We start from the raw sequence: 57,671 nt of genomic DNA on the forward strand, positions 1-57,671 counted from the left end.
AGTCCGGCTGACGCGGTCTGCCTGACGTACCGCGATTACTGGTTTTACGACTGCTTCGCAGCCGAACGCCGCCTCGCGGGCTCGGCAGCTGCTACAAAGGGTGTCGCGGCTGAAATTGCTTAACTGACTGGCATTACCGCAAGCTCCCCCTTTTTTTTGCAGGAGCACAAAAAAAGGCCGCATGAAAACCCGAGGGTTCTCATGCGGCCTTTTCATTGCCGCGAAGCTTTACGCTTTCGCAGCTGGACGCTTGTCTTCGACTTTCCACTTGCCTCCGTCGTAGAACGCCTTCCAGCCAGTCGGCTTACCGTCGACTTCGGTCTGCACGTACTGCTCCTTGGTCTTGCGGCTGTAACGGATCACCGCTGGCAGACCATCCGGATCCTTCTTCGGCGCTTCGCAGAGGAAGTGATACTTCGGATCGATCTCATCTTTGTGCGGGATGATCTCCATCACCAGCGGAGCACGGGTCTCGCGGTTTTTCGGGAACTGGCTGGCCGCCAGGAACAGACCGGATGCACCGTCGCGCAGAATGTAGGTGTCGTTGACCTTTTCGCACTTCAGCTCAGGCATTTTCACCGGATCCATCTTCGGTGGCGCCGCATCACCGCTCTTCAACAGCTTGCGGGTGTTCTTGCACGTCGCGTTGGTGCACCCGAAGAACTTGCCGAATCGGCCGGTCTTGAGTTGCATCTCGCTGCCACACTTGTCGCACTCCAGGCTCGGACCTTCATAGCCTTTGATGCGATAAGTGCCCTCTTCGATTTCGTAGCCATCGCAATCCGGATTGTTACCGCAGATGTGCAGCTTGCGCTTTTCATCGAGCAGGTAGGCGTCCATCGCCGTGCTGCAGATCGGGCAGCGATGCTTGCCACGCAACACCAGCGACTCCGACTCACCCTCGTCGTCCGCAGCGATTTCGTCGCCCGGCACCAGGTTGACGGTAGCCTTGCAGCGCTCTTTCGGCGGCAGGCTGTAGCCCGAGCAACCGAGGAACACACCGGTCGACGCGGTACGGATCTGCATCGGCCGGCCGCAGGTGGTGCACGGAATGTCTGTCATGACCGGCTGGTTGGCACGCATGCCGTTTTCCGGGCTTTCGGCTACTTCGAGTTTCTTCTTGAAGTCGCCGTAGAACTCGTCGAGCACGTTTTTCCAGTCGCGCTCGCCCTGGGCCACGTCATCGAGATGCTCTTCCATGCCGGCGGTGAAGCCGTAGTCCATCAAATGGGAGAAGCTCTCGGACAGTCGCTCGGTGACGATGTCACCCATCTTTTCCGAGTAGAAACGACGGTTGTGCAGCGCCACGTAGCCACGGTCCTGGATGGTCGAAATGATCGCCGCATAGGTCGAAGGACGACCGATGCCGCGTTTTTCCATTTCTTTTACCAGACTGGCTTCCGAGTAACGCGCCGGTGGCTTGGTGAAGTGCTGGGTCGGATCAAGCTTGATCAGCTTCATCGCGTCGCCCTGGGCCATGTCCGGCAGTACGTCGTCATCGCCCGGCTTGGCGATTTGCGGCATGACGCGGGTATAACCGTCGAACTTCAGGATGCGGCCCTTGGCGCGCAGCTCAAAGTCGCCTGCACCCACAGTGACCGTGGTCGACAGGTATTGCGCCGGCAGCATCTGGCAAGCGAGGAACTGGCGCCAGATGAGCTCATAGAGGCGCTCAGCGTCACGCTCCATGCCCGACAGCTTGCTTGGCTCGGTATTGGCGTCGGACGGACGAATCGCTTCGTGAGCCTCTTGTGCGCCTTCCTTGCTGCTGTAGACGTTCGGGGTTTCCGGCAGGTACTTCTTGCCGAACTCGCCTTCAATATAGGTACGCGCCATCGCCACGGCATCAACCGAGAGGTTGGTGGAGTCGGTACGCATATAGGTGATGTAGCCGGCTTCGTACAAACGCTGGGCCATCATCATGGTTTTCTTCACACCGAAGCCCAGGCGGTTACTCGCGGCCTGCTGCAGGGTGGAGGTGATGAACGGCGCCGACGGCTTGCTGCTGGTCGGCTTGTCTTCGCGCTTGACGATGCTGTAGCTGGAAGCCTTGAGCTTCTCCAGCGCGGCCATGGCCTGGGTTTCGTTGAGCGGCTTGAAGGCTTCGCCTTTCTCGCGGGCCACGTCGAAACGCACGGTCGCGCCCTTGGCGGTGCCGAGGTCGGCGTGAACTTCCCAGTACTCTTCCGGGATGAACGCGCGGATTTCACGTTCGCGCTCGACCACCAGCTTCACGGCAACCGATTGCACACGACCGGCGGACAAGCCGCGAGCGATCTTGGCCCACAGTAGCGGCGAAACCATGTAGCCCACGACGCGATCGAGGAAACGACGCGCCTGCTGGGCATTGACGCGGTCGATATCCAGCTCGCCTGGTTTCGAGAAGGCTTCCTGAATCGCCTTCTTGGTAATTTCGTTGAACACCACGCGCTTGTAGCGGGTGTCGTCACCACCGATGGCTTCGCGCAGGTGCCAGGCAATGGCTTCCCCCTCGCGATCCAAGTCGGTTGCGAGATAGATGGTGTCAGCATCCTTGGCGAGCCGGCGCAGCTCTTCGATGACTTTTTCCTTGCCCGGGAGGATCTCGTACTTGGCTTTCCAGCCATGGTCCGGATCGACGCCCATGCGCGCGACCAGCTGCTTGCGCGCTTTTTCTTTCGGCGACAGTGCCGGCACTTCACCCGCGGCAGCCTTGCCGCGCTTGGCGGCTGGCTCTTTGCTGGCGCTAGCCGAACCGCTGGTGGGCAGGTCTCGGATATGGCCGATACTCGACTTCACCACGTATTCGTTGCCCAAATACTTGTTGATGGTCTTGGCCTTAGCCGGGGATTCCACAATGACCAGCGATTTGCCCATGGATCGGAAAATTCCTGAATTCGAGAAGTGAAAGGCGGTTGGCGCCTGACGCGGCACCGCTATATATAGTGGCAACAAGGTGAGGTCAAGCGCAGGGTTTTGCGCGCACTCAGCTTATGGCTTGTTAAAAAGGCTTTCTTCGGCCTGCACCAAAGCAAAGCGTGGCACCTGTTCACCGTCAACCTCGACGGACTCCAGGAACATGCTCAAGGGACGCACCCAAAAGCCGTAATCGCCATACAGGGCTTGATAGAAGACCACTTCTTCTTCGGTTTCCGAATGCCGCGCAACACTGAATACGCGGTACTGCGGACCTTTGTAATGTTGGTAGAGCCCAGGTTGTATCGGCATGCTTTGGCCCTCGTTCAAATTTTTTCAAAATAAAAGCAAAAATAAATCCGGAAAAACAAAAACCGGGGCACTTGGCCCCGGCTTCCATCAACGAGACGCTTAAACGCGTTCGAAGACGGTGGAGATGCCTTGGCCGAGACCAATGCACATGGTGGCTACCCCGAAGGTACCGCCATTCTGCTTCATCACATTGAGCAAAGTGCCGGAGATCCGCGCACCGGAGCAACCGAACGGGTGGCCCAGGGCGATCGCGCCGCCGTGCAGGTTAACCTTCTCGTTCATCTTGTCGAGTACTTTCAGATCTTTCAGCACCGGCAGGGCCTGTGCGGCGAAAGCTTCGTTGAGCTCGAAGAAGTCGATGTCGGAGATACCCAGACCCGCGCGCTTCAGTGCTTTTTGTGTGGCCGGTACTGGACCATAGCCCATGATTGCCGGATCCACACCTGCCACCGCCATCGAACGAATCACCGCCAGAGGCTGGATGCCCAGGTCCTGTGCGCGCTGCGCCGACATCACGATCATGCACGAGGCACCATCGGTGATCTGCGACGAGGTACCGGCTGTCACGGTGCCGCCCTTCGGATTGAATGCCGGCTTCAGAGCCGCCAGGCTTTCCAGGGTGGTTTCCGGACGAATGGTTTCGTCGTAGTCGAAGGTTTTCAGGAAACCGTTCTCGTCGTAGCCCTGCATCGGGATGATTTCGTCCTTGAACTTGCCTTCCACCGTCGCCTTGTGGGCGAGTTGGTGGGAGCGCACGCCGAAAGCGTCCTGCTGCTCGCGAGTGATGCCGTGCATTTTGCCCAGCATTTCCGCGGTCAGGCCCATCATGCCCGAGGCTTTCGCCGCGTACAGCGACATGTGCGGGTTCGGATCGACACCGTGCATCATGCTCACGTGGCCCATATGCTCGACGCCACCCACCACGAAAACGTCACCGTTGCCGGTCATGATCGCTTGCGCGGCAGTGTGCAGAGCGCTCATGGACGAGCCGCACAGGCGGCTGACGGTCTGGCCGGCCGAGGTGTGCGGGATCTGGGTCATCAGCGACGCCATGCGCGCGATGTTCCAGCCCTGCTCCAGGGTCTGGTTCACACAGCCCCAGATCACGTCTTCGACTTCGTTCGGGTCGACCTTGACGTTACGTTCCAGCAGTTTGCTGATCAGGTGCGCCGACATGTCTTCGGCGCGGGTGTTGCGGTGCATGCCGCCCTTGGAGCGGCCCATCGGAGTACGACCGAAGTCGACAATCACGACGTCTCTAGGATTCAAGCTCATAAGTTCACTCTCACTCTAGTTGGGGGCGCTTAACCGAAGAAGCTCTGGCCGTTCTTGGCCATTTCGCGCAGCTTCGCGGTCGGGTGGTACAGCGCGCCCAAATCAGCGTACTGGTCAGCCAGGGCAACGAACTCTGCCACACCGATCGAATCGATGTAACGCAGCGCACCGCCACGGAATGGAGGGAAACCAATACCGTAGACCAGACCCATGTCGGCTTCGGCAGCGGTTTCGACGATGCCGTCTTCCAGGCAACGCACGGTTTCCAGGCACAGCGGGATCATCATCCAGTTGATGATGTCTTCGTCGGTGACTTCGCGTTGTTCAAAGACGATCGGCTTGAGCACTTCCAGCACCGAAGGATCGGCCACTTTCTTCTGCTTGCCCTTCTTGTCGGTCTCGTAGGCGTAGAAGCCCTTGCCGTTCTTCTGGCCCAGGCGCTTGGCTTCATAGAGCACGTCGACGGCCGAGCGACGGTCGTCCTTCATGCGGTCCGGGAAGCCTTCAGCCATCACGTCACGACCGTGGTGACCGGTGTCGATGCCGACCACGTCCATCAGGTAGGCCGGGCCCATAGGCCAGCCGAACTTTTCCATGATCTTGTCGATACGGACGAAGTCCACACCGGCGCTGACCAGCTTGGCGAAACCGCCGAAGTACGGGAACAGGACGCGGTTGACCAGGAAGCCCGGGCAGTCGTTGACGACGATCGGGTTCTTGCCCATTTTCTTGGCATAGGCAACGGTGGTGGCAACCGCCAGCTCGCTGGACTTCTCGCCACGGATCACTTCCACCAGCGGCATCATGTGCACCGGGTTGAAGAAGTGCATGCCGACGAAGTTTTCCGGACGCTTGAGGGCCTTGGCCAGCAAGGTGATGGAAATGGTCGAAGTGTTGGACGCCAGGATGGTGTCCTCCTTGACCTTGTCTTCAACTTCAGCCAGTACCGCTTGCTTGACCTTCGGGTTCTCGACGACCGCTTCGACCACCAGGTCCACGTGACCGAAATCACCGTAGGACAGGGTTGGACGAATGCCGTTGAGCACTTCAGCCATTTTCGCGGCGGTCATGCGACCTTTATCAACGCGGCCAACCAGCAGCTTGGCGGCTTCGGCCAGACCCTGCTCGATACCGTGCTCGTTGATGTCCTTCATCAGGATCGGCGTGCCTTTGGAAGCCGACTGATAGGCGATACCGCCACCCATGATGCCCGCGCCCAGTACGGCGGCCTGCTTCACGTCCCTGGCGATTTCGTCGTAGGCCTTGGCCTTTTTCTTCAGTTCCTGATCGTTCAGGAACAAGCCGATCAAGCTCTGCGCGGCAGAGGTCTTGGCCAGCTTGACGAAACCGGCAGCTTCGATTTCCAGCGCCTTGTCGCGACCGAAGTTCGCGGCTTTCTGGATGGTCTTGATCGCTTCAACCGGCGCCGGGTAGTTCGGGCCAGCCTGGCCGGCGACGAAACCCTTGGCGGTTTCGAAAGCCATCATTTGTTCAATGGCGTTCAGCTTGAGTTTTTCCAGCTTCGGCTGGCGCTTGGCCTTGTAGTCGAACTCGCCGGAGATGGCGCGCTTGATCAGTTCCAGCGCGGCATTCTGCAGCTGCTCAGGAGCTACCACCGCGTCGACGGCGCCGACTTTCAGCGCGTCTTCAGGACGGTTTTCCTTGCCGGCGGCAATCCATTCGATGGCGTTGTCGGCGCCGATCAGGCGCGGCAGACGCACGGTACCGCCAAAGCCCGGGTAGATGCCCAGCTTGACTTCCGGCAGACCGATCTTGGCTTTGGTGGACATGACGCGGTAGTCCGCCGCCAGGCACATTTCCAGACCACCACCCAACGCGATGCCGTTGATGGCAACAACAGTCGGGACATTGAGGTCTTCGAAATCGCTGAAAATCTTGTTGGCTTCGAGGTTGCCAGCAACAAGTTCTGCATCCGGCAGCTTGAAGTTGTCGACAAATTCGGTGATGTCGGCGCCGACGATGAACACGTCCTTGCCACTGCTGACGATCACGCCCTTGATCGAAGCATCTGCCTTGATGGTGTCTACGGCCTGACGCAGTTCGTTCAGGGTTAGACGGTTGAACTTGTTGACGGACTCACCCTTGAGGTCGAACTTCAGTTCGACGATGCCACTTTCAAGAGCCTTAACCGTGATGGCTTTACCTTCGTAAATCATCAACTGATCTCCACGATATGGAAGCTGAACAGTACACGTCGGACGCAGGCGAAGGCTTCGCAGGGACGTTAATCGTCGATGCTACGCCTATCCACCCGGCACACCCGCCAACGCGATAGTCGGGATTCTGTAGGAGCGGTCTGAAATACAAACGCTCAATTCATACGCCCGTTTGATTTGGGTACGTCACCTTCACGGAATTTCCGACAATTGTCAATCGCCTGAAACACGGGTTGAAACGCGACTTTCCGGTCATATCCGTACTGCGAAGACCTTAAACACGCCGAAGCATGCAAGGTCATTCATAGAATCAATTGTTAGAAAATTCGCCCTAATTCGCTGCAGCCCATGTTTAACAAGCTACGCTGGCGGAACCCAGGGGAAAATTGTGAACGCTTTTGACGAATGCCCAGCGTAAGATCAGCCAACACCGATTTACCGGCCTGCCTGGCCAACCCGCCCGATGATTTTGTCGGGCTTTTTATTGCCTTCTGTAGCAGCTGCCGAGCCTGCGAGGCTGCGTTCGGCTGCGAAGCAGTCGTAAATCAGGCACCGTGGTACATCAGGCTGATCGTGCGCTCAGGGTTTACGACGACTTCGTCGCCGAACGCAACCTCGCAGGCTCGGCAGCTGCTACAGATCGGATTCAGGCGAGGGCTTTGAGGGTGGCATCGATCTGTTGCAACACCTCGGCCTCGCCTTTCTCGCCCCAATACAAGGCGATTATTTGCTTGTCGGCCTCGACCTTGAAGACATTGCCCGGCATTTTTTCAAAATGATCGAGCAGCGCCCGATCTTCACAGACTTCCTGCCACTGATTGACCCAGACACCCGGTGATTTTTGCCAGTAACTCCAGCACGCCGGCTGACTGCCACGTCGTGGACGATGGTACTGGGCGCAGGGGCTCGGCGGCTCCTGGCTGAGCCAGTGTGGCCACTCCTGGGGCGCCAATTGCATGGCCAGGCCGATGCGCCGGGCCTCCATCCGCAAGGCTATGCGCCCGCTCTGAGCTCGCGACGGCCGCAACCATGCCAGCGGGCTCAGCACCACCAACAGGATTGACACCACTATCCAGACCGTCATATCTGTACTCCCGAATTTGAATGAGCCCATTGTGTCACTTTGGAACCAATGCGCTTGAAACCAGCCATACTTACCAATATTGCATCCCTCAGGAGGAGCACCTCATGCCCTACAACCATATTCTGGTCGCTGTAGATCTGACCGAAGAGTGCGACCCTGTGATTCACCGCGCTCGCGAACTGTCGGTGAGCAACGGTGCGAAATTGTCGCTGGTGCACATTGTCGAGCCGATGGCGATGGCCTTCGGCGGCGACGTGCCGATGGACCTGTCACAACTGCAACAGCAGCAGTTCGATCAGGCCAAGGAGCGCCTTGAACGCCTGAAGCACAAATACTCAGAGCTTGAGGGCTCCAATTGCCACCTCACCTACGGCCAGCCACGCCAGGAAATCCATCACTTCGCCAAAGAACAGCAGTGCGACCTGATCGTGGTGGGCAGCCATGGCAGACATGGCCTGGCATTGCTGCTGGGTTCCACCGCCAACGATGTACTGCATGGCGCGCCTTGCGATGTGCTGGCGGTGCGCCTGCAAAACAAATCCTGACAACACGCATCAATGTGGGAGCGGGCTTGCTCGCGAATGAGGTGTGACAGTCGACATATTCGTTGAATGTTGAACCGCTTTCGCGAGCAAGCCCGCTCCCACATGGGATCTACAGCAGCCCGCAGATTGTATTGCATACGAAAAGCCCGGCGCTCATCACTGAACGCCGGGCTTTTTTATTGCAGGATCAATCAGGCATCCAGCTCGGCCCAACGCTCGACCATCACGTCGAGTTCAGCCTGCAACTGCTCCAGCTGAGCAATCACCGCAGCGGTTTCAGCAGCAGGACGCTGGTAGAAGCCGGCATCCGCCATTTGCGCTTCAACGGCGGCAATCTGCTGCTCCATGGCTTCGATCTGGCCCGGCAACGCTTCCAGTTCGCGCTGCAACTTGTAGCTGAGCTTTTTCTTTGCCACTGGCGCTTCGACGACTGCAGCAACCGGCGCAGGCTCGGCCTTTACCACCGCGGAGTTCAGGTCGGCCTTGCCGGACTTGCTCTCGGTCACGCCCAGCAGGCGCGGCGAGCCGCCCTGGCGCAGCCAGTCCTGATAGCCACCGACGTACTCGCGAACCTTGCCTTCACCTTCGAAGACCAGGGTGCTGGTGACCACGTTGTCGAGGAATGCCCGGTCGTGGCTGACCATCAGTACGGTGCCGTTGAAGGTCAGCAAGACCTCTTCGAGCAATTCGAGGGTTTCGACGTCGAGGTCGTTGGTCGGTTCGTCGAGTACCAGCAGGTTCGCCGGCTTGCTGAACAGCTTGGCCAGCAACAGACGGGCGCGCTCGCCACCGGACAGCGCCTTGACCGGCGTGCGGGCACGCTGGGGGCTGAACAGGAAGTCACCGAGGTAACTCAGCACGTGGCGGCTCTGGCCGTCGATATCGATGAAGTCGCGACCCTCGGCCACGTTGTCGATCACGGTTTTTTCCAGGTCCAGCTGATGGCGCAACTGGTCGAAGTAGGCGACATCGATCCTGGTACCCTCTTCAACCTTGCCGCTGGTCGGCTGCAAGCCGCTGAGCATCAGCTTCAGCAGCGTGGTCTTGCCGGTACCGTTGGCGCCGAGCAGACCGATACGGTCGCCACGCTGCAGCACCATGGAGAAGTCCTTGATCAGGAACGGGCCATCCGGGTGAGCGAAGCTCACGTTATCCAGGACCATTACTTGCTTGCCGGACTTGTCGGCGGTTTCCAGCTGGATATTGGCCTTGCCGGTACGCTCACGACGCTCGCTGCGCTCGACACGCAAGGCCTTGAGTGCACGCACGCGACCTTCGTTACGGGTACGACGGGCCTTGATGCCCTGGCGAATCCACACTTCTTCCTGGGCCAGGCGCTTGTCGAACAGCGCGTTTGCGGTTTCTTCGGCCGCCAGCGCGGCTTCCTTGTGCACGAGGAAACTGGCGTAGTCGCCGTTCCAGTCGATCAGGCCGCCGCGATCCAGTTCGAGGATGCGGGTTGCCAGGTTCTGCAGGAAAGAACGGTCGTGCGTGATGAACAGCACGGCGCCCTGGAAATCCTTCAGCGCCTCTTCAAGCCAGGCGATGGCACCGATGTCCAGGTGGTTGGTTGGTTCGTCGAGCAGCAGCAGGTCCGGCTCGGACACCAGGGCCTGGGCCAGCAGGACGCGACGACGCCAGCCGCCGGACAACTCGGCGAGGGTCTTGTCGGCCGGCAGTTGCAGGCGGCTCAGGGTGCTGTCGACCAGCGTCTGCAAGCGCCAGCCATCGCGGGCTTCGAGGTCGTGCTGGACGTGCATCAGTTTGTCCAGATCGGCATCGGTGACGATGTTCTGGCTCAGGTGGTGATATTCGGCGAGCAAGGCGCCAACGCCGTCCAGGCCTTCGGCCACCACGTCGAACACTGTCCGCTCGTCGGCCACCGGCAATTCTTGCGGCAATTCGCCGATCTTGAGCCCGGGCGCGCGCCAAACGGAGCCGTCATCGGGCTTTTGGTCGCCCTTGACGAGCTTCATCATGCTGGACTTGCCAGTGCCGTTGCGGCCGATGATGCACACCCGCTCACCACGGGCGATCTGCCAGGACACCTTGTCCAACAACGGCATAGCGCCGAAAGCAAGGGACACATCGCTGAATTTGAGCAGGGTCATGAGCTTCTCCAAAAACCGGGCGCGCATTCTACCTGACTTGAGGCTCCAGAAGGCCGGCAATTTCACTCTCGTAGCACTCTGCATGACAAATGTTGCGAACTGATGCGGGAAGACCCGCAAAGCTTTCACCGGCTGCTGGCAAAAGGCTAAGCTACAGACAATTCAGCGCGGGCCCGGCCCGCGCTTGTCATGTTTTCTCTGCCTGGACGTCTCATGCGCAGTCGCCTTTTCAATCTTTTATCTGCTTTTTTACTGTCTGCCGCTGCCGTTCAATCCGCCCAGGCGGTGGACCTGTCCACCCAACGCCAGTATTACGATGAAGCCAAGCGCGCCTTGGCCAAGGGCGATAGCGGCCCGTATTTCCGTTACAGCCAGGCCCTCGCCGATTATCCGCTGGAACCCTACCTGGCGTACGACGAGCTGACCGCGCGGCTTAAAACCGCGAGCAACGCCGAAATCGAGAAATTCCTCGCCGAACACGGTGACCTGCCCCAGGCCAACTGGATGAAGCTGCGCTGGTTGCGCTGGCTGGCGGATCGGGGTGACTGGGCGACCTTCGTCAAGTATTACGACCCGAAAATGAACTTCACCGAGCTGGACTGCCTGAATGCGCAGTACCAGCTCAGCCACAATCTCAAGGCCGAAGGTAATGCCAACGCCGAAAAACTCTGGCTGACCGGCAAATCCCAACCCGAAGCCTGTGACACGCTGTTCGGCATGTGGGCCGCCGAAGGCCAGTTGACCGAACAAAAACGCTGGGAGCGCGCCAAGCTCGCGGCCCAGGCGCGCAACTACCCGCTGGCCAACAGTCTGGTCAATGGCATGGCCACCCTCGCCCCTCGCGGTCGCTTGCTGGTGGACGTCGCGCAGAAACCGGAACTGCTCAACCAGCCATCACGCTTCACCCCGGCCGATGAAGCCATGTCCGACGTGGTCAGCCTCGGTCTGCGCCGCCTGGCCCGCCAGGATCCGGACAGAGCCATGAATCTGCTCGACGGCTACGCCAGCAGCATGCATTTCTCCCGGGATGAAAAAGTGGCGATCGCCCGGGAAATCGGGCTGACCCTCGCCAAACGTTTCGATGGTCGAGCCCTGGACGTCATGACCAAATACGACCCGGAGCTGCGCGACAATACGGTTTCCGAATGGCGCCTGCGCCTGCTCCTGCGCCTGGCGCGCTGGGACGATGCCTATCAGTTGACCCGCCGCCTGCCCCAGGACCTGGCCAACACCAACCGCTGGCGTTACTGGCAGGCCCGCAGCCTGGAACTGGCGCAGCCGCAGAATCCGGAGGCCCTGACACTCTATAAGAACCTGGCCCGCGAACGCGACTTCTATGGTTTCCTCGCCGCCGATCGCTCACAGTCGCCCTACTCGCTGCTCAACAAACCGCTGGTGCTCAGCCAGGCCACCATCAACAAGGTGCGCAATACCCCCGGCGTGCGCCGCGCCCTGGAGCTGCACGCCCGCGGGCAGATCGTCGATGGCCGGCGCGAGTGGTACTACGTCAGCCGTCACTTCAGCCGCGACGAAATGGTCGCCCAAGCCAAACTGGCCTACGACCTGAAGTGGTATTTCCCGGCGATCCGCACCATCAGTCAGGCGCAGTATTGGGATGACCTGGATATCCGTTTCCCGATGGCCCACCGCAATACGCTGGTGCGTGAAGCGAAGAACCGCGGCCTGCACCCAAGCTGGGCGTTCGCCATCACCCGCCAGGAAAGTGCGTTCATGGACGACGCCCGCTCCGGGGTCGGCGCTTCGGGCCTGATGCAACTGATGCCCGCCACCGCCAAGGAAACCGCACGCAAGTTCAGCATTCCCTATAGCTCGCCACAGCAACTGCTGGATCCGGACAAGAACATCCAGCTCGGCGCCGCGTATTTGAGCCAGGTACACAGCCAGTTCAACGGCAACCGCGTCCTCGCCTCCGCCGCCTACAACGCCGGCCCCGGCCGAGTGCGCCAGTGGCTGCGCGGTGCGGACCACCTGAGTTTCGACGTGTGGGTGGAAAGCATTCCGTTCGACGAAACCCGCCAGTACGTGCAAAACGTGCTGTCGTATTCGGTGATCTATGGCGACAAGCTCAACTCACCACAGCCGATCGTGGATTGGCACGAGCGGTTCTTCGACGATCAATGATTCAAATCAACTCGTAAAAAAGCCCGCATCACAGATGCGGGCTTTTTTAATGCTCAAGGTTTCTTCGCCGACTTGAGCCGTGCGAAGACCTGTTTTCCAAGCTGGGTCAGGCGATACTTTTGTGCCGGACTACTTGGCGATTCGGGATAGGTCATTTCTATCCATTCGACCGCTAATGCAGGCCGGAGATAGTTAGCCCTGAAGGTCGCCTTGTGCACCAATCCGATGTCAGCCATCAATTCGCTGATCTTTCGCGGACCGTTAACATTCAGCACAGAAAGCAACTTCTCTACTGAGTCGGTTACCAGGTCGGTTACTGGGTCGATTTCTGGCTCAGCCAGTACTGCCTCCGAGAGTGCAACACTCATAGCTTGCAACATGAACTCTACGAAAGGTGTGGATTCGGCCAATTGATCGGCCGCCGACAATGCCGCGTAGTACGCCTCCTGCTGATCCCGAATCACCGCCTCAACCGGCAAATAAGACAATGCCGGGCGCCACTGACTGAGTATCAGGGTTTGCCAAAGGCGTCCCATACGTCCGTTACCGTCAGCGAAGGGATGGATAAACTCGAACTCATAATGAAAGACGCAACTGGCAATCAGCGGATGCCAATCCGAGGCACGCAGCCACGCCAACAAGTCGTCAATCAAGTGCACAACGCGACTCGGCGGCGGCGCCATATGGATCAACTTGTCGCCACGATAGATACCCACGCCGGCTCGGCGGAACTGCCCGCATTCATCAATCAATCCGCCCATCAGCAATTCATGAGCACGCAGTAAATCGTTCCGGCTGCTTGGCTGCCAATCAGGCATGGCTTCGTAAGCAGCAAACGCATTTCGTACTTCCTGGATTTCCCGAGGCAACCCCAGCACACGCTGCCCCGCCAGAATGGCAGTCACCTGCTCGATGCTCAGCGTATTGTTTTCGATGGCCAAAGAAGCCTGAATCGTTCGAATCCGATTGCCACGACGCAATTGAGGCGTCTGCAGGCGTTCGTCCATCGCTGTAAGCTGACCGATCTGTTCGCTGATATCGGCGATGAGCGACAACATTTTCGTCGTCAAGGTCAACGGTGGTTGATAACGGCTCATACCTTCATCCGGGCTCATAACAGAGGACGACATAATGCCCGAACCGGGCGTCATTCATTAGTGGTCATTCATGCCGCTTCATGTCCATCACTGAACTGCAACGCCGCCAACCGGGCATACAGGGCATTGCTGGCAATCAGCTCCTGATGCGTGCCCACCGCCACCAGTTTCCCTTGGTCCATCACCGCGATTCGGTCGGCGTTTTTCACCGTGGCCAGGCGATGGGCGATGACCAGGGTGGTACGGTTTTTCATCAGGCTTGGCAGCGCCTGCTGGATCAGGTGTTCGCTCTGGGCGTCGAGGGCGCTGGTGGCTTCGTCCAGGAGCAGGATCGGCGCGTCCACCAGTAATGCGCGGGCGATGGCCAGGCGTTGGCGCTGGCCGCCGGACAAACCGAGACCGCCGTCCCCCAGATGAGTCTGGTAACCGTTGGGCATGGCTTCGATAAAGTCATGGGCGTAAGCGATTTTTGCCGCTTCCTGCACCTCGGCCAATGTCGCCTGCGGATTGCCGTAGCGAATGTTTTCTTCAATGCTGCCGAAAAACAGCGCCGGGGTTTGCGACACCAGGGCGAAACAGCGGCGCAGGTCCAACGGATCAAGCTGAGTCAACGGCACGCCATCGAGCAGGATGCGCCCCTCGGCCGGGTCGTAAAAACGCAGCAGCAAGTCATACACCGTGGATTTGCCGGCCCCTGACGGCCCGACCAGCGCCAGCGTCTCACCGGCATTGATGGTCAGGCTCAACCCGTCGACGGCATAGCTTTCAGGCCGCGACGGGTAGGAAAAACGCACATTGTGCAGCTGCAATTGGCCATCGACCCGCTCCGGCAGTTTCACCGCGCCCGCCACTGGCGGCAGGATGATGTTTTCCGAACGCAGCAACTCGGCAATCCGCTCGGCCGCGCCGGCTGCCCGCTGCAGCTCGCCAATCACCTCGCTCAAGGTGCCGAACGCACTGCCGACGATCAGGCTGTAGAACACGAACGCTGCCAGCTCGCCGGCGGAAATTCGCCCGGCGATGACATCCATGCCGCCGACCCAGAGCATCACCCCGACCGCACCCAGAACCAACACGATCACCAGGGTAATCAGCCAGGCTCGCTGAAAGATGCGCTTTCGTGCGGTGTTGAACGCCTCTTCCACGGTCACGGCAAACCGGCGCTCGTCCTGGGCCTGATGGTTGTAGGCCTGTACGGTCTTGATCTGGCCCAGGGTTTCCGACACATAGCTGCCGATATCGGCAATCCGGTCCTGGCTCAGGCGCGAGAGGTTACGCACCCGGCGCCCGAAGATCAGGATCGGCGCGATCACCAGGGGCAAGGCGACCACCACGATGCTGGTGAGCTTGGGGTTGGTGATGAACAACAGGACGATCCCGCCGATCACCATCAACAGATTGCGCAGGAACAATGACAGCGAAGAGCCGATGACCGATTGCAGCAGCGTGGTGTCGGCGGTCAGGCGGGACTGGATTTCCGAACTGCGATTGTCTTCGTAAAACCCCGGGTGCAGATAGATCAGATGATTGAACACGTTGCGACGGATGTCGGCGACACAGCGTTCGCCGATCCACGACACCAGGTAAAACCGTGCAAAGGTTCCGATCGCCAACCCCGCCACCAGCAACATGAACAGACCGATGGACTGATTGAGCAGGTGCGGTGACTGGGTCATGAACCCCTTGTCCACCAGCAGACGGATGCCCTGCCCCATGGACAAGGTGATGCCGGCGGTGGCGATCAACGCCAGCAAGGCGCCAAAGGCCTGCCAGCGATACGGCGCGATAAAACGACTGGCCAGGCGAATGGCACGGCGGTGACGGGCAGAGAGCATCGTAATCATCCTGGTCAAGGCAGTCATTAGGGTCAGCCTATACCGCTCAATGGGGTGGCTCGCTGCAAATCACAATGAGTCGGGTTGATTATGTCCACCAACACTAGAGGCTAGACGCTATTGATCTAAAGTTCGGGTAGCCACGGGAAGGCATTTCTGCTGGACTGGTTCTGTCCCCCCGGAAAGATCGCAGGGAGTTGTCACAGCCCGGTCACCTGGCGGTTCTACAGTAAGCTAACAACCTGATGAGGAGACAGGCCATGTCCTTGCAATACAGCAGCGATGACAAGATTCAAGTGATCCGCACGCAACCAGACCAGTCTCTGGGTTGCTCGATTATTGACGAGCAGGGTCGCGAAGTACCGATCACTGAAGAAATGATCCAGAAAGCTTGCAGCGAACTGGAAAAGCGATTGGTCAAACCTGCCGAACAAAAGTGATATAGCCACCGTCTTCTTGACCCGGCCCATAGTTGGCCGGGTTTTTTATGGGCGCCTGTCCGGACATTGTGGGGCGCCCTTCGCGAGCAAGTCGGATCGCCACGGTCTATCAGATTGCCGTCGCCCCCAACGCCGCCACAATCCTGCGCAACTCAGGCGCATCCCCCTCGATCCGCACCTGCAGCCCGTCGATCTCGCGGCGCGACGGGTATTGCTTGCGCAGCACATCGAATGCCGCACGCTGCTCGCCGACACTGCCGACCAGGCTGCGGCGGAAATCGGCATCGTCACGACGCGGGTCATACACGCCACGGCACAGCATCGCCAACGCCCAGGCCGGGTCGCTTTGCGCATTGAGGGTCACATGCGACAGCCACGGTGCCGGCAGCAAATCACCCAGGCTGAGGCGGGCCGGTTGCCCGAGGAAATCGCAATAGGCCTGATAAATCTGCGCGGTGCCCCGCTGCTTGCCGTCGAGGCTGTAACCGGCAATGTGTGGCGTTGCCAGTACGCAGAGTTCGGCCAACGCCACATCGACTTCAGGCTCGCCTTCCCAGACATCGAGCACCGCTTGCAGGTCTTCGCGCTCCAGCAGCACGTCGCGCAGTGCCGCGTTGTTGACCACCGGCCCGCGACTGGCATTGATCAGCCAGGTGCCGGACCTGAGCTGGTTCAGACGTTTTTCATCGAACAAGTGCCAGGTCGATTGCTGACCCTGCTTGGTCAATGGCGTGTGCAGGCTGATGACGTCGCACTCGTCGATGATCTGCTCGAGGCTGACGTAATCCCCGCCTTCCGCAGCTTGCCGAGGTGGATCGCACACCTGCACCTTCCAGCCCAGGCCTTGCAGGACCTTGACCAACCGGCCACCCACTTCGCCGGCACCGACCACGCCGTAGGTGCGCCGAGTCAGGTCGACACCTTCGATTTCAGCCAGGGTCAGCAGACTGCCGAGCACATAGTCGACCACGCCGCGGGCATTGCAGCCCGGCGCGCTGGACCAGGTGATACCGGCCTGCTGAAAGTAATTCAGGTCCAGATGATCGGTGCCGATGGTGCACGTACCGACAAAGCGCACCTTGCTGCCCTCGAGCAGCGCGCGATTGACGTTGGTCACCGAACGCACCAACAACACATCGGCCTGCTCGACCGTGGCGCGGTCGATGGCCCGACCCGGTACCCGGCGGATTTCACCGAAACCTCCGAAGAAGGCATCGAGCAGGGGGATATTTTCGTCGGCAACAATCAGCATGGCAGGCTCCTTTGGGGGATCGGCAGTTTAGGCGTAGATACCTCATCGCGCCTAGCACGCCGCTCGCAGATGATTACAAATCCACAACACGGGTCTTTTCCTGACTGGCGCGTCAACGCGTAGAATGCGCGCCTGTGCATCAATACCTTTTGGACGTTTCGCCATTGAATCCTGTAATTGAGAATACCGCCGCCATTGCTCCGGCGCGGACGACGCCCGTTCGCCTGGAACTCAAAGGCCTGCTCAGCCTGGCCCTGCCCATCATGATCGCGCAACTGGCCACCACGGCCATGGGCTTCGTCGATGCGGTGATGGCCGGCCGCGTCAGCCCGCGGGACCTGGCCTCTGTGGCCTTGGGCAATTCGATCTGGATTCCGGTCTACCTGTTGATGTCCGGCGTCCTGCTGGCCACTACACCCAAGGTCGCGCAACGCTTTGGCGCCGGTCAATTTGACGAAATCGGCCCGCTGGTACGCCAGGCGTTGTGGCTCGCACTGTGTGTCGGGTTGATCGGCAGTGGCCTGCTGCTCGGCGCCGAGCCGATCCTGCACTGGATGAAAGTCGATCCGCAATTGATCGAGCCGAGCATGGGTTACCTGCACGGGATCGCCTTCGGCTTGCCGGGCATGGCGTTTTATTACGTGCTGCGCTGCTACAGCGATGGCATGGGGCGGACCCGTCCGAGCATGGTCATCGGCTTGTGCGGTCTACTGTTGAACATCCCCCTGAACTACACGTTGATCTACGGCCATTTCGGCGCACCGGCCCTGGGCGGCGTCGGTTGCGGCTGGGCCAGCGGCATCGTGATGTGGTTCATGGCGCTGAGTATGGCCGGCTGGACCTTCTGGGCCCCCTTCTATGCCCGTACCCGTGTGCTGGTGTGCTTCGACCGCCCGAAGTGGGCCGTGATCAAGCGCCTGGTCAGCATTGGCCTGCCGATCGGTATCGCCGTCTTCGCCGAGTCCAGCATCTTCGCGGTCATTGCCCTGTTGATCGGCAGTCTGGGCTCCACCGTGGTGGCCGGGCATCAAATCGCCCTGAATATCAGCTCGTTGCTGTTCATGATTCCTTACTCCCTGGGCATGGCGGTGACCGTGCGGGTTGGCCAGGCACTGGGGGCCGGCAACCCCTGGCAGGCGCGCTTCGCGGCGAAAGTCGGGCTCGGCGCGGCACTGGTGTTCGCGGCGTTTTCGGCGGCCCTGATCCTGCTGCTGCGCGAACCTATCGCCTCGATCTACACGCCTGACAAGGCCGTGATCCAGATAGCGTCGATGTTGATTGTGTACGCCGCGCTGTACCAGTTTTCCGATGCCATCCAGGTGATTTGCGCGGGCGCGCTGCGTGGATACCAGGACACCCGGGTGACGATGATCCTGACCTTGTTCGCCTATTGGGGCATCGGCCTGCCGGTCGGCTACGTGCTGGGGCTGACCGATTGGTTCGGCCCGGCCAGCGGCCCGAGCGGGCTGTGGGAAGGGTTGATTGCCGGTTTGAGCTGTGCGGCGCTGATGCTGTCGATCCGCCTGACGCTCAGTGCGCGCAAACGGATTCGTAATAGCCAATCAATGGGCTAAGCGCACACAAAAAAAGACCTGCACTGGTTAATGCCAGTCAGTTAAGCGAACCCAGACGCTACGCCTTCTTTGTAGCAGCTGCCGAAGGCTGCGTCCGGCTGCGCAGCAGTCGTAAATCCGGCTTGCACGATCTCTCTGACGTACCGCGAACTCTGGTTTTACGACTGCTTCGCAGCCGAACGCAGCCTCGCGGGCTCGGCAGCTGCTACAAAGGGTGTCGCGGCTGAAATTGCTTAACTGACTGGCATTACCTGCACTGGCAGGTCTTTTTTGAGTCCGTCAACCGGACTTCTTGCGAATCCAGTAAAGGTAGGTGCCCTCATCTTCGTGCTGTGCCACCAGTTCATGGTCGAGAAACACGCAGAACTTGGGAATATCGCGACGGGTCGACGGGTCAGTGGCGATCACCTTGAGCAGGCCGCCGGGCACCAGGTCACGGATGTGCTGGTGCAGCATCATCACCGGCTCGGGGCAATTGAGGCCGGTGGCGTCGAGGGTGCCGTCTACCGGCGTATCAAGCATTTCACTCATGATTCACTCCTGAAACTGGCCGGCATTGTCGCGCATTGCCGGGTGTAACGTCATCTGTGGCAATACGCCGCCCTTGTGGGATGACCACTGACCTGTGGGAGCGGGCTTGCTCGCGAAAGCGGTGTGTCAGCAGCGTTGACGTCGACTGACACGACGCCTTCGCGAGCAAGCCCGCTCCCACATTGGTCCCCGTGTGTCAGCGGGACTTGGGCTTCTTCACATCAATCCGACGCAAATGGCAGGTCACTTCCTCGCGGTCGTGGTACAGCTGCTTGCAGCCGATCTCGACCTTGATGCCCCGCGCCTTGAAGCCATCGGCAATGCGTTCGAGCAAGCGCTTCACTTCGGCATAGCGCTGTTTCATCGGCAGCTTGAGGTTGACCACCGCCTCGCGGCAATGCCCGTCGCCGATCCACTCTTCCAGCATCGCGGCGTTGCGCGCCGGCTTCTCGACGATGTCGCAGACCATCCAGTCCACCGGTTGCTTGGGCTTGAAGGTGAAACCGTCGGCCATCAAGTGTTGCACCAGCCCCGTATCCATCAGGCTTTCGGCCATCGGACCGTTGTCGATGGCGGTCACCAGCATGCCGCGGTTGACCAATTGCCATGTCCAGCCACCGGGGGCGGCCCCGAGGTCGACGCCGGTCATGTCGCCGTGCAGACGCTCGTCCCACTGGTCGCGCGGGATGAAATGGTGCCAGGCCTCTTCCAGTTTGAGGGTCGAACGGCTCGGCGCCTCGCGGGGGAATTTCAAACGGGGAATGCCCATCGGCCACATCGCCGAGTTGTTCGACTCCGCCAGGCCCATGAACACTTCGCGGCCGCTCTTGAACGTCAGCAGCAAACGCGGCTTGTGGGCGTCTTCCACCAGCTTGCCGGCGGCCATCAGCGCCTTGCGCAGGTGCACTTCGAATTTCTTGCAGAAGTTCGACAGTTCCTTGCCGTCGTTGGTATCGACCATTTCCAGCCACAGGCTGCCGCACAGCGGAAAGTCCGCCATATGGGCGAGGATCACGCTGATGCGGTCGGTTTCCGGTAGATCGATGAAGATCCCCCGGGCCCACTGGCGCGGGAAGATCAGTTCGGCGAAACGCTGCCCGCGCATCAGGCGCTCGGCGCCGTCTTCTTCGGTGCAGACAAACTCGGCGCAGGCGGTTGCCGCCTTGGCCTTGGCATATCCGGCCACATTCAAGCGCGCGGCGAGGTCGGAAATCTCGGAACAGACTTCGCCTTCGAAGCCCGGCCGGCAATGCATAAAGAGGGTGTTCATTCTTACTCCTGGGCAATGGCGAGGAATTTCGGCCACTGCGCGATGCCCAGGCTTGCGTTGAAGCAAAGCCTGTCACGAAAACCCGCGCATCATAGCCGACTTCGGAACCTCGAACTTGCCCATAGAGTCCAGTTATTAGCCTTAAGCACTAAAGAGGGCTAGGTTTAGTCCTCTACCCGTTCCCCCAGTCCGTAGCCGTGCGGACTCAAAGGAGTGATCGCAATGCCGTCCCTCGATAGCCTGAATACGCTCAAGACCCTGCAAGTCGGCAACAAGACCTATCACTACTTCAGCCTGCCCGATGCCGCCAAAAGCCTGGGCGACCTGGACAAGCTGCCGATGTCGTTGAAAGTCCTGCTGGAAAACCTGCTGCGCTGGGAGGACGAAAAAACCGTCACCGGCGCCGACCTCAAGGCACTGGCCGCGTGGCTCAAGGAGCGTCGCTCCGACCGGGAGATCCAGTACCGCCCGGCGCGGGTGCTGATGCAGGACTTCACCGGCGTACCGGCGGTGGTCGACCTGGCCGCCATGCGTGCGGCGATGGCCAAGGCTGGCGGCAATCCGCAAAGGATCAACCCCCTGTCGCCGGTGGACCTGGTGATCGACCACTCGGTGATGGTCGACAAGTTCGCCACCAGCAGCGCCTTCGAGCAGAACGTCGACATTGAAATGCAGCGCAATGGCGAACGTTATGCGTTCCTGCGCTGGGGCCAGAGTGCCTTCGACAATTTCAGCGTGGTGCCGCCGGGCACCGGGATCTGCCACCAGGTGAATCTTGAGTACCTCGGCCGCACCGTCTGGACCAAGGACGAGGACGGCCGCACCTACGCTTTCCCCGACACCCTGGTGGGCACCGATTCCCACACCACCATGATCAACGGCCTCGGCGTGCTTGGCTGGGGCGTCGGCGGTATCGAGGCAGAAGCGGCAATGCTCGGGCAACCAGTGTCGATGCTGATTCCGGAAGTCATCGGTTTCAAACTCACCGGCAAGCTCAAGGAAGGCATCACCGCCACCGACCTGGTGCTGACCGTGACCCAGATGCTGCGCAAAAAAGGCGTGGTGGGCAAATTCGTCGAGTTCTACGGCGATGGCCTCGCCGACCTGCCCCTGGCCGACCGCGCGACCATCGCCAACATGGCCCCGGAATACGGCGCCACCTGCGGCTTCTTCCCGGTGGACGACATCACGCTGGAATACCTGCGCCTGTCCGGCCGCCCCCTGGAAACGGTGCAACTGGTCGAGGCCTACAGCAAGGCCCAGGGCCTGTGGCGCCTGCCCGGTCAGGAACCGGTGTTCACCGATAACCTGGCGCTGGACATGGGCAGCGTCGAAGCCAGCCTCGCCGGACCAAAACGTCCACAGGACCGGGTGTCACTGCCCAACGTCGCGCAAGCGTTCAGTGACTTCCTCGACCACCAATTCAAACCCACCAGCAAGGAAGAAGGTCGCCTGGAAAGTGAAGGCGGTGGCGGTGTTGCCGTCGGCAATGCCGATTTGGCCGGCGAAGCGGATTACGATTACGAAGGCCAGACCTATCGCCTGAAAAACGGTGCCGTGGTCATCGCCGCGATCACCTCCTGCACCAACACCTCCAACCCAAGCGTGATGATGGCCGCCGGGCTGGTGGCGAAGAAGGCCGTGGAAAAAGGCCTGAAACGCAAACCCTGGGTGAAGAGCTCGCTGGCCCCCGGCTCGAAAGTGGTCACCGACTACTACAAGGCGGCCGGCCTGACCCATTACCTCGATGAATTGGGCTTTGCCTTGGTCGGCTACGGCTGCACCACTTGCATCGGCAACTCCGGGCCGCTGCCGGAGCCCATCGAAAAAGCCATCCAGCAAGCCGACCTCACCGTGGCTTCCGTGCTCTCGGGCAATCGCAACTTCGAAGGCCGGGTGCATCCACTGGTGAAAACCAACTGGCTGGCCTCCCCGCCACTGGTGGTGGCCTACGCGCTGGCCGGCACGGTGCGCACCGACCTCAGCCGTGAGCCGTTGGGCGAGGACAAGGATGGCAAACCGGTGTACCTGCGGGACATCTGGCCAAGCAGCAAAGAAATTGCCGATGCCGTGAATCAGGTCAACACCGCCATGTTCCACAAGGAATACGCCGAAGTGTTTGCCGGTGACGCGCAATGGCAGGCGATCAAGGTTCCGCAAGCGGCGACCTATGTCTGGCAGGACGATTCGACTTACATCCAGCACCCGCCGTTCTTCGACGACATCGGCGGCCCGCCGCCCGTGATCAAGGACGTCAGCGGCGCCAGGATCCTCGCACTGCTCGGCGACTCGGTGACCACCGACCACATCTCCCCGGCCGGCAACATCAAGGTCGACAGCCCGGCAGGGCAATACCTGCGCGACAAAGGCGTGGAGCCGCGGGACTTCAATTCCTACGGCTCGCGGCGTGGCAACCATGAAGTGATGATGCGCGGCACCTTCGCCAACATCCGCATACGCAACGAAATGCTCGGCGGCGAAGAAGGCGGCAACACCCGCTACATTCCCACCGGGGAGAAAATGCCGATCTACGATGCTGCCATGCGTTATCAGGCTTCAGGCACGCCGCTGGTGGTGATCGCCGGCCAGGAATACGGCACCGGCTCGAGTCGCGACTGGGCCGCCAAGGGCACCAACCTGCTGGGGGTCAAAGCGGTCGTCGCCGAAAGCTTCGAACGGATTCACCGCTCCAACCTGGTGGGCATGGGCGTGCTGCCGCTGCAGTTCAAGCTGGATCAGAACCGCAAGAGCCTTAACCTCAATGGCAGCGAAACCCTGGACATCCTCGGCTTGACCGGCGTCGAGCTGACGCCACGGATGAACTTGACGCTGGTCATCGCTCGCGAAGACGGCAGCAGCGAGAAGATCGAGGTGTTGTGCCGCATCGATACGCTCAATGAGGTGGAGTACTTCAAGGCGGGGGGGATTCTGCATTACGTGTTGCGGCAGTTGATTGCCTCCTAGCCATGCGCTGATACAGACACCGCCTTCGGGCGGTGTTTTTGTTGGGGGCAGTCAGTAAGCTATCGCGAGCAAGCTCGCTCCCACTTTGATATCAATCGGCGACCTGACACGGACTACTGTGGGAGCGGGCTTGCTCGCGAAAGCAGTGTGTCAGCAGCGCTGATGTCGACTGACACGACGTCTTCGCGAGCAAGCCCGCTCCCACAGAGGTTGGTGGCGCACCGCAAATTCCGGCACAAGGACTTCAAATGATTACCCTGCCATGGATGTCTCTGGCCCTGCTTTCCTTCGGCTACGGCCTGGCACTGACCTACGGCCATCTCGGCTGGCTCTCGGCAATCTCGGTGTTTTTGTTGCTGGTCGCGGGTGTCGCCGTCCGCCAACGCGAGATCCCTTTTATCCGCTACCTCGGCCACGGACTGTTCATCGTCCTGGCCCTGGCCCTGGCGACGCATTGGTTACCCGGCTTCTACAACGGTCGCGTAATTGATCCTCAGCGTTTTACCGACGATGCCGCGTCATTCGCCATGCACCTGAATCTGGACAAACCGATGATCGGCTTCTGGCTGTTACTGGTTTGTCCATGGATTGTCGGCCGCCGTTCGCTTCGGTTGTCCCTGTATGCCACCGCACTGGCACTGACCTTGAGCGCCCTGCTGGCATTGGGTGGCGCGCTGTTGCTCGGGGTAATCGCCTGGGCGCCGAAATGGCCGGATCAAGCCTGGTTGTGGTTGCTGAACAATCTGCTGCTGGTGACGCTGGTCGAGGAAGCGCTGTTCCGTGGCTACATCCAGGGCGGCCTGAGCCGATACCTGAAAGACCGGCCCTACGGTGAACACCTCGCCCTACTGCTGGCGTCATTGGTCTTCGGCCTGGCCCATATCGGCGCAGGATGGCAGTGGGTGTTGCTCGCGACGCTGGCCGGGATCGGCTATGGCCTGGCCTACCGTTTTGGAGGACTGACAGCAGCCATCGCTACTCATTTTGGCTTGAACCTGCTGCACTTCGGCCTATTCACCTATCCGATGCTCGCAGGCTGACGCAAGGGTCATTTTGCGACGCATCGCTGATTATCGAAAAATAATCTCAACAATCCGCCGACCTTGCCGATACAGCACTTGAAAGCCTTGCGGATTAAAAAAGCCATGCGTAACAACCAGCCAATTACACAACGCGAGCGGACCTTCCCGGCTCAGCAACGGTTGATTTCCACCACCGATGCCAAGGGCATGATCACCTACTGTAACGACGCTTTCGTCGAAATCAGCGGGTTCTCCCGAGAGGAACTGATCCGTGCACCGCACAACCTGGTCCGTCACCCCGACGTCCCGGCCGCGGTGTTCGCACACATGTGGGAAACGCTGAAACAAGGCTTGCCATGGATGGGCATTGTCAAGAATCGCTGCAAGACCGGTGATCATTACTGGGTGAACGCCTATGTGACACCGATCTTCGAAGGCAATCAGGTGATCGGTTACGAGTCGGTACGGGTCAAGCCCACCGCCGAACAGATCAGCCGCGCCGAAGCGCTCTACCAACGCATCAACCAGGGCAAGTCGGCCGTTCCCTCCTCGGATAAATGGGTACCGATCCTGCAGGACTGGTTGCCGTTCATCCTGGTCAGCCAATTGAGCTTCATGATCGGTGCGTCGCTGAACTCCCACTGGGGGTTTGCCCTGGCTGCCGGTCTCTCGGTGCCGCTGGGCTTGCTGGGTCTGAGCTGGCAACAGCGCGGTCTCAAGCGCTTGTTGAAACTGGCTGAGCAGACGACGTCTGACCCGTTGATCGCACAGATGTACACCGACAGTCGCGGCGCCCAGGCGCGTCTGGAGATGTCGATCCTCAGCCAGGAAGCACGTCTGAAAACTTGCCTGACACGTCTGCAGGACACTGCTGAACACCTGACCGATCAGGCCAGACAGTCCGATGCCCTGGCACATAACAGCTCCAGCGGCCTGGAACGTCAACGGGTCGAGACCGAGCAAGTGGCCACCGCGGTCAACCAGATGGCCGCGACCACCCAGGAGGTCGCCAGCCACGTACAACGCACCGCCGACGCCACCCAGGAAGCCAATCGCCTGACCGGTCGTGGTCGCGACATCGCCGGGGAAACCCGCGAAGCCATCCAGCGCCTGTCGGTGGTGGTCGGTGAAACCGGCGTGACCGTGACCCAACTGGCCAAGGACAGCAACGAAATCGGCGGCGTGGTCGACGTGATCAAAGGCATCGCCGACCAGACCAACCTGCTGGCCCTGAACGCCGCCATCGAAGCGGCCCGTGCCGGCGAGATGGGGCGTGGATTTGCGGTGGTGGCTGACGAAGTCCGTCAGCTGGCGCAACGCACCAGCGAGTCCACCGGGCAGATTCATGCACTGATCGCCAAGCTCCAGCAAACCGCCGGTACCGCCGTACAAACCATGGAAGCCGGGCATCGCCAGGCGGAAGAAGGCGTGGCGCGGGTACTGGAAGCGGACCAGGCACTGGTGGGGATCAGCGAAGCGGTGGCCAACATCACCGACATGACCACCCAGATCGCCGCCGCGACCGAAGAGCAAAGTGCCGTGGCCGAAGAAATCAGCCGCAACATCAGCAACATTTCGGACCTGGCGGACCAGACTTCGGAACAGGCACAGAACTCGGCGTTGCTGAGTGAAGAGCTGAGCAAGACTGCCAACACGCAATATTCGTTGGTGGAGCGGTTTAACCGCTGATTGTTGTTGATCAATAAAAAACCCGGACAGTGGAAGCTTCCGGGTTTTTTTATTATCAATTTGAAAAGTATGTTGCCTGTGCGGCCGCCTTCGCGGGCAAGCCCGCTCCCACAGGGTTTTGCATTGATCACACGATCAAACACCACAGATCACTGTGGGAGCGGGCTTGCCCGCGAAGAGGCCATTTGCAACACCAAACCTTTCACTGAAGGAATGAAGCCACCCTCTCAGCCGCAGCCGCCAAATGCTGCTCATGGCTAAACCCCGAAACCTTCAACGGCTTCAAGTCATGATCCCCCGCCACCAGCCAGAACACCTCGATACTTGGCGATAGCGCATAACCCGCGACCGCCTCGCGATTGCCCAATGCATCGCGCTCGCCCTGCACAATCAAGGTCCGAGTCTTCAGCCTGGCCAAATGTTCGACCCGTGGCTTCTCCGGTTTGCCCACTGCATAAAACGGATAGCCCAGGCACACCAGCGCATCCACACCCAACTCATCGGCCAGCAAACTGGCCATCCGCCCGCCCATTGACTTGCCACCGATGGCCAGCGGCCCGGCGACATGGCGTCGCACTTCGGCATACACCTCGCGCCAGCATTCCAGCAGTTTCGGGGCCGGATTTGGCGGGCGTTTGCCGCCGTCGATGCGCCGTTGCGCCATGTAGGGAAACTCGAAACGCAAGACGTTGACACCAAGCCCGGCAAGGCGTGCAGCCATGTCGCTCATCCAGTCGCTGTCCATCGGTGCGCCGGCGCCATGGGCGAGGATCAGCGTCGCTGAAGCCGGTGATGTAGCGGCATTCCACAACCATCCATGATCCCGCACGCACTGTGCCCATTGATCCCCGTCAATACCGGCCTTGTGCCCTTTGTCCATGCTTGCCTCGCTTTTAGTCTGCCTATAACTCCGGCCGAAGGGTGCACCGCCTTGCGCTGCGCGCTCACTTCGGCTGAACCGTGGATGGGGAACCATGAACACTTCTATCAGTACCGCCTACAACTACAAGGTGGTCCGCCAATTCGCCATTATGACGGTGGTGTGGGGCATCGTCGGCATGGGGCTCGGGGTTTTTCTCGCTGCCCAGTTGGTCTGGCCCGAACTCAACTTCAATTTGCCGTGGACCAGCTTCGGCCGCTTGCGCCCGTTGCACACCAACGCGGTGATTTTCGCCTTTGGCGGCTGCGCCTTGTTCGCCAGTTCGTTTTACTCAGTACAACGGACTTGCCAGACACGCTTATTTGCTCCCGCAATTGCAGCGTTCTGTTTCTGGGGCTGGCAGCTGGTGATTCTGCTGGCAGCCATCAGCCTGCCGCTGGGCTACACCAGTTCCAAGGAATACGCCGAGCTGGAATGGCCGATCGACATCCTGATCACCATTGTCTGGGTCGCCTACGCCATCGTGTTCTTCGGCACGATCATGCAGCGCAAGACCAAACACATCTATGTCGGCAACTGGTTCTTTGGTGCGTTCATCGTCACCGTGGCGATCCTGCACATCGTCAACAACATGGAACTGCCGGTCAGTTTCACCAAGTCCTACTCGCTGTACGCCGGTGCCACCGACGCGATGGTGCAATGGTGGTACGGCCACAACGCCGTGGGCTTTTTCCTCACCGCCGGGTTCCTCGGCATGATGTATTACTTCGTGCCGAAACAGGCCGAGCGCCCGGTTTACTCCTATCGCCTGTCGATCGTGCACTTCTGGGCGCTGATCACCCTGTACATCTGGGCCGGCCCCCACCACCTGCACTACACCGCACTGCCGGACTGGGCGCAGTCGCTGGGCATGGTGATGTCGCTGATCCTGCTGGCGCCGAGCTGGGGCGGGATGATCAACGGCATGATGACCCTGTCGGGCGCCTGGCATAAGTTGCGCAGCGACCCGGTCCTGCGCTTCCTCGTGGTGTCGCTGGCGTTCTACGGCATGTCGACCTTCGAAGGGCCGATGATGGCGATCAAGACGGTCAACGCCCTCTCCCACTACACCGACTGGACCATCGGCCACGTACACGCAGGCGCCTTGGGCTGGGTGGCGATGATTTCCATCGGCGCGCTGTACCACATGATCCCGAAAGTCTTCGGACGCGAGCAGATGCACAGCATCGGCCTGATCAACGCGCACTTCTGGCTCGCCACCATCGGCACCGTGCTGTACATCGCCTCGATGTGGGTCAACGGCATCGCCCAGGGCCTGATGTGGCGTGCAGTGAACGAGGACGGCACGCTGACTTACTCCTTCGTCGAAACCCTGGTGGCCAGCCACCCTGGCTTCGTCGTGCGGTTGGTGGGCGGCGCGATATTCCTCAGTGGCATGTTCCTGATGGCCTACAACACCTGGCGCACCGTGCGGGCCTCGCAGCCTGCCGAAGTCGCCGCTGCCGCGCAGATGGCCTGAGGAGTCCGCCATGAAACACGAAACTATCGAGAAAAACGTCGGCCTGTTGTTGCTGCTGATGATCCTGGCCGTGAGCATCGGTGGCCTGACCCAGATCGTCCCGCTGTTCTTCCAGGACGTGACCAATAAGCCGGTGGAAGGCATGAAGCCCTACACCGCGCTGCAACTGGAAGGTCGCGACATCTACATCCGCGAAGGCTGCGTCGGCTGTCACTCACAGATGATCCGTCCGTTCCGCGCCGAGACCGAACGCTATGGGCACTACTCGGTGGCCGGCGAAAGCGTCTGGGATCACCCGTTCCTCTGGGGTTCGAAACGCACCGGGCCGGATCTGGCCCGGGTCGGCGCACGCTACTCGGATGACTGGCACCGCGCGCACTTGTACAACCCGCGCAACGTCGTGCCGGAGTCGAAGATGCCCGCCTACCCGTGGCTGGTGGCCAATCAACTCGACAGCAGCCACACCGAAACCAAGATCAAGGCCATGCGCACCCTGGGCGTGCCCTACACCGACGAAGACATCACCGGCGCCGTTGCCTCACTCAAGGGCAAGAGCGAAATGGATGCGCTGGTCGCCTACCTGCAAGTGCTCGGCACTGCCATCAAGAGCAAGAGGTGAGCAATGTTTGAATTGAGCACTGGAATGATCCGCGGCCTGGGCACAGTCGTCGTATTCGTGGCCTTCGTCGGCCTGACCCTGTGGGTATTCAACGGCAAGCGCGGCGCGGAGTTCGCCGAAGCGCGCCTGCTGCCGTTCGCCGACGAACCACAACCCGACATCACCGAAGATTCAGCAACAAGGAGTACCCGGCCATGACCACCTTCTGGAGTACGTGGATCTGCGTACTGACCATCGGCAGCCTGATCGGCCTGACCTGGCTGCTGATCGGCACCCGCAAGGGCGAGACCAAGGGCAGCGTCGACCAGACCATGGGCCACAGCTTCGATGGCATCGAGGAGTACGACAACCCGCTGCCGCAATGGTGGTTCATGCTGTTCGCCGGCACGCTGGTGTTCGCCGTCGGCTACCTGATCCTTTATCCGGGCCTGGGCAACTGGAAAGGCATCCTTCCCGGCTATGAGAACGGCTGGACCGGCGCCCACGAGTGGGAAAAGGAAATGGCCAAGGCTGACGCCAAGTTCGGACCGATCTTCGCCAAATTCGCGGCAATGCCACTGGAAGAAGTGGCCAAAGACCCGCAAGCGCTGAAAATGGGCGGCCGCCTGTTTGCCTCCAACTGCTCGGTGTGCCACGGCTCGGATGCCAAGGGTGCATTCGGTTTCCCCAACCTGACCGACAGCGACTGGCGCTGGGGCGGCAGCCCGGAAACCATCAAGACCACCATCATGGGTGGCCGGATGGCGATGATGCCGGCCTGGGATGAAGTCCTGGGGGAAGAAGGCGTGAAAAACGTCGCCGCTTATGTGCGACATGATCTGGCCGGCCTGCCGTTGCCGGAAGGCAGCAAGGCGGACCTGCAAGCCGGACAACAAGCCTTCAGCACCACCTGCGTCGCCTGCCATGGGGCAAACGGCCAGGGCACCGAAGCCATGGGCGCGCCGAACCTGACGCACCCGGCCGGCTTCATTTACGGCACCAGCCTGACGCAGCTTGAACAAACGATTCGGCATGGCCGCCAGGGCCATATGCCGGCGCAGAACGAACTGCTCGGCAACGATAAGGTGCAACTGCTCGCGGCTTACGTGTTCAGCCTTTCGAAAGGTGATGAGCAGTTGAGCGACAAGCTTCAAGCTACAAGCGGCAAGTAAAGGCAAAAGCAGAAACCGCAAGCACGGGCTCTAACTTGGAGCTTGTAGCTTGCGGCTTGTAGCTGCTTCTTTTTGTCGCACCCTCTTTGACTCTTCCTTTCGGTTCCCCGGATTCAGGTCTAAGCTTCCCCCGATGCGGACTGGCCGGTGCCGGTTCCAGGTCGATCCTGAACGATGTGTTCGACGAATCTGCCCAATGACAGGCCGCAAAGGCTGGTAGATACCGGCTGTCGCGCCAATTGCCTTCGGTCAGCCAAACGTTGCGTTTGAACACACCTCGTTACATCCGACCTGACCCCCTCGCCTGATCAGTCCACCGGGACGTTTTGCCCGCGGGCAATTTTGTCCCTACGCGGCGCATGGAAAGGCCGCAGAATCAGCATTTGAAAGCATTGACCCAGGTCATGGCGCGTTGCAATGACCCCCTGCTTTCTCCATACTTGCGGCCGATTTTTAATCCTAATAAAACACCCAAACCGTGGAACCTTAGAATGAGCACAGCAATCAGTCCGACTGCTTATAACTATAAGGTAGTCCGCCAGTTCGCCATCATGACGGTGGTCTGGGGGATCCTTGGCATGGGGCTCGGTGTCTTCATCGCCTCGCAACTGGTCTGGCCGGAATTGAATTTCGGCCTGGCATGGACGAGCTTTGGACGCCTGCGCCCGCTGCACACCAACCTGGTGATTTTCGCCTTCGGTGGATGTGCACTGTTTGCCACTTCTTATTACGTCGTGCAGCGAACCTGCCAAACGCGACTGATTTCCGACAGCCTCGCCGCCTTCACCTTCTGGGGATGGCAAGCGGTGATCGTCGGCGCGATCATTACCTTGCCGATGGGTTTCACCACCACCAAGGAATACGCGGAACTGGAATGGCCCCTGGCTATTCTGCTGGCCATTGTCTGGGTCACCTACGGTCTGGTGTTCTTCGGCACCATCGTCAAGCGCAAGACCAAGCACATCTATGTGGGTAACTGGTTCTACGGCGCGTTCATCGTCGTGACCGCGATGCTGCACATCGTCAACCACATGTCGCTGCCGGTCAGCCTCTTCAAGTCCTACTCGGCCTACTCGGGTGCGACGGACGCGATGATCCAGTGGTGGTACGGCCACAACGCCGTGGGCTTCTTCCTGACCACCGGCTTCCTGGGCATGATGTACTACTTCGTGCCGAAACAGGCCGAGCGTCCGATCTACTCCTATCGCCTGTCGATCGTGCACTTCTGGGCGCTGATCACCCTGTACATCTGGGCAGGTCCACACCACCTGCACTACACCGCTTTGCCGGACTGGGCACAATCGCTGGGCATGGCGATGTCGATCATCCTGCTGGCGCCAAGCTGGGGCGGCATGATCAACGGCATGATGACCCTGTCGGGCGCCTGGCATAAGCTGCGCACCGACCCGATCCTGCGCTTTTTGGTGGTTTCCCTGGCGTTCTACGGCATGTCGACCTTCGAAGGTCCGATGATGGCGATCAAGACCGTGAACTCCCTGTCGCACTACACCGACTGGACCATCGGCCACGTACACGCCGGTGCCTTGGGCTGGGTTGCGATGATCTCGATCGGCGCCATCTACCACATGATCCCGAAACTGTTCGGTCGTGCGCAGATGCACAGCACCGGCCTGATCAACACCCACTTCTGGCTCGCGACCATCGGTACCGTGCTCTACATCGCTTCGATGTGGGTCAACGGCATCACCCAGGGTCTGATGTGGCGTGCAATCAACGATGACGGCACCCTCACCTACTCGTTCGTCGAAGCGCTGCAGGCCAGCCACCCGGGCTTCATCGTCCGCGCCCTGGGCGGTGCATTCTTCGCCACCGGCATGCTGTTCATGGCCTACAACGTATTCCGTACCGTACGCGCCTCGAACCCGGCTGAAGCCAAAGCCGCCGAACAGATTGCCGTAGTTGGAGCTCACTGATGAAGCATGAAGCAGTCGAGAAGAATATTGGCCTGCTGGCCTTCTTCATGGTTATCGCCGTCAGTGTCGGCGGCCTGACCCAGATCGTTCCACTGTTTTTCCAGGATGTCACCAACAAGCCGGTCGAGGGCATGAAGCCCCGCACCGCCCTTGAACTGGAAGGCCGGGACGTTTATATCGCCAACGGTTGTGTCGGCTGCCACTCGCAGATGATCCGTCCGTTCCGTGCCGAAACCGAACGCTACGGCCACTACTCGGTCGCCGGTGAAAGCGTCTGGGACCACCCGTTCCTGTGGGGTTCCAAGCGTACCGGTCCGGACCTGGCCCGCGTCGGCGGTCGTTACTCCGATGACTGGCAGCGTGCGCACCTGTACAACCCGCGCAACGTCGTGCCCGAGTCGAAAATGCCGGCCTACCCGTTCCTCGTGGAAAACAAGCTCGACGGCAAAGACACCGCCAAGAAAATGGAAGTCTTGCGCACGCTCGGCGTCCCTTACACCGACGAAGACATCGCCGGCGCCAGAGATGCTGTGAAGGGCAAAACCGAAATGGACGCGCTGGTGGCCTATCTGCAAGGCCTGGGCACCATCATCAAAAGCAAACGGTGAATTGGATGGATATCGGGATGATTCGTGGCCTGGGCACCGTTGTCGTGATGGTGGCCTTCATCGGACTGGCACTGTGGGTGTTCAGTCCCAAGCGCAAGTCGGAGTTTGAAGACGCGACCTTGCTGCCTTTCGCGGATGATCCCGAAGCCATCAAGCACGTCGAGCAAGCTTCTAGGAGTAACAAAGAATGACTACATTCTGGAGTCTGTACGTCACAGTCCTCAGTCTCGGCACCATCTTCGCCCTGACCTGGCTGCTGCTGTCCACCCGCAAGGGCCAGCGCGCCGAGCAAACCGACGAGACGGTTGGTCACTCCTTCGACGGGATCGAGGAGTACGACAACCCGCTGCCGAAATGGTGGTTCATGCTGTTCGTGGGCACCATCATCTTCGCACTGGGCTACCTGGCGCTGTATCCGGGCCTGGGTAACTGGAAAGGCCTGCTGCCGGGTTACGGCTACCTCGACAACGAGAAGCAGACCCCGTTCGCCAACGGCCAGACCGGCTGGACCGGCGTTCACGAGTGGGAAAAGGAAATGGCCAGGTCGGACGCCAAGTTCGGTCCGATCTTCGCCAAGTTCGCGGCCATGCCAATCGAAGAAGTGGCCAAGGACCCGCAAGCCCTGAAGATGGGTGGCCGCCTGTTCGCCTCCAACTGCTCGGTTTGCCACGGTTCCGACGCCAAGGGCGCCTATGGCTTCCCGAATCTGACCGACGCCGACTGGCGCTGGGGCGGCGAGGCACAAACCATCAAGACCACCATCATGGGCGGCCGTCATGCGGTGATGCCTGCGTGGGCTGAAGTGATCGGCGAACAAGGCGTGGCCGACGTGGCCGCGTTTGTCCTGACCAACCTGGATGGCCGCAAGCTGCCGGAAGGCGCCAAGGCCGATCCGGTTGCCGGGCAGAAACTGTTCGCTACCAACTGCGTGGCGTGCCACGGTCCGGAAGGCAAAGGCACCCCAGCGATGGGCGCACCCAACCTGACTCACCCGGCAGCGTTCATCTACGGTTCGAGCTTCGCTCAACTGCAGCAGACCATCCGTTACGGCCGTCAGGGCCAGATGCCTGCGCAAGAGGCAATGCAGGGTAACGACAAGGTTCACCTGCTGGCCGCTTACGTCTACAGCCTGTCTCACGGTGAGAAGGCAGCGGACGCCGAGTAAGGCAAACGCTTGAAGCAACAAAAAACGGCCCCGCCAATGTGAATTGGCGGGGCCGTTTCGTTTGAGGCCAGTATTCGAGGGATCAAATTGAAAAATGCAGTCATGGAATGAAACAGGATCGAACGACCCACACCGAAAACTCGTCCATAATTTACAAGTCAATTGATTCAAGTCATTACACCATCAATTGATTTTGCCAAACGTGACCAAAGGTCGCACCCGCAGGCTAGAGCGACAGGCGTATCATTGCGCCACTGCAACACCCCTTTTTGACCGCGGTCGGCACGTACTGACCGAGGCACTTTTCCACTGCCGTGGGATGCAATGATGAGCAACCAGATTCCGGTACACGACGTCACTCCACCCACCAGGAACGCGAACAACAGCGTCGACCTTTACGCCTCCAGGGAAAAAATCTACACCCGCGCCTTCACCGGCCTGTTTCGCAACCTGCGGATGACCGGCGGAGCCCTGTTGTTCCTGCTGTATTTCGGCACGGTGTGGCTGAACTGGGGTGGTCATCAGGCCGTGTGGTGGAACCTGCCGGAGCGCAAGTTCTTCATTTTCGGCGCCACCTTCTGGCCCCAGGATTTCATTCTGCTGTCCGGCATGTTGATCATCGCCGCCTTCGGCCTGTTCTTCATCACCGTGTACGCCGGCCGGGTCTGGTGCGGTTATACCTGCCCGCAAAGCGTCTGGACCTGGATCTTCATGTGGTGCGAAAAAGTCACCGAAGGTGACCGCAACCAACGCATCAAGCTCGACAAGGCGCCGATGACCGCCAACAAGTTCCTGCGCAAGTTCAGCAAGCACACCATGTGGCTGCTGATCGGTTTCGTCACCGGCATGACCTTCGTCGGCTACTTCTCACCGGTCCGCGAACTGGTGTTCGACTTCTTCACCGGCCAGGCGGATGGCTGGTCGTACTTCTGGGTCGGTTTCTTCACCCTCGCCACTTACGGCAACGCCGGCTGGTTGCGCGAACAGGTGTGCATCTACATGTGCCCGTACGCACGCTTCCAGAGCGTGATGTTCGACAAGGACACCCTGATCGTTTCCTACGACCCGCGCCGTGGCGAAGGCCGTGGCCCGCGTAAAAAAGGCATCGACTACAAGGCTCAGGGCCTGGGTGACTGCATCGACTGCACCATGTGCGTCCAGGTCTGCCCGACCGGTATCGACATCCGCGACGGCCTGCAGATCGAATGCATCGGTTGCGCCGCCTGCATCGACGCCTGCGACGCCATCATGGACAAAATGGATTACCCGCGCGGACTGATCAGCTACACCACCGAGCACAACCTGTCCGGGCAGAAAACCCATAAACTGCGTCCGCGCCTGATTGGCTATGCCATTGTGCTGCTGGCAATGATCAGCCTGCTGGTGACGGCATTCTTCATGCGTGCGCTGGTGGGCTTCGATGTCAGCAAGGACCGCGTGCTGTACCGCGAGAACGCCGAAGGCCGGATCGAAAACGTCTACAGCCTGAAAATCATGAACAAGGACCAGCGTGACCATACCTACCTGCTCGACGCCTCCGGCCTGCCGGATCTCAAATTGCAGGGGCGACGCGAGATCAAGGTCGCGGCCGGCGACATCGTCAGCCAGCCTGTCGAGCTGTCCGTCGCACCGGAAAAACTGCCGTCGAGCACCAACGAGGTGAAATTCATCCTCAAGGACGCCGATGACGAAAGCGTCCACATTGAAGCCAAGAGCCGGTTCATCGGCCCACAGAATCGTTGAGAGAACAGAACATGCCCGCAGCAACTGCCGCAAGTCCCTGGTACAAGCACCTCTGGCCGTGGATCATCATCGGGATCCTGGCCTGCTCGGTGGCCTTGACCTTGTCCATGGTGACCATCGCGGTGAACAACCCTGACAACCTGGTCAACGACAACTACTACGAGGCCGGAAAAGGCATCAACCGCTCCCTTGACCGTGAGCTGCTGGCCCAGACCCTGAAAATGCGTGCCAGCGTTCATCTCGACGGCATGACCGGCGAGGTTGACCTGCGCCTGAGCGGCGACAGCCAGCCCGGGACCCTGGAGCTGAACCTGATCTCGCCGACCCAGCCGGAAAAGGATCGCAAGATCACCCTGACCCGCAGCGAAACCGAACAGGGCCGCTACATCGGCCAGTTGAACGACAAGGTCGAAGGCCGGCGTTTTGTCGAGTTGCTTGGCACTCAGGACGAGCACATCTGGCGCATGTTCGAAGAAGAACCGGTCAGCCACGACAAGGATCTGCTGCTCGGTGACGAACCGTTGCAAGGTGCTGAAGACCTGAAAAAGTAAAAGCTGCGCTCCGCGCATTCGCGGGCAAGCCCGCTCCCACAGTTGATCAATGTCATACGCAGATTTTGCGTACACCGATGATCCCTGTGGGAGCGGGCTTGCCCGCGAAGAGGCCCTGCTTGACGACAGAGATCCTGCGGCATTAATGAAAATCCCATGACCACCCCACTCCCCTGCTACCACTGCGCCCTGCCCGTCCCGGCCGGCAGCCGCTTCACCGCCGCGGTCCTGGGGCAAACCCGCGAATTCTGCTGCCCGGGTTGCCAGGCTGTGGCCGAGGCCATTGTCGCCGGCGGCCTGGATAGCTATTACCAGCACCGCAGCGAAGCCTCGGCCAACCCCGAAGCGCTGCCAGTGCAACTGGTGGATGAACTGGCGCTGTACGACCGTGCCGATGTGCAGCAACCCTTCGTTCGCCACGACGGCGAACTCGCCGAAACCACACTATTGATGGAAGGCATCAGTTGCGCCGCCTGCGGCTGGTTGATCGAAAAACACCTGCGCACCTTGCCTGCCGTAGCCGAAGCGCGCCTGAACCTGTCCAACCATCGCCTGCACGTACGCTGGAGCGACGCGCAATTACCCCTGAGCCAGGTCCTCAGCGAGCTGCGCCACATCGGTTACGCCGCGCACCCGTATCAGGCCGACCGGGCCAGCGAACAACTGGCCAGCGAAAACCGCCTGGCCCTGCGCCAGCTCGGCGTGGCCGGGTTGCTGTGGTTCCAGGCGATGATGGCAACCATGGCCACCTGGCCTGAATTCAACATCGACCTGAGCCCCGAACTGCACACCATCCTGCGCTGGGTTGCGCTGTTCCTCACCACCCCGATCGTGTTCTACAGCTGCGCGCCGTTCTTCAAGGGCGCCATGCGCGACCTGCGCACCCGCCACCTGACCATGGACGTTTCGGTGTCGCTGGCCATCGGCAGCGCCTACATCGCCGGGATCTGGACATCCATCACCGGGGTCGGCGAACTGTATTTCGATGCCGTCGGCATGTTTGCCCTGTTCCTGCTGGCCGGGCGTTATCTGGAGCGGCGCGCCCGCGAACGCACCGCCGCCGCCACCGCGCAGCTTGTGAATCTGCTGCCCGCCTCGTGCCTGCGATTGACCGCCGACGGCCAGAGCGAACGCATTCTGCTCAGCGAACTGCGCATTGGCGATCAGGTGCTGGTTCATCCAGGCGCCATTCTCCCGGCTGACGGCAAGATCCTCGACGGCCAGTCGAGTGTCGACGAGTCGCTGCTGACCGGCGAATACCTGCCGCAACCCCGCACCCTGGGCGATGCGGTCACCGCCGGCACAATGAACGTCGAAGGCGCGCTTACCGTCGAGGTCCAGGCCCTGGGCCAGGACACTCGCCTCTCGGCCATCGTTCGCCTGCTCGAGCGTGCCCAGGCCGAAAAGCCGCGCCTGGCGGAAATCGCCGACCGCGCCGCGCAATGGTTCCTGCTGTTGTCGCTGATCGCCGCCGCCGCAATTGGCCTGTTGTGGTGGGAGCTGGACTCATCGCGGGCATTCTGGATTGTGTTGGCGATGCTGGTGGCGACCTGCCCCTGCGCCTTGTCGCTGGCGACGCCGACCGCCCTCACCGCCGCCACCGGCACATTGCACAAACTTGGCCTGCTGTTGACCCGTGGTCATGTGCTGGAAGGCTTGAACCAGATCGACACGGTGATTTTCGACAAGACCGGCACCCTCACCGAAGGGCGTCTGGCGCTGCGCTCGATCCGCCCCCTCGGCGCGCTCGACAGCAATCAATGCCTGAGCCTCGCCGCCGCCCTGGAAAACCGCTCCGAACACCCGATCGCCCGCGCTTTCGGTCGTGCGCCGATGGCGGCCGAAGAAGTCCACAGCACACCGGGCCTTGGCCTGGAGGGGCTGGTTGAAGGGCGACGCCTGCGCATCGGCCAATCGTGTTTCGTCTGCGAACTCAGCGGCGCCGTGGTGCCGTCGATGCCCGAAGAAGCCGGCCAATGGCTGCTGCTTGGCGACAGCCAGGGACCGCTGGCCTGGCTCGTCCTCGATGATCGCTTGCGGGCCGATGCGCCCGCGCTGCTCGCCGCGTGCAAGGCGCGTGGCTGGCGCACGCTGCTGTTGTCCGGCGACAGTTCACCGATGGTCGCCAGCGTTGCGGCGGAACTGGGCATCGATGAAGCCCGTGGCGGCTTGCGTCCGGACGACAAACTGCAAGTCCTGCAACAACTGCACAAGGAAGGGCGCAAGGTGTTGATGCTGGGTGACGGGGTCAATGACGTGCCGGTGCTGGCGGCTGCGGATATCAGCGTCGCCATGGGCTCGGCCACCGACCTGGCGAAAACCAGTGCCGATGCCGTGCTGCTGTCCAACCGCCTCGACGCGCTGGTGCAAGCCTTCAGCCTGGCGCGGCGCACCCGTCGGGTCATTATCGAGAACCTGTTGTGGGCGGGGTTGTACAATGGCCTCATGCTGCCCTTCGCAGCCCTCGGCTGGATCACTCCGGTATGGGCGGCGGTGGGCATGTCGATCAGTTCGTTGACCGTGGTATTGAACGCGCTGCGCCTGACTCGCATGCCGAGCGCGCCCGCCCCCTGCACCACGCCAGAAACCCGCCCGCTGCCGGCCTGAGCCGCGCGGGCATGGAGTCCAGATGCCAGCTCTTTACGTGATGATTCCCGCTGCACTGCTGATCGTGGCCATCGCCGTCTATATCTTCTTCTGGGCGGTGGACAGCGGTCAGTACGACGACCTTGACGGCCCGGCCCACAGCATCCTGTTCGACGACCAGGACCCGAACCACACCGCCGCCGTCGATGAGGCCAGCGGCCAACCGGCCAAGCCGCAAGACAAGGCCCCGCCCCATGCTTGACCTGGCGCCACTGCTGGTGTCGGCGGTGATCCTCGGCTTGCTCGGCGGTGGCCATTGCCTGGGCATGTGCGGCGGCTTGATGGGCGCGCTGACCCTGGCGATTCCCAAGGAACAACGCAGCCGCCGCTTTCGCCTGCTGCTGGCCTACAACCTGGGGCGGATCCTGAGTTATGCCTGCGCCGGACTATTGATCGGCCTGGCCGGATGGGCCGTGGCCAGCAGCCCGGCGGCGATGTTCCTGCGTGTCCTCGCCGGGTTGCTGCTGATTGCCATGGGCCTGTACCTGGCCGGCTGGTGGAGCGGCCTGACCCGTATCGAAAGCCTCGGTCGAGGCTTGTGGCGGCACATCCAGCCAGTCGCCAACCGGTTGCTGCCGGTATCGAGCGTTCCGCGCGCGCTGCTGCTGGGTGCGCTCTGGGGCTGGCTGCCGTGCGGTCTGGTTTACAGCACCCTGCTATGGTCAGCCAGTCAGGGCAACGCGCTGGACAGTGCATTGTTGATGCTTGCGTTCGGGCTCGGCACCTGGCCGGTATTGCTGGCGACCGGCCTGGCTGCCGAGCGCGTCACCGCACTATTGCGCAAGCGCAGTGTGCGCATGGCGGGTGGGATGCTGGTGATGCTGTTTGGTCTCTGGACACTGCCGGGGCCGCATCAGCATTGGCTCATGGGGCACTAAATCGGCGGCGCCCCCTTGTAGCAGCTGCCGAGCCTGCGAGGCTGCTGCTATAGGGGATGTTTGGCAATGACATCCTTGATGCAAATCAAGATGCCCAATCCCGACCTCGCATAAGGTGGCCGACACTGCCAGCCTATCCGGGGAATGCCCGCATGATGCTCGACGCCATTCGTTGGGACACCGATCTGATCCGCCGTTATGACCTGGCGGGACCCCGCTACACCTCGTACCCGACCGCAGTGCAATTCAACAGCCAGGTCGGCACCTTCGACCTGTTTCATGCCCTGCGCGACAGCCGCAAGGCCCAACGCCCGCTGTCGCTGTACGTGCACGTGCCGTTCTGCGCGAACATTTGCTACTACTGCGCCTGCAACAAGGTCATCACCAAGGATCGCGGCCGGGCGCAGCCGTATTTGCAGCGCCTGGAACAGGAGATCCAGTTGATCGCCTGCCACCTCGACCCCACGCAGAAAGTCGAGCAACTGCACTTCGGTGGCGGCACGCCGACCTTTCTCAGCCACGACGAACTGCGCCAGTTGATGGCGCATTTGCGCAAACACTTCAATTTGCTCGACGACGATTCCGGCGACTACGGCATCGAGATCGACCCCCGCGAGGCCGACTGGTCGACCATGGGACTGCTGCGGGAACTGGGTTTCAACCGGGTCAGCATCGGCCTGCAAGACCTCGACCCGGCGGTGCAACGCGCAGTCAATCGCCTGCAAAGCCTGGAAGAAACCCGCGCGGTGATCGACGCTGCCCGCACCTTGCAGTTTCGCTCGATCAATATCGACTTGATCTACGGCCTGCCGAGACAGACGCCGGAGAATTTCGCCCGCACCGTCGAAGAGGTCATCAACCTGCAACCGGACAGGTTATCGGTGTTCAACTACGCCCACCTGCCGGAACGCTTCATGCCGCAGCGGCGCATCAACAGCAATGAACTGCCGACACCCGCACAGAAACTGGAAATGCTGCAGCGCACCATCGAGCAACTGATCGGCGCAGGCTACCGCTACATCGGCATGGACCACTTCGCCCTGCCCGACGATGAGCTGGCGATTGCCCAGGAAGAATCGACCCTGCAACGCAATTTCCAGGGTTACACCACCCACGGTCATTGCGATCTGATCGGCCTCGGCGTCTCGGCAATCAGCCAGATCGGCGACCTCTACTGCCAGAACAGCAGCGACCTGAACCACTATCAGAACACCCTGGCCTCAATGCAACTGGCCACCAGCCGCGGCCTGCTGTGCAATGCCGATGACCGGCTGCGGCGCGCGGTCATTGCGCAATTGATCTGCAATTTCAGCCTGGAATTCTCCGACATCGAACAAGCCTTCAACATCGATTTCCAGGGCTACTTCGGCGAACTCTGGCCCCAACTGCAAGGCATGGCCAAAGACGGGCTGATCGAACTCGATCGCGACAGGATCACCATCCTGCCCGCCGGGCGACTGTTGGTGCGTTCGGTGTGCATGGTGTTCGACACGTACCTGGAACAACACAGCCGCCAGCGATTTTCACGGGTGATCTAATTCTGCAAGGTAGCGTCCCGGACTGGCCTCGATCTCCTATGGTGAGTTACCCTTACGTCTTATGTGTGAATTCCCACAAGGATTGAAGAAATGTCCGAGCCAGTAAAACAGCGCGCTCATAATCAAGCCCATTGCAAGGATTGCAGCCTGGCCCCTCTTTGCCTGCCACTTTCGCTGAATCTGGAAGACATGGATGCGCTGGACGAAATCGTCAAACGCGGCCGGCCGCTGAAAAAGGGCGAGTTTCTGTTTCGCCAGGGCGATACCTTCGATTCTGTCTACGCCGTCCGTTCCGGCGCCCTCAAGACCTTCAGCCTGAGCGACTCCGGTGAAGAACAGCTCACCGGCTTCCACCTGCCCAGCGAACTGGTCGGCCTGTCGGGCATGGACACTGAAAAGCACCCGGTATCGGCACAAGCCCTGGAAACCACCTCGGTATGTGAAATCCCTTTCGAACGCCTCGACGAACTGGCCCTGCAATTGCCGCAGTTGCGCCGCCAGTTGATGCGGGTGATGAGTCGCGAAATCCGTGACGACCAGCAGATGATGTTGCTGTTGTCGAAAAAGACCGCCGACGAACGCATCGCCACCTTCCTGGTCAACCTGTCGGCACGTTTCCGCGCCCGGGGTTTTTCCGCCAATCAGTTTCGCCTGAGCATGTCGCGCAACGAAATCGGCAACTACCTGGGCCTGGCGGTGGAAACCGTGTCCCGGGTCTTTACCCGCTTCCAGCAAAACGAGCTGATTGCGGCAGAAGGCAAGGAAATCCGGATTATCGACCCGATCCAGCTGTGCGCCCTGGCCGGTGGCTCACTGGACTGAAACAAAACGTTGCGGCTGAGCGAAAGGGTTCAGCCGCCGTTATACTGCCTCGTTTGCAGCCCTGCCAGGACACCACGACGATGGTCTTCGACTCCTTCGACATCAAATCCCTCATCCGCCCTGTCATCGACTTCCCGAAGCCGGGCGTGATCTTTCGCGACATCACCCCGCTGTTCCAGTCGCCCACGGCCCTGCGCCTGGTGATGGACAGCTTCGCCCACCGTTACGTCGAGGCTGACTTCACCCACATCGGCGCGATGGACGCCCGTGGCTTCCTGATCGGTTCGGTACTGGCCTATCAGTTGAACAAACCGCTGGTGCTGTTCCGCAAGCAAGGCAAACTGCCGGCTGAAGTGTTGGCCGAGGGCTATGCGACCGAATACGGCGAAGCCTTCCTGGAAGTGCACGCCGACAGCCTGTGCGAAGGGGACTCGGTGGTGATGTTCGATGACCTGATCGCGACCGGCGGCACCCTGATTGCCGCCGCCAATCTGATCCGCCGCATGGGCGCGCGGGTGCATGAAGCGGCGGCGATCATCGACCTGCCGGAGCTGGGTGGCTCGCAGCGTCTGGAAGACATGGGCATTCCTACGTTTTGCCTGACGCAGTTTGCGCTGACTGATAAGTAATCTGGCGCCTGTACTGACGCCTTCGCGAGCAAGCCCGCTCCCACAGGAATCTGCGGCGTTCACAAATTCTGTGCATGACAAAGAACACTGTGGGAGAGCTTGCTCGCGATGGCGTCAGCCGCCACACCGCCGATTACAGCCCCATCTGCTTGCTGATGATCTCATTCATCACTTCTCGCGTCCCACCGCCAATCGACAGGATCCGGTTGTCGCGGTACAGGCGCTCGACCAGACTCTCGCGCATATAACCCAGCCCACCCAAAATCTGCACCGCATCATTGACGATCCGGTCCGCGGTATCCGTCGCAAAATTCTTGGCCATGGAAATTTCCTTGATCACGCCCTGCCCCGCCGCCATTTTCGCGGCCTGGCGGTATGTGAACTCCCGGGACACTTCCAGCGCGGTCGCCATCTCGGCCAGGCGATGCTTGATCACCTGAAACTTGCCGATCGGTTTGCCAAAGGCTTCGCGCTGGCGCGCCCATTTCAGGCTCTCCTCCAGCGCCAGTTGTGCGGTCATGTTGGCCATCAACGCCAGGGCCAGGCGCTCGCTCTGGAAATTACCCATGATGCAGGCAAAACCCATGTTCTCGGTGCCGATCAGGTTTCCTGCAGGCACTCGGCAATCATCGAAGAACAGTTCAGCGGTGTCTGACGCCCACCAGCCCATTTTCTTCAGCTGCCGTCCTACGGTGAAACCTGGCGTGCCCTTCTCGATCAGCAACAGGCTGATGCCACCGAAACCCGGCTCGCCCGTTCGCACTGCAACAGTGTAGAAATCCGCACGCACGCCGCTGGTGATAAAGGTCTTGCTGCCACTGACCCGGTAGAAATCACCTTCGCGCACGGCACGGGTTTGCAGGTTGGCGACGTCGGAGCCGCCCCCAGGCTCGGTGATGGCCAGGGCGCTGATCTTCTCTCCAGACAGCACCTGGGGCAGCACACGATCCCGAACTTCGGGTCGGGCCCACTTGAGAATGGGCGGCAAGCCGATATCCAGCGAGCCCAGGCCCGCGACCAGCCCGCCTGAGCCGCAGCGCATCAACTCTTCACTGGCGGCAACCTTGGCGAACAGATCCCCTTCGTGGCTGCCTCCGTAAGTTTGCGGATAACCGATGCCGAGAATCCCCGCCGCGCCGGCCTTGAGGTAGAGCTCGCGAGGAAAGCTTTCGGCTTCTTCCCACTGCTCGATATCAGGAAGTATCTCGCGTTCGACGAAACGTCTGACGCTGTCGCGGACCAATTGGTGGCTGGGGTCGAAGTATTCCTGAAAGGCAGACATCGGCGAGCTCCACTGAAGGGGTCAGTGAAGTTAACCGAGCGCTTGCTTGGTTTTCAACAGGATTGTGTGAACTCGAAAGATCGAGGCGCGCCTTTCGCGAGCAAGCCCGCTCCCACATTAGACCGTGTAAGTCTTTGCAACTCGGTCAAGTGTGGGAGCGGGCTTGCTCGCGAAGGCGTCAGAAAAGACACCGCACAACTCAGAGCGAAATCGGCTTACGCCCGGCAAACGAATGCGCCAGCGTCCCACCATCCACCAGTTCCAGCTCGCCACCCAGCGGCACGCCATGGGCGATGCGCGAGGCGATCAGGCCTTTGCTGCTGAGCAATTGGGCGATGTAGTGCGCCGTGGCTTCACCTTCCACGGTCGGGTTGGTGGCCAGAATGACTTCGGCGAACGTGCCGGCCTCCTCGATCCGCGCCATCAATTGCGGAATGCCGATGGCTTCCGGACCCAAGCCGTCGAGCGGCGACAGATGCCCCTTGAGCACGAAATAGCGTCCGCGAAAACCGGTCTGCTCCACCGCATAGACGTCCATCGGGCCTTCCACCACGCAAAGCAAGGTGTCGTCGCGACGGGTATCGGCGCATTGCGGGCACAGATCATCTTCCGTCAGCGTACGGCACAAGCGGCAGTGACCGACCCCTTCCATGGCCTGGCTCAGGGCCAGCGCCAGACGCGAGCCGCCGCTGCGGTCGCGTTCGAGCAACTGCAACGCCATGCGCTGGGCGGTTTTCTGACCCACGCCTGGCAAAATTCGCAGGGCGTCGATCAGTTGGCGAATCAAAGGGCTGAAGCTCATGGTGGAAAAGTCCGACAAAACAACGAGACGCGGTTTATACCCGCGCCTCGGTTGAGCGTCAAATTGCAGCGTGAATTACTCAGTCCCGGGAAACCCGAACCACCAGTTTGCCGAAGTTGCGCCCTTCCAACATGCCGATGAACGCATCGGGCGCCTGTTCCAGGCCATCGACCACGTCTTCGCGGAACTTCACCTTGCCATCACGTACCCAGGGCGCCATGGCACTGAGGAATTCCGGCTGGCGATCACCATAGTCATCGAACACGATGAAGCCCTGGATGCGCACCCGCTTGGTCAACAAGGTGCGCTGCAACAGTGGCAGGCGATCCGGGCCGCTCGGCGCCTCATGGGCGTTATAGGACGCGATCAAGCCACACAGTGGAATCCGCGCCTTGGGATTGAGCAACGGCACCACGGCGTCGAATACCTTGCCACCGACATTTTCATAATAAATGTCGATGCCTTTGGGACAGGCTTGCGCCAGTTCCTCAGCAAAATCCGGGCTCCTGTGATCGATGCAGGCGTCGAAGCCCAACTCGTCGACCACATAGCGGCACTTTTTCGCTCCACCCGCCACACCAACCACCCGCAGGCCCTTGATCTTCGCCACCTGGCCAACCACCGAACCCACCGCGCCGGACGCCGCTGCAACCACCAGGGTCTCGCCGGCCTTGGGCTGGCCGATGTCCATCAGGCCCATGTAGGCGGTCATGCCCGGCATACCCAGTACCCCGAGGGCCATCGAAGGGCTTGGCAGCGCGGGAATCGGAATGATGCTGCGACCGTCATTGATGCTGTGGCTTTGCCAGCCGGTGGCACCGACCACCAGGTCACCTTCCTGAAACTTAGGATTGAGCGACCGCTCGACCCGGCTGACAGCGCCCCCGGTCATGACTTCGCCGATTTCCACCGGCGCGGCGTAGGAAGGTGCGTCACTCATGCGTCCGCGCATGTAGGGATCCAGCGACAGGAAAACGGTCTTGAGCAGCACCTGACCGTCGGCCAGATCCGGCAGCGCCACGCGCTCCATGCGGAAGTTTTCCGGCGTTGGCGCACCCACCGGGCGAGAAGCCAGGACAATGCGTTGATTGAGGGGAATGGGGTCGGACATGGCAGCGTCTCCTGTGATCGATGAGGTTCAGTGATATAGGGAGCAGACCTTTGTGGCGGTATGGCGTTCGATGTGTTTTCAGTTGCACCGGGGTGAATTCTTCGCGAGCAAGCCCGCTCCCACAGGGGATTCTCGCCGTACACAAATCCCCTGTGGGAGCGGGCTTGCTCGCGAAGGCGCCGTCACGGACGACACATACCCAAAAGACAGAAACAAAAATGCCAGGCGCTATGCCTGGCATTTTTGTAACTCATCTGCCGCCTGAAGGCGAATCAGAATGGCAGTTTCATGCCCGGCGGCAGTTGCATGCCGGCAGTCATGCTGCCCATTTTGTCCTGGCTGTTGGCTTCGATCTTGCGCACGGCATCGTTGACCGCGGATGCGATGACCGCTTCCAGCATTTCCTTGTCGTCTTCGCTCATGCCTTCGACCAGGCTCGGGTCGATGGTCACGCTCTTGACGTCATGACGACCGGTCATCACCACGATGACCATATCGCCACCGGCCTTACCGGTGACTTCGGCGTTGGCCAGTTCTTCCTGCATCTTGGCCATTTTTTCCTGCATCTGCTGCGCCTGCTTCATCAGGCCGGCCATGCCACCTTTCATCATGGTAATCACCTCAAAAGTACTTGGATTAAAACAGCGCCCGGCCCATGCGGCCGGGCGCCTTCAGTTATTAGCCCTGAGCGACCAGGGCGTCGACAGGTTCAATAGTATCGTTACGGACCACCGCACCGAACTGCTGCATCATTTGCTGGATGAACGGATCACCGTGGATCGACTCCTCCGCCTCGCGCTGACGGTTGGCGCGGCGGCGTGAAGCCGCTTGTGCCGGGGTTTCCTGCTCGGGCTTGATCAGCTCGATGCTCAGGGTCAGCGTGCGCTGGTGATACTGGTTCAGCGCATCGTTGAGGCGACGCTGTTGAGTGGCGTTGAACAAGGCGCTGTGGGCCGGGTCCAGGTGCATCAGCCAATTGTCGCCATCCACCGCGATCAGCGTGCAGTTGGCGGCGATGCTGCCGGTCATGCCGGAGATCGGCAATTTCGGGAACAGCTCCAGCCATTGCAGGGCCAATCCGGTGGCCGGCATTGCCGCGGGCTCCGGCTCGGGCTCCGGAGCCGGGTCGGCGGCGTGCTCGCTGGCCAGCTCGTCGAGGTAACTGTAGGCCGAATCCATGTCCGGCTCGATGTAATCCTCGTCCAGCGGCGGCTCGTCATCCAGATCCATGCCCGGCGTCGCGGCATCGACGGCTGCCACCGAGGGTTCCGGGATGGGCGCGGCGGCCCACTCCGGGGCGTCCGGCACCACACTGTCCGGCGTCGGCTGTTCACTGGCGGTTTCCAGCACCGGCTGCGTCGCCGGTTGCTGGACGGGTGCCCGCTCGACCGGGTCATTCCACGGCAGGTCGACCACCTCTTCGACCACCGCCGCTTCAACCACAGGCGCAGGTTCCGGCACAACGACCGGCGCAACCGGTTCCGGCGCAGGCGCTGGAGCCGCTACCGGTGCAACGGCCGCAGCGACTACCGGCACAACAACCGGCGCGGCAGCCACTGAGTTTGCGGAATCAACTGTGGCCTGGCTGATCCCCACTGGCTTTAGCGGTTGCCTCGGGGCATCCGCGGTGTCTGCGGGCCGGAACGCCAGCATCCGCAGCAACACCATTTCAAAACCGCCCCGGGGATCCGGCGCCAGCGGCAGATCGCGGCGGCCGATCAGACCCATCTGGTAGTAGAACTGCACGTCTTCGGCCGGCAACGCCTGGGCCAGTGCCAGCACGCGATCACGGTCGCCGTGACCGTTATCGACACCTTCCGGCAAGGCCTGGGCGATGGCGACGCGGTGCAGCACATTGAGAATTTCCGAGAGCACGCCGTTCCAGTCCGGGCCTTGTTCGGCCAAGTGGCGGACGGCTTCGAGCAACGCCTTGGCATCGCCTTCGATCAGCGCATGCAGGACGTCGTAGACCTGCCCGTGATCGAGGGTCCCGAGCATCGCCCGCACATCGGCGGCCATGACCTTGCCCTCACCGAAGGCAATTGCCTGGTCGGTCAGGCTCATGGCATCACGCATCGACCCGTCGGCGGCGCGGCCCAGCAGCCACAGCGCATCGTCCTCGAACGGCACGTTCTCGACACCCAGTACGTGGGTCAAATGCTCGACGACGCGTTCCGGCGTCATGTTCTTCAGGGAGAACTGCAGGCACCGCGACAGAATCGTTGCAGGAAGTTTCTGCGGGTCGGTGGTCGCCAGGATGAACTTGACGTAGGGTGGCGGCTCTTCAAGGGTTTTGAGCAGTGCGTTAAAGGAATGGCTGGAGAGCATGTGCACTTCGTCGATCAGGTAGACCTTGAAGCGCCCACGACTCGGGGCGTACTGCACGTTGTCGAGCAATTCGCGGGTATCTTCGACCTTGGTGCGGCTCGCAGCGTCGATCTCGATCAGGTCGACAAAGCGCCCTTCATCGATTTCACGACACACCGAACACTCGCCACAGGGGGTCGAAGTGATACCTGTCTCACAGTTCAGGCATTTGGCAATGATCCGCGCTATGGTGGTCTTGCCGACCCCACGGGTACCGGTAAAGAGGTAGGCGTGGTGCAGCCGCTGGCTGTCCAAGGCATTGATCAGAGCCTTGAGCACATGGGTCTGGCCGACCATTTCGCGGAACGAGCGCGGACGCCATTTACGTGCAAGAACCTGATAACTCATCGAAAACCGTCGCAGCGAAGGAAGCAGAGGCGGCTAATGCTAGCGGAGCAAGGGACAAATTGCATCCGGTGCGCTCGTGTATTGTGGCTAAGCTGCACATCGGGGGCTATTAATGGAGTGTTTATGCGGCTGGCCTTGGGGGCATTGCTGTTGATCAGCATGGACGGCGTGGCTGCGCAAGCACCGCTGCGCTTCGTGATACCCGACAGCTGGAGCATGCCCATGGTGCAGCTTGAACGGGGCAAACCGACCCAGGGCATCCTGCACGACGTAATGCTCAGCCTCGCGACCCAGGTCGGTGTACCGGCCGAATTCCATGTATTACCCCGCAGGCGCATACAAAGCGCCATGGATCAAGGCGAGGTCGATGTCCGCTGTTATGTCACGCAATCGTGGCTGCCCGATCAGCCTGATGATTATCTCTGGAGCATCCCGCTCTTCACTCAACCGGACGTGTTGATCACCCAGCATGCGCCGCCCGGCGCGGTCAAACCCGCCGACTTGCCGCAACAGTCCATTGGCACCGTGCTGGGCTACAACTACCCGACCCTGCAGCCGCTGTTCGACACCGGCCAACTACAGCGCGACGACGCACGCAATCAGGAACAAGTGCTGGAAAAGCTCCTGGCCGGTCGCAATCGCTATGCCGTCAGCAATCAATGGAGCCTGGACTGGTTCAATCACCGCCTGTTGCCGGAGCAGCAACTGCAAGGCGTGGCCGTGCTGCAGGAAAACCAGATCGGTTGCTACGTTCGCAACGACCCACAGGTCCCGGTGCAAAAGATCCTGCGCACCCTGGCGCGGATGAAGATGTCCGGGGAGATCGATGAGATTGTAAGGCTGTATATCGGTGGCGAGCCTGCGGCTGTGGATAAACCGCAAACGACGAAAAACCGCCCCGGACAAGATCCTGGCAGCTAGCGAAAGTCTGTTTTCAGAAAGATAACGCGAGAGAACACTCGCGTGGCGTTAAGGTGGTAACCCCACCAGCCACACCCCGGCACACAATGTTCCCGCTGTGGCTGCTTCCTTCCGGATCTGACCAGGTTCACGGGTAATCGTTGCGGGGGGACCGATGGGGTCACCATAACGACACTCACCTGTCGGCGAGCCGCGCCATTGTACCTATCTGAAGCGAAGTTACAACCGTTGGTTTCGGAATAAAAACATGAGGGGCTTCAAGCACTTGCTATTGCGCCTCAAGCACCTCGTCCGCCCTGCCGCCCTCCTGCTGAATCACCAGGTGAATAAAGTGCAGCCTGGCAATGACCGCCGGCGGCAGGACGAACGGATAGAAATCCGGCTGCCCCATGCTGCGTGACAACTCGTTGAGCATGCCCGCCAGCTCGATCCACGCATTGACGAACGACAGGAACGCCGCGCCGCCGGGATGCTGCGGATCGTAGAGGGTATCCAACGGAAATGGCTGATAGTCGAAGTCCATCTCCCGAGCGCTCATGCCAAAACCCAGCGCGGTGTCCACGGCGTCCATCATGTGCAGGTAATGCGCCCAGGTTTCGGCCCAGTCTTCCCAAGGGTGCATGGTGGCGTAGGCACTGACGTAGTGTTGCTGCCAGTCGAGCGGTGCGCCCTGCTGGTAATGCCGTTCGAGGGCTTCGGCATAGCTGGCGCGTTCATCGCCGAACAATCCGCGAAAAGGCTCAAGCCAATGGCTATGGGCGACCAATCGATCCCAGTAGTAATGCCCCACTTCGTGACGAAAATGCCCGAGCAAGGTGCGGTAGGGTTCGTGCATTTGCACCCGTACCTGCTCGCGGTACGCGTCGTCGGCTTCCTTGATATCGAGGGTGACCAGGCCATTGGCGTGTCCGGTGGTGGGCGGTTTGCCTTCGAGGCTGACGCCGATGAAATCGAAGGCAAGGCCCGTGTCTTCATCGACGGTCTTGGGAATCACCTGCAACCCCAGGCTAAGCAGTTGCGCGACCAGACGCCGCTTGGCGGTTTCCACCTTGCGCCAGCGCTCGTGGTTGTCGGCTATCGACAGATCAGGAATGGTGCGATTGAGGCTGCAGGCAATGCACAAGAAGTCATGGTCATTGGCAGGCAACAACCAATTACAGGCCGCCGGGGAGTCGAGGTTGGCGCAGCGTCGAAACAGGCCAGCCCCGGGATCAGCATCCAGCAGCCAGGTGCCCGCCTGCACACCCGGTTGCAGCGCAGACAAGCGACTCTGCTCCGGCTGATAACCCAACGCCGCCGAACACGCCAGGCACTGGCTGTTGCGAAAGAACAGCGACTGCCCGCAACGACAACACCAGACTTTGCTGTTGCGCGAGCTTTCGCCCACGAACGGTGCGGTAATGCGCGAACTGAGCCGTTCGAAGAAACGGTACATGGCGATCTCTCCCGGGGGCTTGCAGAGACTAGATCATTACCGTGACGTGATCGTTCCCGCTTTCTGCCGGGGTGCTGAAATCGCCTTCGCGAGCAAGCCCGCCCCCACATTCGATCGGACTCTTGCAGGATGAACCCGGTTAAAGGTGGGAGCGGGCTTGCTCGCGAATGGCTTCACACCGAAATATCGTGCTCGCGCAGAAACTCCACAAACGCCTCTTCATCCAGCACCTTCAAGCCCAGCTCATTGGCCTTGGTCAATTTCGAACCGGCACCGGGCCCTGCGACCACGCAATGGGTCTTGGCCGACACCGAACCGGCGACCTTGGCCCCCAGGCTTTCGAGTTTGTCCTTGGCCACATCGCGGCTCATCAACTCCAGCGAGCCGGTCAGTACCCAGGTCTGCCCGGCCAGCGGCAAGCCTTCGACGACCTTTTTCTCGCTCTGCCAGTGCATGCCGAAATCGGCCAGTTGCTTCTCCGCCGCTTCGGCCAATTGGCGATTGTCCTCGACCGCAAAGAACTCGCGCACCGAATTGGCCTGTTTCTCCGGCAGCGCCTGGCGCATATCCAGCCAGTCAGCACCGATCACCGCCTGCAGCGAGCCGAACTTGTCCGCCAGTTTCTGCGCCCCGCCCGGTCCGACCAAGGGGATATGCAGCTTGTCGAGAAAACCACCCAGGGTGGTGCTCGCCGAAAACTCGGCACCCAACTCGCCCTGATCCTGAATCTGCAGGCCATGTCTGAGCAAATCAGCGATCACCTGCTGGTTATGCGCGTCTTCAAAGAAGCTGTGGATCTCGTGCGCTACTTCCAGGCCAACATCCGGCAAGTACGTCAGCACCTGCGGCAAGGCCTGCTGCACCCGCTCCAGCGAACCCAGGGAGCGGGCCAAAACCTTGGCCGTCTCCTCGCCGACATCGGGAATCCCCAGGGCGTAGATGAACCGCGCCAGGCCCGGCTTCTTGCTGTCTTCGATGGCGCCGAGCAGGTTCTTGCTCGACAGTTCGGCAAAGCCTTCCAGATCGACGATCTGCTCGAACGTGAGGGCGTACAGATCGGCCGGCGAGCTCACCAGGCCTTCGTCGACCAGTTGCTCGACGCTCTTTTCACCCAGGCCTTCGATGTCCATGGCGCGACGGGATACGAAGTGAATGATGGCCTGCTTGAGTTGCGCGCCACAGGCCAGACGACCGACGCAGCGATACACCGCACCTTCGCTGACCGTCTCGCGACCCTTGCTGCGCTTGATCAGCTGTGTGCGTTCGACATGGGAACCGCACACCGGGCACTGCTCCGGAATCTGCACCGGCCGGGCGTTTTCCGGACGGCGCTCCATGACCACTTGCACCACCTGCGGAATCACGTCACCGGCGCGGCGGATGATCACCGTGTCGCCGATCATCAGGCCCAGGCGCGCGACTTCGTCCATGTTGTGCAGCGTGGCATTGGCCACCGTGACGCCCGCGACCTTGACCGGCTTCAGGCGCGCCACCGGCGTCACCGCCCCGGTGCGGCCGACCTGGAACTCCACATCGAGCAGCTCGGTAAGCTCTTCCATCGCCGGGAATTTGTGGGCGATGGCCCAACGCGGTTCACGGGCGCGAAAGCCCAGTTCGCGCTGGGAGGCAATGCTGTTGACCTTGAACACCACACCGTCGATTTCATACGGCAGCGTGCTGCGACGCTCACCGATGTCGCGGTAGTAATCCAGGCACTCGGCGATGCCGTGCGCCAGTTTCAGCTCATGACTGATCGGCATGCCCCAGGCCTGGAGCTGCTGCAAATTGCCGATGTGCGTATCGGCAATGTCCGCCGACACCTGGCCGATGCCGTAGCAGCAGAACTCCAGCGGGCGATTGGCGGTGATCTTCGAATCCAGCTGCCGCAGGCTTCCCGCCGCTGCGTTGCGCGGGTTGGCGAAGGTCTTGCCGCCGACTTCCAGTTGCGTGGCGTTGAGCCGCTCGAAACCGGCCTTGGACATGAACACTTCGCCGCGCACTTCCAGGGTCGCCGGCCAGCCGGTACCGTGCAGCTTGAGCGGGATGTTGCGCACGGTGCGCACGTTGACGCTGATGTCTTCGCCGGTGGTGCCGTCGCCACGGGTCGCGCCACGCACCAGAATGCCGTCCTGATACAGCAGGCTGACGGCCAGGCCATCGAGCTTGGGCTCGCAGCTGTACTCGACGGTTGCCCCGCCACCGAACAGATCGCCCGCAGGCAGGTCCAGGCCTTCGGTCACCCGGCGGTCGAACTCACGCATGTCGGTTTCTTCGAAGGCGTTGCCGAGGCTGAGCATCGGCACTTCGTGACGCACCTGGGTAAACGCCGACAGCGCCGCGCTGCCCACTCGCTGGGTTGGCGAGTCGCTGGTGATCAGTTCGGGATTGGCCGCTTCCAGCGCCTTGAGCTCGTTGAACAAACGGTCGTACTCGGCGTCCGGAATACTCGGCTCGTCGAGCACGTGATAGCGATAGTTGTGCTGATCCAGCTCAGCGCGCAGCTCTAAAATACGGTTCTTGGCGGCGGTCATGGGTGTTCTCTCGTAAAGCAAAAGAGCAGCCGAGGCTGCTCCTATTTCATCTCATTAAGATCAAGAGATCGCAGCCTCGTTTCACTCGACAGCTCCTACAGAGTGAAGCAAGGCTGCGATCTTTTGCCTTTATCGTTTCTGGGTCAGGGCGCGGCGCTCGAACTCGACGATGCGCTGACGGTAGTGCTCGATCGTCTGGGCGGTCAGTACGCTGCGCTGGTCGTCCTTCAGTTCGCCGTTGAGCTCCTGGGACAATTTACGTGCCGCAGCCACCATCACGTCGAAGGCTTGCTTCGGATGGCGAGGGCCTGGCAGCCCCAGGAAGAAGCTCACCGCCGGGGTGCTGAAGTGGTCGATGTCGTCCAGGTCGAATACGCCAGGCTTGACGGCGTTGGCCATGGAGAACAGCACTTCACCATTGCCGGCCATGCTTTCGTGGCGATGGAAAATGTCCATCTCGCCGAAACGCAAACCGCTCTCCAGAATGTTCTGCAACAGCGCCGGGCCCTTGAAGCCGGCAGCGTCGCGGCAGATCACGCTGATCACCAGCACTTCTTCCGCTTGCGGCTGATCCTTGTCGTTGACCGCTGGCGCGGACTTGGTGTCATGCGGGAAATCGTCGTCGCGACTGCTGAAGCTCGGGCCGCCGTCCAGATCCAGGCTGAGGTTCATGTCGCCCTGGGAAGGCTCACTGTGGCCACGCTTGCCGCGCTTGGAGCCCGACTCGCGAGGCTCGCGGGCCGGCATGCTCACCGATGGCAGGTCCTGCTCGTCCAGTTGCGGCTCTTTATGTGCGTCCAACACGCGCGGCGGGCCCAGCAGCTCGGCGCTGCTGTCCTCGTCCGGCAGGTTGGACAGACTTCGATCAAGACGGAACTTCAGTTTTCCCTTGCCGCCGCGCATACGGCGCCAGCCATCGAAAAGAATACCGGCAATGACAATTATGCCGATGACGATCAGCCACTCGCGCAGACCGATTTCCATGTAATCCCGTGCCTCTATAAAAAATGCTGAAAAATAAGGGGTTTACAACCTGCAAACCGCTTTAAAACGTGGCGCCAACTCTATGTTCTGACAGGCGTTTTGCCCACGTATACGAAAAATTGACATTAAACTAGCACGACCAAAGGCAACTTTACACCGTCTACCACGTTGGCTAGCGCGAATATGTCGATTGGCCAGCAAGTCGAAGGCAGGAAAAGAGTCCTACAAACCGTAAACACTCTTCCTACAACCACGACTCAGGCATCCACCATCGCCATCGCCTCCTCGACATCCACCGCCACCAGGCGTGAACAACCGGGTTCGTGCATCGTCACCCCCATCAGTTGTTCGGCCATTTCCATGGCGATCTTGTTGTGGGTGATATAGATGAACTGCACTGTCTGTGACATCTCTTTTACCAATCGCGCGTAGCGTCCAACGTTAGCGTCATCCAGTGGCGCGTCAACCTCATCGAGCATGCAGAACGGCGCCGGGTTCAATTTGAAGATCGCAAAAACCAGGGCCAATGCGGTCAGGGCTTTTTCGCCGCCGGAGAGCAAATGGATGGTGCTGTTCTTCTTTCCTGGCGGCTGCGCCATGATTGTTACCCCTGTATCGAGTAAATCTTCGCCCGTCAGTTCCAAATATGCGCGGCCACCACCGAAAACTTTTGGGAAAAGCGCCTGTAAACCGCCATTGATCTGATCAAAGGTATCCTTGAAACGGTTGCGGGTTTCCTTGTCGATCTTGCGAATCACGTTCTCAAGGGTTTCAAGGGCTTCCACCAGATCGTCGTTCTGGGCATCCAGATAGCGTTTACGTTCCGATTGTTGCTGGTACTCATCGATGGCCGCCAGGTTGATCGCGCCCAGGCGCTGGATCCTGGCGGCGATGCGCTCGAGTTCTTCCTCGGCATCCTTCTCGCTGGCCTCGGCCGTCAAGGTCGCGAGTACGCCATGGAGATCGTAGCCGTCTTCGAGCAACTGGTCCTGCAAGGTCTTGCGGCGCACGGTCAGGGCTTGCCATTCCATGCGCTGGGTTTCGAGCTGGCCGCGAATCAACTGCGATTGCTGTTCGGCCTGACTGCGGCGCTTCTCGGCGTCGCGCAGTTCGCGGTCGGCGTCTTCGAGGGCGATCTGTGCGGTCTTGAGTTCTTCGTCGACGGTCATGCGCTTGTCGAGCAACTCCTCGAGCTTCAGGCGCAGCTCTTCCAGCGGTGCTTCGCCCTCCTCCAGATTGAGGCTCAGTTGCTCGCGCTTTTCGGTCAGGCGTTCGGACTGCATCTCCAGTCGTTCCAGCGCCTGGCGCGTCGAATCATGTTGCGCCTTGAGCGAGCCCAGACGCACCGCCAGCTGGTGGGCGTGATCCTTGTGCTGCCGCGCTTCCTGACGCACCCGGTCCAGACGCTCACGCAGGCTGTCGCGCTGGGCCAACAGCAACTCACGCTGCTCGGTGTCCAGCGCCATGCTGTCGAGGGCTTCCTGCAATTGCAGGCGCGCTTCACCGATGTGCTCGTGCTCCAGTGCACGCTGCTCGTCCAACTCAACGATTTCTTCGTCGAGACGGGTACGGCGCAGGGTCAATTGCTCGGCCTTGGCCTTGCCGGCGGACAATTGAGCCTTCAATTCACCTTGCTGACGCGCTTCGTCCTGCAGCAAGCGGCGCAAGTGTTCGCGGCCGTTCTCCTGCTGACGCTGCTGCGCCCTGAGATTCTGCAGTCGTGTTTCCAGGGTTTCGACGGCGGCTTCGCGCTCTTCGCGCTCCAGGCCCAGTTGCTGGATCTCCTGACCGCGAGCGAGCACGCCGCTTTCCGCTTCACTGGCCCGACGCACCCGCAGGAAATGCCGGCCGACCCAATAACCGTCACGGCTGATCAGGCTCTGCCCGGTAGCCATTTGGCCCCGCAAGGCCAAGGCCTGTTCGAGGCTGTCGACCGGTTTGACCTGCCCCAGCCATGGCGACAGATCGATCTGCGCCTCGACCTTGTCCAGCAGGCTGCCCGGCACCCGTACGCCATCGCTGGACGGGCTGAGCAAGCGCAAGTCGCCCTGGGCAAAGCCCGACAGATCGAAGTCGTTGAAGTCGTCCACCAGCACCGCTTGCAGGTCGGCGCCGAGCACGGTTTCCACCGCCAGCTCCCAACCGGCTTCAACCTTCAGGCCTTCGGCCAGGCGCGGGCGATTCGCAAGATTTTGTTCGCGCAGCCACTCGGCGGTACCGGTGCCCGGATCGAGCGCGGCTTGCTGCAAGGCTTCGAGTGAAGCCAGCCGACCGTTGAGGCGCTGCAAATCGCCCTGGGCCTGCTGCTGCGCGGTCAGCGCTTGCTGCAATTCCTGACGCAACTGCTCGAGCTTTTCGACCTGGGCTTCTTCGCTGGTCTGCAAATCCTCAAGGGTCGCTTCGGATTCGGCGAGCTGCTCGCCAAGCTCCATGATCGCCGCGTCTTCCGGGTCCGCCGAGAGCAAGGCGCGTTCTTCGCCAAGACGCTTCTGCCGGTCGGCCAGGCGCTCCAGGCTGGTTTCCAGTTGCTGGATCCGCGATTGCTGCACTTCGGCCTGACGGCGCGGCTCGGCGGCGGTGAGATTGAACGTATCCCACTGCTCTTGCCAGCCGTGCATGGTGGTTTCGGACTCTTCCAGCGCGGCAGCGGCTTCTTCGGCGGCGGCGCTGGTGACTTCCTGTTCCGGGGTGAGCATGTCCAGCTCTTCGCCGAGGGTCAGCAGCAGCGTGCGGTCGTGGCCCAGGTGCGATTCGGTTTCCAGGCGTGCGCGTTCGGCCTCTTTCAGGTCATCCTGCAACTGGCGCAAACGCTGTTGACCGTGCTGGATGCTCTGCTCGACCCGGGCGATGTCGCCGCCGACCGAGTAGAAGCGCCCCTGCACCAGGTTGAAGCGCTCCGAGAGGTCGTGGTGCCCGTCACGCAGGCGCTCGATGCTTGCGTCTGCATTGCGCTGTTCGGCCACCAGGGCTTCGAAAGACACTTCCTGGTTGC

At 60.7% G+C, this 57,671-nt stretch carries 45 protein-coding genes and 1 other RNA gene (1 of these 46 running past the window's edge); 24 read left to right on the top strand and 22 right to left on the bottom strand.

Annotated features, from left to right (window positions below):
• Positions 1–228 precede the first annotated feature (228 nt).
• The 5 genes from topA to AC07W4_RS14485 all read right to left on the bottom strand — a co-directional run bounded on the left by topA (position 229) and on the right by AC07W4_RS14485 (position 7,743).
• Positions 229–2,856, bottom strand: coding sequence for a type I DNA topoisomerase (topA, locus tag AC07W4_RS14465; protein WP_495032880.1), 2,628 nt, complete (start codon positions 2,854–2,856; stop codon positions 229–231).
• Between the two features lie 114 nt (positions 2,857–2,970).
• Entirely contained in the window at positions 2,971–3,207 is a 237-nt protein-coding gene (locus AC07W4_RS14470; protein ID WP_008050054.1) for a DUF1653 domain-containing protein, read from the bottom strand.
• A 99-nt stretch (positions 3,208–3,306) separates the two neighbouring features.
• Positions 3,307–4,482, bottom strand: a complete 1,176-nt coding sequence (fadA, locus tag AC07W4_RS14475) for an acetyl-CoA C-acyltransferase FadA (RefSeq protein WP_008023006.1) — start codon at positions 4,480–4,482, stop codon at positions 3,307–3,309.
• A gap of 29 nt (positions 4,483–4,511) precedes the next feature.
• Entirely contained in the window at positions 4,512–6,659 is a 2,148-nt protein-coding gene (gene fadB, locus AC07W4_RS14480) for a fatty acid oxidation complex subunit alpha FadB (RefSeq protein ID WP_495032881.1), read from the bottom strand.
• 646 nt (positions 6,660–7,305) lie between these two features.
• A complete protein-coding gene (locus AC07W4_RS14485; protein ID WP_495032882.1) occupies positions 7,306–7,743 on the bottom strand; it encodes a hypothetical protein in 438 nt (145 codons plus the stop codon).
• A 104-nt stretch (positions 7,744–7,847) separates the two neighbouring features.
• Between AC07W4_RS14485 and AC07W4_RS14490 the strand changes: the two genes are divergently transcribed.
• Entirely contained in the window at positions 7,848–8,288 is a 441-nt protein-coding gene (locus AC07W4_RS14490) for a universal stress protein (RefSeq protein ID WP_008050059.1), read from the top strand.
• A gap of 191 nt (positions 8,289–8,479) precedes the next feature.
• Here the strand turns inward: AC07W4_RS14490 and AC07W4_RS14495 are convergent, their stop codons facing one another.
• Positions 8,480–10,399 (bottom strand): ATP-binding cassette domain-containing protein, encoded by a 1,920-nt coding sequence (locus AC07W4_RS14495; protein WP_008050061.1) that lies wholly within the window; start codon positions 10,397–10,399, stop codon positions 8,480–8,482.
• Positions 10,400–10,612: 213 nt separating this feature from the next.
• Here AC07W4_RS14495 and AC07W4_RS14500 point away from each other — a divergent pair, with 213 nt between their 5' ends.
• Complete coding sequence (locus AC07W4_RS14500) at positions 10,613–12,541, top strand: transglycosylase SLT domain-containing protein (protein WP_008050063.1); 1,929 nt, start codon at positions 10,613–10,615, stop codon at positions 12,539–12,541.
• A gap of 53 nt (positions 12,542–12,594) precedes the next feature.
• On the opposite strand, the gene AC07W4_RS14505 is transcribed toward AC07W4_RS14500, so the two are convergent.
• Both AC07W4_RS14505 and AC07W4_RS14510 read right to left on the bottom strand, forming a co-directional pair.
• The gene (locus AC07W4_RS14505) at positions 12,595–13,638 is read right to left on the bottom strand and encodes a Fic family protein (protein ID WP_495032883.1); all 1,044 of its coding nucleotides are present in this window, start codon (positions 13,636–13,638) and stop codon (positions 12,595–12,597) included.
• A 68-nt stretch (positions 13,639–13,706) separates the two neighbouring features.
• Positions 13,707–15,482, bottom strand: coding sequence for an ABC transporter transmembrane domain-containing protein (locus AC07W4_RS14510; RefSeq protein WP_162130357.1), 1,776 nt, complete (start codon positions 15,480–15,482; stop codon positions 13,707–13,709).
• A gap of 251 nt (positions 15,483–15,733) precedes the next feature.
• Here AC07W4_RS14510 and AC07W4_RS14515 point away from each other — a divergent pair, with 251 nt between their 5' ends.
• Positions 15,734–15,913: a PA1571 family protein gene (locus tag AC07W4_RS14515; RefSeq protein ID WP_008050068.1), complete on the top strand. Its 180-nt coding sequence runs from the start codon at positions 15,734–15,736 to the stop codon at positions 15,911–15,913.
• A 109-nt stretch (positions 15,914–16,022) separates the two neighbouring features.
• Here AC07W4_RS14515 and pdxB read toward each other — a convergent pair whose 3' ends face one another.
• Entirely contained in the window at positions 16,023–17,165 is a 1,143-nt protein-coding gene (gene pdxB / locus AC07W4_RS14520) for a 4-phosphoerythronate dehydrogenase PdxB (RefSeq protein ID WP_495032884.1), read from the bottom strand.
• A 164-nt stretch (positions 17,166–17,329) separates the two neighbouring features.
• Between pdxB and AC07W4_RS14525 the strand changes: the two genes are divergently transcribed.
• Positions 17,330–18,739 carry an MATE family efflux transporter gene (locus AC07W4_RS14525; protein ID WP_495032885.1) on the top strand — a complete coding sequence of 470 codons (1,410 nt, stop codon included), beginning with the start codon at positions 17,330–17,332 and terminating at the stop codon, positions 18,737–18,739.
• 279 nt (positions 18,740–19,018) lie between these two features.
• Here the strand turns inward: AC07W4_RS14525 and tusA are convergent, their stop codons facing one another.
• Positions 19,019–19,270, bottom strand: coding sequence for a sulfurtransferase TusA (tusA, locus tag AC07W4_RS14530; RefSeq protein ID WP_495032886.1), 252 nt, complete (start codon positions 19,268–19,270; stop codon positions 19,019–19,021).
• A gap of 196 nt (positions 19,271–19,466) precedes the next feature.
• On the bottom strand, positions 19,467–20,540 hold the full coding sequence (gene rlmM, locus AC07W4_RS14535) for a 23S rRNA (cytidine(2498)-2'-O)-methyltransferase RlmM (protein WP_095943297.1): 1,074 nt from the start codon (positions 20,538–20,540) through the stop codon (positions 19,467–19,469).
• 222 nt (positions 20,541–20,762) lie between these two features.
• On the opposite strand from rlmM, the gene acnA reads away from it, so the two are divergent.
• From acnA to AC07W4_RS14550, 3 genes are all read left to right on the top strand, one after another.
• A complete protein-coding gene (acnA, locus tag AC07W4_RS14540) occupies positions 20,763–23,504 on the top strand; it encodes an aconitate hydratase AcnA (protein ID WP_495032887.1) in 2,742 nt (913 codons plus the stop codon).
• 248 nt (positions 23,505–23,752) lie between these two features.
• Entirely contained in the window at positions 23,753–24,544 is a 792-nt protein-coding gene (locus AC07W4_RS14545) for a CPBP family intramembrane glutamic endopeptidase (protein ID WP_495032888.1), read from the top strand.
• A 105-nt stretch (positions 24,545–24,649) separates the two neighbouring features.
• Positions 24,650–26,215, top strand: a complete 1,566-nt coding sequence (locus tag AC07W4_RS14550; protein WP_495032889.1) for a methyl-accepting chemotaxis protein — start codon at positions 24,650–24,652, stop codon at positions 26,213–26,215.
• A gap of 202 nt (positions 26,216–26,417) precedes the next feature.
• Here the strand turns inward: AC07W4_RS14550 and AC07W4_RS14555 are convergent, their stop codons facing one another.
• Positions 26,418–27,095, bottom strand: a complete 678-nt coding sequence (locus AC07W4_RS14555) for an alpha/beta family hydrolase (protein WP_495032890.1) — start codon at positions 27,093–27,095, stop codon at positions 26,418–26,420.
• 94 nt (positions 27,096–27,189) lie between these two features.
• Between AC07W4_RS14555 and ccoN (AC07W4_RS14560) the strand changes: the two genes are divergently transcribed.
• The 16 genes from ccoN (AC07W4_RS14560) (at position 27,190) to AC07W4_RS14635 (ending at position 42,898) form a co-directional block, all read left to right on the top strand.
• Positions 27,190–28,614, top strand: a complete 1,425-nt coding sequence (ccoN, locus tag AC07W4_RS14560) for a cytochrome-c oxidase, cbb3-type subunit I (protein ID WP_008050389.1) — start codon at positions 27,190–27,192, stop codon at positions 28,612–28,614.
• Between the two features lie 10 nt (positions 28,615–28,624).
• Positions 28,625–29,233: a cytochrome-c oxidase, cbb3-type subunit II gene (gene ccoO / locus AC07W4_RS14565; protein WP_008020035.1), complete on the top strand. Its 609-nt coding sequence runs from the start codon at positions 28,625–28,627 to the stop codon at positions 29,231–29,233.
• Positions 29,234–29,236: 3 nt separating this feature from the next.
• Entirely contained in the window at positions 29,237–29,431 is a 195-nt protein-coding gene (locus tag AC07W4_RS14570) for a cbb3-type cytochrome oxidase subunit 3 (RefSeq protein WP_495032891.1), read from the top strand.
• Positions 29,428–30,384, top strand: coding sequence for a cytochrome-c oxidase, cbb3-type subunit III (ccoP, locus tag AC07W4_RS14575; RefSeq protein ID WP_495032892.1), 957 nt, complete (start codon positions 29,428–29,430; stop codon positions 30,382–30,384). The genes AC07W4_RS14570 and ccoP (AC07W4_RS14575) overlap by 4 nt, the downstream gene beginning before the upstream one ends.
• Before the next feature lie 491 nt (positions 30,385–30,875).
• Positions 30,876–32,318, top strand: a complete 1,443-nt coding sequence (ccoN, locus tag AC07W4_RS14580; RefSeq protein ID WP_008050393.1) for a cytochrome-c oxidase, cbb3-type subunit I — start codon at positions 30,876–30,878, stop codon at positions 32,316–32,318.
• On the top strand, positions 32,318–32,926 hold the full coding sequence (gene ccoO / locus AC07W4_RS14585) for a cytochrome-c oxidase, cbb3-type subunit II (RefSeq protein WP_011333287.1): 609 nt from the start codon (positions 32,318–32,320) through the stop codon (positions 32,924–32,926). Before ccoN (AC07W4_RS14580) ends, ccoO (AC07W4_RS14585) begins: the two co-directional genes overlap by 1 nt.
• A gap of 5 nt (positions 32,927–32,931) precedes the next feature.
• On the top strand, positions 32,932–33,117 hold the full coding sequence (locus tag AC07W4_RS14590) for a CcoQ/FixQ family Cbb3-type cytochrome c oxidase assembly chaperone (protein WP_003175465.1): 186 nt from the start codon (positions 32,932–32,934) through the stop codon (positions 33,115–33,117).
• A complete protein-coding gene (ccoP, locus tag AC07W4_RS14595; protein WP_495032893.1) occupies positions 33,114–34,091 on the top strand; it encodes a cytochrome-c oxidase, cbb3-type subunit III in 978 nt (325 codons plus the stop codon). Before AC07W4_RS14590 ends, ccoP (AC07W4_RS14595) begins: the two co-directional genes overlap by 4 nt.
• A 327-nt stretch (positions 34,092–34,418) precedes the next feature.
• Entirely contained in the window at positions 34,419–35,834 is a 1,416-nt protein-coding gene (gene ccoG / locus AC07W4_RS14600; protein WP_495032894.1) for a cytochrome c oxidase accessory protein CcoG, read from the top strand.
• An 11-nt stretch (positions 35,835–35,845) separates the two neighbouring features.
• Entirely contained in the window at positions 35,846–36,385 is a 540-nt protein-coding gene (locus AC07W4_RS14605; RefSeq protein ID WP_495032895.1) for a FixH family protein, read from the top strand.
• Between the two features lie 156 nt (positions 36,386–36,541).
• The gene (locus tag AC07W4_RS14610; RefSeq protein WP_495032896.1) at positions 36,542–38,992 is read left to right on the top strand and encodes a heavy metal translocating P-type ATPase; all 2,451 of its coding nucleotides are present in this window, start codon (positions 36,542–36,544) and stop codon (positions 38,990–38,992) included.
• A gap of 22 nt (positions 38,993–39,014) precedes the next feature.
• Positions 39,015–39,233 carry a cbb3-type cytochrome oxidase assembly protein CcoS gene (gene ccoS / locus AC07W4_RS14615; protein ID WP_007971444.1) on the top strand — a complete coding sequence of 73 codons (219 nt, stop codon included), beginning with the start codon at positions 39,015–39,017 and terminating at the stop codon, positions 39,231–39,233.
• On the top strand, positions 39,226–39,909 hold the full coding sequence (locus tag AC07W4_RS14620; protein ID WP_495032897.1) for a sulfite exporter TauE/SafE family protein: 684 nt from the start codon (positions 39,226–39,228) through the stop codon (positions 39,907–39,909). Before ccoS ends, AC07W4_RS14620 begins: the two co-directional genes overlap by 8 nt.
• A gap of 155 nt (positions 39,910–40,064) precedes the next feature.
• Positions 40,065–41,447, top strand: a complete 1,383-nt coding sequence (gene hemN, locus AC07W4_RS14625; RefSeq protein WP_495032940.1) for an oxygen-independent coproporphyrinogen III oxidase — start codon at positions 40,065–40,067, stop codon at positions 41,445–41,447.
• 90 nt (positions 41,448–41,537) lie between these two features.
• Complete coding sequence (fnr, locus tag AC07W4_RS14630) at positions 41,538–42,269, top strand: fumarate/nitrate reduction transcriptional regulator Fnr (protein WP_008050207.1); 732 nt, start codon at positions 41,538–41,540, stop codon at positions 42,267–42,269.
• Positions 42,270–42,349: 80 nt separating this feature from the next.
• Positions 42,350–42,898 (top strand): adenine phosphoribosyltransferase, encoded by a 549-nt coding sequence (locus AC07W4_RS14635; RefSeq protein WP_495032898.1) that lies wholly within the window; start codon positions 42,350–42,352, stop codon positions 42,896–42,898.
• Between the two features lie 133 nt (positions 42,899–43,031).
• Here AC07W4_RS14635 and AC07W4_RS14640 read toward each other — a convergent pair whose 3' ends face one another.
• The 5 genes from AC07W4_RS14640 to dnaX all read right to left on the bottom strand — a co-directional run bounded on the left by AC07W4_RS14640 (position 43,032) and on the right by dnaX (position 48,808).
• The gene (locus tag AC07W4_RS14640; protein WP_495032899.1) at positions 43,032–44,180 is read right to left on the bottom strand and encodes an acyl-CoA dehydrogenase family protein; all 1,149 of its coding nucleotides are present in this window, start codon (positions 44,178–44,180) and stop codon (positions 43,032–43,034) included.
• 199 nt (positions 44,181–44,379) lie between these two features.
• Positions 44,380–44,982, bottom strand: coding sequence for a recombination mediator RecR (gene recR / locus AC07W4_RS14645; protein WP_008050204.1), 603 nt, complete (start codon positions 44,980–44,982; stop codon positions 44,380–44,382).
• A gap of 79 nt (positions 44,983–45,061) precedes the next feature.
• Positions 45,062–46,093 (bottom strand): NADPH-dependent curcumin/dihydrocurcumin reductase, encoded by a 1,032-nt coding sequence (gene curA, locus AC07W4_RS14650; RefSeq protein ID WP_495032900.1) that lies wholly within the window; start codon positions 46,091–46,093, stop codon positions 45,062–45,064.
• 272 nt (positions 46,094–46,365) lie between these two features.
• A complete protein-coding gene (locus AC07W4_RS14655) occupies positions 46,366–46,704 on the bottom strand; it encodes a YbaB/EbfC family nucleoid-associated protein (RefSeq protein ID WP_495032901.1) in 339 nt (112 codons plus the stop codon).
• 67 nt (positions 46,705–46,771) lie between these two features.
• Entirely contained in the window at positions 46,772–48,808 is a 2,037-nt protein-coding gene (gene dnaX, locus AC07W4_RS14660; RefSeq protein WP_495032902.1) for a DNA polymerase III subunit gamma/tau, read from the bottom strand.
• Positions 48,809–48,931: 123 nt separating this feature from the next.
• On the opposite strand from dnaX, the gene AC07W4_RS14665 reads away from it, so the two are divergent.
• Positions 48,932–49,729, top strand: coding sequence for a substrate-binding periplasmic protein (locus AC07W4_RS14665; RefSeq protein WP_495032903.1), 798 nt, complete (start codon positions 48,932–48,934; stop codon positions 49,727–49,729).
• A gap of 60 nt (positions 49,730–49,789) precedes the next feature.
• On the opposite strand, the gene ffs is transcribed toward AC07W4_RS14665, so the two are convergent.
• The 5 genes from ffs to smc all read right to left on the bottom strand — a co-directional run.
• Positions 49,790–49,886, bottom strand: an RNA gene (ffs, locus tag AC07W4_RS14670) — signal recognition particle sRNA small type.
• 111 nt (positions 49,887–49,997) lie between these two features.
• Positions 49,998–51,164 (bottom strand): zinc-binding metallopeptidase family protein, encoded by a 1,167-nt coding sequence (locus AC07W4_RS14675; RefSeq protein ID WP_495032904.1) that lies wholly within the window; start codon positions 51,162–51,164, stop codon positions 49,998–50,000.
• Positions 51,165–51,337: 173 nt separating this feature from the next.
• Entirely contained in the window at positions 51,338–53,695 is a 2,358-nt protein-coding gene (ligA, locus tag AC07W4_RS14680) for an NAD-dependent DNA ligase LigA (RefSeq protein ID WP_495032905.1), read from the bottom strand.
• A gap of 129 nt (positions 53,696–53,824) precedes the next feature.
• On the bottom strand, positions 53,825–54,679 hold the full coding sequence (gene zipA / locus AC07W4_RS14685; protein WP_495032906.1) for a cell division protein ZipA: 855 nt from the start codon (positions 54,677–54,679) through the stop codon (positions 53,825–53,827).
• Positions 54,680–54,936: 257 nt separating this feature from the next.
• Positions 54,937–57,671, bottom strand: the 3' portion of a protein-coding gene (smc, locus tag AC07W4_RS14690) for a chromosome segregation protein SMC (RefSeq protein WP_495032907.1). The gene runs 754 nt beyond the window's last position; only the last 2,735 of its 3,489 coding nucleotides appear in the window; the start codon falls outside the window, past its right edge; its stop codon occupies positions 54,937–54,939.

It is taken from the genome of Pseudomonas sp. GW821-FHT02A08, assembly GCF_059422045.1.

Coding starts and splice junctions, on each gene's coding strand:
- ccoS (WP_007971444.1), top strand. CDS start 39,015: ATGCCAGCTCTTTACGTGATGATTCCCGCTGCACTGCTGATCGTGGCC.
- AC07W4_RS14635 (WP_495032898.1), top strand. CDS start 42,350: ATGGTCTTCGACTCCTTCGACATCAAATCCCTCATCCGCCCTGTCATC.
- recR (WP_008050204.1), bottom strand. CDS start 44,982: ATGAGCTTCAGCCCTTTGATTCGCCAACTGATCGACGCCCTGCGAATT.
- AC07W4_RS14665 (WP_495032903.1), top strand. CDS start 48,932: ATGCGGCTGGCCTTGGGGGCATTGCTGTTGATCAGCATGGACGGCGTG.
- ccoP (WP_495032893.1), top strand. CDS start 33,114: ATGACTACATTCTGGAGTCTGTACGTCACAGTCCTCAGTCTCGGCACC.
- fnr (WP_008050207.1), top strand. CDS start 41,538: ATGTCCGAGCCAGTAAAACAGCGCGCTCATAATCAAGCCCATTGCAAG.
- pdxB (WP_495032884.1), bottom strand. CDS start 17,165: ATGCTGATTGTTGCCGACGAAAATATCCCCCTGCTCGATGCCTTCTTC.
- ccoN (WP_008050393.1), top strand. CDS start 30,876: ATGAGCACAGCAATCAGTCCGACTGCTTATAACTATAAGGTAGTCCGC.
- AC07W4_RS14655 (WP_495032901.1), bottom strand. CDS start 46,704: ATGATGAAAGGTGGCATGGCCGGCCTGATGAAGCAGGCGCAGCAGATG.
- AC07W4_RS14510 (WP_162130357.1), bottom strand. CDS start 15,482: ATGATTACGATGCTCTCTGCCCGTCACCGCCGTGCCATTCGCCTGGCC.
- topA (WP_495032880.1), bottom strand. CDS start 2,856: ATGGGCAAATCGCTGGTCATTGTGGAATCCCCGGCTAAGGCCAAGACC.
- AC07W4_RS14505 (WP_495032883.1), bottom strand. CDS start 13,638: ATGAGCCGTTATCAACCACCGTTGACCTTGACGACGAAAATGTTGTCG.
- AC07W4_RS14550 (WP_495032889.1), top strand. CDS start 24,650: ATGCGTAACAACCAGCCAATTACACAACGCGAGCGGACCTTCCCGGCT.
- ligA (WP_495032905.1), bottom strand. CDS start 53,695: ATGACCGCCGCCAAGAACCGTATTTTAGAGCTGCGCGCTGAGCTGGAT.
- dnaX (WP_495032902.1), bottom strand. CDS start 48,808: ATGAGTTATCAGGTTCTTGCACGTAAATGGCGTCCGCGCTCGTTCCGC.
- ccoN (WP_008050389.1), top strand. CDS start 27,190: ATGAACACTTCTATCAGTACCGCCTACAACTACAAGGTGGTCCGCCAA.
- fadB (WP_495032881.1), bottom strand. CDS start 6,659: ATGATTTACGAAGGTAAAGCCATCACGGTTAAGGCTCTTGAAAGTGGC.
- AC07W4_RS14590 (WP_003175465.1), top strand. CDS start 32,932: ATGGATATCGGGATGATTCGTGGCCTGGGCACCGTTGTCGTGATGGTG.
- hemN (WP_495032940.1), top strand. CDS start 40,065: ATGCTCGACGCCATTCGTTGGGACACCGATCTGATCCGCCGTTATGAC.
- tusA (WP_495032886.1), bottom strand. CDS start 19,270: ATGAGTGAAATGCTTGATACGCCGGTAGACGGCACCCTCGACGCCACC.
- AC07W4_RS14515 (WP_008050068.1), top strand. CDS start 15,734: ATGTCCTTGCAATACAGCAGCGATGACAAGATTCAAGTGATCCGCACG.
- ccoG (WP_495032894.1), top strand. CDS start 34,419: ATGAGCAACCAGATTCCGGTACACGACGTCACTCCACCCACCAGGAAC.
- AC07W4_RS14500 (WP_008050063.1), top strand. CDS start 10,613: ATGCGCAGTCGCCTTTTCAATCTTTTATCTGCTTTTTTACTGTCTGCC.
- AC07W4_RS14640 (WP_495032899.1), bottom strand. CDS start 44,180: ATGTCTGCCTTTCAGGAATACTTCGACCCCAGCCACCAATTGGTCCGC.
- AC07W4_RS14485 (WP_495032882.1), bottom strand. CDS start 7,743: ATGACGGTCTGGATAGTGGTGTCAATCCTGTTGGTGGTGCTGAGCCCG.
- ccoO (WP_011333287.1), top strand. CDS start 32,318: ATGAAGCATGAAGCAGTCGAGAAGAATATTGGCCTGCTGGCCTTCTTC.
- AC07W4_RS14470 (WP_008050054.1), bottom strand. CDS start 3,207: ATGCCGATACAACCTGGGCTCTACCAACATTACAAAGGTCCGCAGTAC.
- AC07W4_RS14620 (WP_495032897.1), top strand. CDS start 39,226: ATGCTTGACCTGGCGCCACTGCTGGTGTCGGCGGTGATCCTCGGCTTG.
- AC07W4_RS14490 (WP_008050059.1), top strand. CDS start 7,848: ATGCCCTACAACCATATTCTGGTCGCTGTAGATCTGACCGAAGAGTGC.
- rlmM (WP_095943297.1), bottom strand. CDS start 20,540: ATGAACACCCTCTTTATGCATTGCCGGCCGGGCTTCGAAGGCGAAGTC.
- AC07W4_RS14675 (WP_495032904.1), bottom strand. CDS start 51,164: ATGTACCGTTTCTTCGAACGGCTCAGTTCGCGCATTACCGCACCGTTC.
- AC07W4_RS14495 (WP_008050061.1), bottom strand. CDS start 10,399: ATGACCCTGCTCAAATTCAGCGATGTGTCCCTTGCTTTCGGCGCTATG.
- AC07W4_RS14570 (WP_495032891.1), top strand. CDS start 29,237: ATGTTTGAATTGAGCACTGGAATGATCCGCGGCCTGGGCACAGTCGTC.
- ccoP (WP_495032892.1), top strand. CDS start 29,428: ATGACCACCTTCTGGAGTACGTGGATCTGCGTACTGACCATCGGCAGC.
- AC07W4_RS14555 (WP_495032890.1), bottom strand. CDS start 27,095: ATGGACAAAGGGCACAAGGCCGGTATTGACGGGGATCAATGGGCACAG.
- AC07W4_RS14545 (WP_495032888.1), top strand. CDS start 23,753: ATGATTACCCTGCCATGGATGTCTCTGGCCCTGCTTTCCTTCGGCTAC.
- AC07W4_RS14605 (WP_495032895.1), top strand. CDS start 35,846: ATGCCCGCAGCAACTGCCGCAAGTCCCTGGTACAAGCACCTCTGGCCG.
- ccoO (WP_008020035.1), top strand. CDS start 28,625: ATGAAACACGAAACTATCGAGAAAAACGTCGGCCTGTTGTTGCTGCTG.
- zipA (WP_495032906.1), bottom strand. CDS start 54,679: ATGGAAATCGGTCTGCGCGAGTGGCTGATCGTCATCGGCATAATTGTC.
- fadA (WP_008023006.1), bottom strand. CDS start 4,482: ATGAGCTTGAATCCTAGAGACGTCGTGATTGTCGACTTCGGTCGTACT.
- curA (WP_495032900.1), bottom strand. CDS start 46,093: ATGTCCGACCCCATTCCCCTCAATCAACGCATTGTCCTGGCTTCTCGC.
- acnA (WP_495032887.1), top strand. CDS start 20,763: ATGCCGTCCCTCGATAGCCTGAATACGCTCAAGACCCTGCAAGTCGGC.
- AC07W4_RS14610 (WP_495032896.1), top strand. CDS start 36,542: ATGACCACCCCACTCCCCTGCTACCACTGCGCCCTGCCCGTCCCGGCC.